A 57671-nucleotide genomic window follows, 5' to 3' on the forward strand; every position below is an offset into this window, starting at 1 on the left:
TCAACGACATAGGTCGCCTCTTGGTTAATTGAGAACTATACTTTTAAACCAGTTTTTCACTCTTTCTTAAACTCTTTATTCTTAGAAAAAGCTTTTATTAAGCATTACCCCCACCCTGAATGGGTGGGGTGTTTTCTAATTAAGGCAATATTTTCTTATTAAAAAAATAGGGAAATATTGTTTATTGCCTAATATCAAAACTCAAAAGAAACTGTTCCCAATATAGTCAACGGCGCACCAGGCACTACATAAAAGCGCTGAGATTCGTAATACTCTGTATCAAACAGATTCTTGATATTAATAGCTGCTCGCCAATTATCCCGGCGATAAAAGATACTAGCATCAGTTCTTACATAAGAGGGGATTTTGATAGTGTTTGGGAGAGTAGCTTCCCGTTCGTCCACATAAACAAGCCCCAAACCAAATCCTAAACCTTGCAAGCTACCTTGTTGAAATTCATAAGTTGTCCATAGACTGGCGCTATTATATGGCACAGCTTGTAATCTATTGTTCACCAGTTCTGGATCGTTATCTCCGCTGACAAAAGCATCTGTATAGGCATAGGTAGCAATGATTTGCCATCCCGGTAGAATTTCGCCTCTGATATCTAATTCCACACCACGGCTTTTCTGCTCACCAGTTTGAACACTGAAGTTAAAATCTTCAGGATCAGTAGTTAGTACATTGTTTTTAGTGATGTCAAAATATGCCAAAGTGGCGGAGAGGCGCTTGTCAAAAAATTCTTGTTTAACGCCAACCTCAAATAGTTCAGAAGTTTCTGGCTGAAACTGCTCATTGGTACGGCTGCGTCCAGAAATTTGCGGATTAAATGAGTTTGACCACCTCGCATAAACGGAAGTAGAGTCAGTAGGTTGATAGGTAAGACCGACACTTGGCGAAAATTCAGAATCAGATGTTTTGTAATCATAAGCATTAGCTGCTAAGTCTGTGTAGAAAGAATCTACCCAATCAAAGCGACCACCAGCTAACAATTTTAGATTAGGCGTTAATTCAATTAAATTCTGGAAATAAACTGCTACATTATTACCGCCATACTCATCAGCGAAAGAACGTTCAAAGGTTCCTGGTTGAGCGCCATACACCGGATTAAAAATATCTATTCCAGCAATTTCAGCGCTGAAAAAATCGTAAGAATATCTGTAGTTTGCTAGTTCTACTCCAAACAACACATTATGACGGATAGAACCTGTATTAAACTTACCGCTAACTTCGGTTTGTAGAGAAATGTTTTCTTGCTCTTCATCTGTTGTCTCAGCTACTCGTGGAAGCGTCCGACCGTCTTCTGACAAAAAAGGTTCAGAAAAAGTAGAGTTACGCGCTATTCGAGTATTCCCATTGACACTAGCGACGTTAAAGCCTTGGCGGAATTTCCAATCATCGCTGAATTGGTGTTCTAAGTTATAGGTAAAAACGTTGGATGTAAACTCAGCATTATTGAAGCCAGGCTCTCCTAAAAATCTGCTAATAGGAACTTGGAAAAACACATTTCCAGGCGGAAACCCCCTATCAAAGGTATAATCATATTTTTGATATTCGTACTCAAACGTCATACTGGTTCTTGGGCCAATATTCACGGTGACTACGGGAGATATAAAGAAGCTTTCGTTTTCAATAAAATCTCGGAAGCTACCAGAGTTTTCGTAGGCAACATTCAGACGATACAGTACTGATTTATCGTCTGTTAAAGGCCCAGTCAAATCAATTGTTGGGCGGTAAAAGTCATAACTTCCAATAGTCATACCTACCCTATAAAAAGGGTCTGGTAAAGGCCTCTTAGTTATTGTATTGACAACACCACCAGGATTATTGGCGCTTCCATACAGTACTGATGCAGGGCCTTTGAGAAACTCGACTCGCTCAATATTAGCGACATCACGAGGACTAGTAAAACCAAAATTTTTAAATCCGTTACGCAGCGATTCAAAACCCGATTCAAAACCGCGAATAAAGTAACCTGAAGAAGATAGTCCACCATAGCCTGATTGCTGTTGTACACCACTGACGTTATTGGCTAACTCACTCAGGCGCACTACTTGACGGTCTTCTATAACTTCTCTTGGTATCACTTGAACAGATGCGGGAATATCACGTAGCGGTGCATCTATTTTTGTAGCAGTGGATGACTCTTGTACGCGATACCCGTCTCGCTCACCTGTGACTGTTAACTCAATAGGTTCGTCAGAGGAGGATGCCTGTTCTGGCTGGGTTGATTCTGTTGGTGTTTGAGGTTGCGCGTCTGCTTGGGTAGAGGATGCAGCTGAAGCTATGCCAAAAATCAAACCTTGGTCACTATCAAATAACTCTACTTTAGGAATACTATCTACACCAGTCACAGCGACTCTGATAGTGTTGGCATCAGAGTTAGTAACGGTTACTTCACTAACTCCAGCAATGGGTTTTTCTTGGCGGAATGTGTTGCCACTGGATAGCCGCAGTTGAGCCGAGGTAATATCGACAATATATGTGTTGCCTTCACTCTTAGGCAACACTTGTAATTTTTCGCCATCTGGAGTTGCCAATATGATCTCTAAACCGTTACTGGTGGAATTAAGTTGGACTCCTGTGACTTCTGCGACGCTTTGAGATGCTGGAGATGTTGATTCGGTTTGCGTTGGCTGCTGTGGTTGAGTTGCAGAGATAACTGGCGTAACGGCAAAAATCAAACCTTCATCACCATCAAATAACTCGGTGTTGGGTAAACCTCCCTCACCTATTACTGTTACTCTGAGAGTATTGGTGTTAGCTTGAGTGACGCTGACAGATACAATGCCTGGTGCAGGATTATTTTGGGTAAAGTTGCCACCGTTGGGCAGTGCTAACACTGCATTGGGTATATCCGCTATAAAACTGTTGCCTTGATTATTATTGACTGGTTTGAGTGCTTCTGCGTTGGCACTTTCTAAAATAACTTCTATGCCTTTGTCTGTAGAATTTATTTTAACGCCTGTAACTTTAGTAACTGAACTATCGCTGCGTTGTACAAGCAATTGTGCCGCACTAGTAGAGTAAGATTTCTGGCTATCAATAGTAGATAGTTCTGCTGTCTGCGTTCCTGCATGGGCTGGTTGTGCCAAGCTGCTAATTACCGCTAATGCCAATCCTACTGAACGTATCTCACTCATTAACCCAGACTTCATTCTTGTTGCTCCTTGAACTGAACCTGTAATTAACAGGCTTTTAACCAACGCCTCTAGTTGCATTTTGCTCCTCATCCTCAGACCCAATTTAAAACGTCACGTCTGATATTAAGAACGCGATATTTTATCAATAATGTTTGACATTCTCTCCAAAAATTCTCAAAAACTATCTGCTAATAATTTGCATCTATCCCTAGGGCTATTAGGAGAGATTATCATAAAGCCTCTATGTGGGCAAGCATTTGTCAAAACTTCAGATACCATAAATATTACTAAAGTTTACGATAAATCCTTACTATTAAGCCTTTTAAAGGCATTTTCATAGTAATACGCAAGTCATTTTTATGTAAACTAGGCTTTGTCATCTATCTTAAGATACTTTTTTTAATAATTTATTTTTTGCCTAAATGGTGAGAAGAGTTATTGATTAATATTTGCTTGCTATCTTGGCTAAGTTGTTTTAGTCTATTACAAGTAATTGCAAATAAATAGCAATAACCATGAGATTATAAAAATAAACTGTATGTAGATGGAACGCCGTTAACCTCTGTCATGCTTTTGAAAAAGGTTGCTACGGCTTGAGAACCCAGAATTATTTGTGCATCAGGATTTTGAAAGTGCAATGACTCAATGTGTCAATGATTTAGAAGAAATTGTGTGTAAGTGTTCGACAGTGGTGGAACTGCTGCGTTACAGGTCGGTAGAACAAGCAAACGCTGAGGCTTTTACTTTTCTGCACGATGGCGAAACGCAAGCAGCAACTTTAACTTATCAAGAGTTAGATCGGTATAGTCGAGCGATCGCATCTCAACTGCAAACATTAGGTTTAAGCGGTGAGCGTGCCTTATTGCTTTATCCACCGGGGAGTGATTACTTACCAGCCTTCTTTGGGTGTCTGTATGCCGGGCTGGTAGCAGTGCCAGCATATCCGCCACGCAATGCACGCAACACCCCCAGAATCTTGGCAATTTTACAAGATGCACAAACAGCAGTAATCCTGACAACAACGGCAATTCTGGCTCAGTTAAAGTCCTTGCTTGCCGATAAATTTGATATAGATAATATCCTCTGGCTAACTACTGATAACCTCGCACCAGGTATAGAAGAAGCTTGGCAAGAGCCTTTTATCAATATAGATACTCTGGCATTTTTGCAATACACTTCTGGTTCTACTGGCACACCCAAAGGTGTCATGCTCACTCATGGCAACTTGCTACACAATGCTGAGGTGACGCGCCAGTATATGGAACATTCCTCTATTAGTAAGTTTGTCACTTGGCTGCCTGTCTATCATGATATGGGACTGATTGGCGGCGTACTGCAACCTTTGTATGGCGGTTTTCCTTGTATTATGATGCCGCCAGCTGCTTTTCTCCAACGTCCTTACCGTTGGTTACAGGCGATTTCTCGTTATAGAGGAACTACAAGTGGCGCTCCCAACTTTGCCTACGAACTTTGTATTGAAAAAATTACCCCCGAACAACGTGCCACTCTAGATTTAAGCAGTTGGAGTGTAGCTTTTAACGGTGCGGAACCAATTCGTCATGAAACTCTAGAGAAGTTTGCCGCCACCTTCGCTGAATGCGGTTTTCGTCCAGAAGCTTTTTATCCTTGTTATGGCATGGCAGAAGCCACTTTGATGGTATCTGGTAGCGTCAAGTCTACGTTAGTAAAAAGCAAGCGTATAGATAAAAGCGCTTTAGAACGCAACCATATAATTGAGGCTGTTAGTAACAATGATAATTCAATAGCATTAGTCGGCTGTGGTCACAGTGTGCCACAACAGCAGGTTGTGATTGTTAACCCAGAAACTTTAACTCGCTGTCAGGATAGAGAAGTAGGGGAAATTTGGGTATCTGGCCCCAGCGTTGGCAAAGGCTATTGGAATCGCCAAGCAGAAACAGAACAGACTTTCCATGCCTTTTTGCAAGATATAAAAGAAGGGCCTTTTTTACGCACGGGTGACTTAGGCTTTTTGGATAATGGGGAAGTCTTTATTACTGGTAGAGCCAAAGATTTAATTATTATTCGTGGCCGCAACCTGTACCCTCAAGATATTGAACTCACCGCAGAACGCTCTCATCCATCATTGCGTGCTGGTGGTAATGCAGCCTTCTGTATAGAAGTTGATCATCAAGAACAATTGGTAGTGGTGCAAGAATTAGAATTTCGCGCCAAACCGGATTTAGAGGAAGTTACAGCTGCAATTCGTCAAGCAGTAGCAGAAGAACATGAGGTACAAGTTTATGGGGTGGTTCTGATTAAACCAGGTACTATTCCCAAGACTTCTAGTGGTAAGATTCAACGTCGTGCTACGAAAGCAGAGTTTCTGGCTGGTGAATTACAGATAATAAATAGCAGTATTACTGAAAGTATTAATTTTGTAGAAACCGAGAATAATCTTAAGCTGAATCGTGTAACTATCTTGTCCCTTACCCCGGACGAGTCTCAACTATTATTGGAAGCATATTTACTTGAGCAAGTAGCGCAAGTATTTAAAATAACACCCTTGCAGATTGATATCAAGCAACCTTTAAGTAGCTTAGGACTCGATTCTTTAAGAGTTTTTGAGTTAAAAAACCGAATTGAAAATTATTTAGAAGTCGCTGTATCGATAGCAGACTTTTTTGAAGGTTTGAGTATTCAAGCATTGGCAACAAAAATACTGTCCGAAATTATAACAGCAGGTGATGTGCCATTAGTAGCTTTAGCTAAAGTTGAAAAAAGCACTGACTATCATCCTTTATCTTTTTCTCAGCAAGGACTGTGGTTTATTCATCAGTTAGCACCAGACACTCCTGCTTATAACATCCCGATTGTAATTAATTTAACGGGACAGATAAACATAGCTGCACTGACACAAAGCCTCAACGAAATTATCCAACGTCATGAGGTCTTGCGAACTAAGTTTGTATTAGTGGATGAACAACCTGCTCAGGTGATTAATCCGACTGTTACCTTCAACTTACCGATAGAAGATTTGCAGGAGTTGTCAGAGGATAATGCGGCAGTTGCAGTAGAACGTCTAACGAAGGAGTTAGCTCAACATCGGTTTGACTTGTCTTGCCAATCGCTATTGCATAGCTTACTGCTGCGCTTGACAAATAATGAATATAAGTTACTTGTAACCTTCCACCATATAGTTTCAGATGGTTGGTCTATTGGCGTATTCATCAGAGAATTGGCAGCATTATATGAAGCATTCTCCAACGGGAAGCCCTCTACACTTCCTGAACTGCCTGTTCAATATGTAGATTTCGCCTATTGGCAACGAAAGAATTTACATCCAGAGCGTATTCAAAGCTTACTTGCTTACTGGAAACAGAAATTGAGTGGTAAGCTGCCTATATTGGATTTACCATCTGATCGCCCAAGGTCGCCTGTACAAACCTTCAACGGTGCGAAAGTCCAACTATCCTTACCCAAAAATCTTACAGACTCTTTAAAGCAGTTGAGCCATCAGGAAGGCGCAACTCTATTTATGACTTTGTTGGCAGCCTTCAAAACTCTACTGTACCGCTACACAGGACAAACCGATATTTTGGTGGGTTCGCCAGTTGCTAGTCGTAATGCAGTAGAAATCGAAACATTGATAGGATTGTTTGTCAATGTTTTAGTCTTACGTACAGATTTATCTGAGCAACCTAGTTTTAGAGAGTTACTTGCGCGAGTCAAATCAACAGCTTTAGAAGCATATATTCATCAAGACTTACCTTTCGATAAATTAGTCGAGGAATTACAGCCTGAACGTGATCTCAGCCACAACCCGCTATTTCAGGTGATGTTTGTTCTCCAGAATGTGCCAATCCCAAATCCACAACTATCAGATATTTCTCTAACTTTCCACGAAGGTGATAGCGGCTCGGCTAAGTTCGATTTAACTCTGTTTATGGAAGACAGAGAACAGGGATTAGTTGCAACTTTAGAGTACAACACGGATCTATTTAAGACCGATACTATCCATCGGATGCTGGGACATTTCCAGACACTACTACAAGGTATAGTTAACAAGCCTGATACTAGTATTGCAGAATTGCCGTTGTTAACAGAAGTTGAAAGGCATCAGCTACTAGTTGAATGGAATAATACTCAGAGAGACTATCCCCAAAATCAGTGCATCCACCAACTATTTGAGCAGCAAGTAGAACACACACCAGATGCTATTGCCCTCATCTTTGGAAATCAAAAACTTACCTACAAAGAGTTAAACCAACGCGCCAACAAAGTGGCTCACTATCTCAAAACTCTGGGTGTAAAACCAGACGTATTGGTTGGTATCTGCATGGAACGCTCTTTAGAGATGGTAATTGGGATATTGGCGATTATCAAAGCAGGTGGTGCTTATGTACCTTTAGATCCTACTTATCCCAAAGAGCGTTTAGCATTCATGTTGGCTGATGCTCAAGTGTCGGTGTTGTTAGTGCAACCACATCTAGCCCAAGAACTACCAACCCATCAAGCGCAAGTTGTATGTCTAGACAGAGACTTTCAAGAATTTGCGGCTTACAGTCCTGAAAACCCAACTAGTGAAGTTACAGCAGAAAACTTAGCTTATGTAATTTACACCTCCGGTTCCACAGGAAAGCCCAAAGGTGCAATGAACACTCACAAAGGCTTGGGTAACCGTCTATTGTGGATGCAAGATACATATCAGCTAACAGCAAGCGATCGTGTTTTACAGAAAACACCATTCAGCTTTGATGTTTCGGTTTGGGAATTTTTCTGGCCTTTGTTAACAGGCGCGAGTTTAGTTATAGCTAAACCAGGTGGACATCAAGATAGCAGGTATCTAGTTCAACTAATTGCTCAAGAAAAAATTACCACAATTCACTTTGTTCCCTCAATGTTGCAAGTGTTTCTAGAAGAAACAGAACTAGAGCAATGTGGTAGTCTCAAACGGGTAATTTGTAGTGGTGAGGCTCTATCTTTTGACCTACAACAACGCTTCTTTGAACGATTCAACGCCGAGTTACACAACCTTTATGGCCCAACAGAAGCGGCAATAGACGTAACTTATTGGGCTTGTCAACCTAATAGTAATGAGAAGACAGTTCCTATTGGTCGTCCAATTGCCAATACACAGATATATATCTTAGATAAACATTTACAACCTGTGCCAATTGGTGTCAGTGGTGAGTTACATATTGGTGGCGTGGGATTAGCGCGTGGTTATTGGAATAAACCTGAACTAACTCAAGAAAAGTTTATTTCAAGTCCATTTGAATCAGGACATTTTTTATACAAAACAGGTGATTTAGCACGCTATCGTGCTGATGGAAATATTGAATATTTAGGCAGGATTGACCACCAAGTTAAGCTGCGAGGTTTTCGCATTGAATTAGGAGAAATTGAAGCAGTATTAGGACAACACCCAAAAGTTAAAGAAACGGTAGTAGTAGCCAGAGAAGATATCCCAAACAATCAGCGATTGGTAGCCTATGTAGTTCCTCATTCAGAAACAAAATTTTCTGCACAGGAATTACGCGATTCTCTCAAAGAGAAACTACCAGATTATATGGTGCCTTCTGCCGTTGTAGAATTACAGAAATTACCACTTTCACCTAATGGTAAAATAGACCGTCGTGCCTTACCTGTACCAGAGATTCAACGCCTTGATTTAAAACAGACGTATGAAGCACCAAACTCGGAAATAGAAAGAGCGATCGCTAAAGTTTGGCAAGAGATTTTACATCTAGAAAAAGTAGGCATCAATGATAATTTCTTTGACTTGGGCGGTAATTCATTATTAATGGTTCAGGTGAATCATAAATTCCGAGAAAACCTGCACTGTGACATTTCAGTTGTAGAAATGTTCCAAAACCCAACTATTAAATCTTTGGCTAAGTATATAAATATCAATTCAAAAGAAACATCGGTTTTTGAATCATTAAATAACCGCATTCAAAAGCAAATAGAGGCTGCTAATAGACAGAGAAACTTGATGAAGCGCGGTAGAAATTTTAAGAAATAACCAAATATTCTTTCTACTTAACCAGAAAATACTAAACAGTTAAATAAGGAAATTCAGAATATAATGCTTGAAACTAATACATTATTAACTAACAGTGCAAAACTAATTCAAAACAAAACTGCTCAATCAATTTTGCAACTGCCTGTTGAAGAAACTTTAGGCGATTTTAAATCGTTTGGTATTTTACTATTTCGAGGTTTTGGTGTTGACTATGAACAGATGAAGGTATTTGCTGAAAAATTCAGTTCAAAATTTGTCTTGGATAAAGACAGACCAATAGTTGATCCACGTAATAAATATGTCACTTTAGTAGATCCAGGGATGCACTATGTTAGCCCTCATTGCGAAAACGCTAATTCTCCCTTTCGTCCCGATGTCATTTGGTTTTGCTGTGGTGTACCAGCTTCTCAAGGTGGTGAAACTTTATATTGGGATGGTGTAAGAGTATGGCAAGCATTAAGTGAAGAATTACGACAATTATTTATTGCTAAAAAAATCAAATTTTTCCAAAAATTTCCGGCTGCTGACTGGAAGCGTTTTCTAGGAGTAGGTGCTACTTTAGCTGATGTTAAACGTACTCTGAATGGCATTCCTGGTTTAAGTTACAAAATTAATGAAGACCAATCTATTTCTATAGAATATATTTGTTCGGCTGTAGTTAAGACTAAATATGGTCATCAAGACGCATTTGCTAATAGTCTAATTACTGAGTACAAAAATCCTAGAGGAGTCGTCACTTTTGCAGATGATTCACCTATACCATCAACAGTTATTAACCAAATTCAGCAAGTGATGAATAACTTAACTGAGGTGATACCCTGGCAATCGGGCGATTTAGTTATGATTGACAATTCTAGATTTTTGCATGGTCGTCGGTCATTTACTGATACAAAACGCAGAATTTACTCGCTCCTCAGCTACATGAGATAATTGATAAAAACATCAATTTATTTTCTGCAACTCTGCATGAGGAAATAAATTTTTGACAACAAAAACCATTATTTTAAATTCAACCCAAGAAAAAGAACATGGGTAGTACAATATCTGACGCATCAATGGAAGGCATAGCAATTATTGGTATATCAGGACGTTTCCCTGGAGCTAATAATGTTGCAGAATTTTGGCACAATTTACAAGCGGGAATCGAATCAATTTCTCAGCTTACAGATGAAGATTTATTAGCAGCAGGTATTGCTCCTAATTGCTTAGATGATAGTAACTATGTCAAAGCAGGCGGCGTTTTAGAAGATATTGATTTATTTGATGCTGCATTTTTTGACGTTAATCCTAAAGAAGCGGAAATTACCGATCCACAACACCGTCTATTTTTAGAATATGCTTGGGAAGCTTTAGAAAGTGCTGGTTATGACTCCAATAGATGTGAGAGTCGGATAGGAGTTTATGCTGGTGCTAGTTTAAATAATTATTTATCTTTTGACTTAAATAGCGACCAAGTTGGTTCGGCACAGTCTTATCAAAAATTAATTGGTAATGATAAAGATTTTCTCTCTACTCGTGTATCGTACAAATTAAATTTAACTGGGCCAAGTCTGACAGTTCAAACAGCTTGTTCTACTTCATTAGTAGCAATTACTCTGGCTTGTCAAAGTTTAATTAATTATCAATGTGATATGGCTTTGGCAGGGGGAGTTTCAATTCGAGTTCCGCATAAAACAGGTTATTTGTATCAACCAGGCGGAACTTTATCTCCTGATGGCCATTGTCGTGCTTTTGATGCTCAAGCACAAGGAACAACTGTTGGTAATGGTGTCGGAGTTGTTCTGCTGAAGCGGCTGGAGGATGCGATCGCAGATGGCGATCACATCTATGCAGTAATTAAAGGTTGGGCTATCAACAACGATGGTTCACAGAAAGTTGGTTATACAGCGCCTAGCGTCGATGGACAAGCAGAAGCGATCGCAGAAGCCATCATGTTAGCCGGGGTTGAACCAGAAACCATCAGCTATGTTGAAGCGCATGGTACAGGCACAACTTTAGGCGATCCAATTGAAATTGCTGCTTTAACTAAAGTTTTTCGCGCCAGTACAGACAAAAAAGGTTTTTGTGCGATTGGTTCTGTCAAAACAAACATCGGTCATCTCGATGCAGCCGCAGGAGTCACCGGATTAATCAAGACGGCTTTAGCTCTCAAACATCAACAAATACCACCCAGCTTAAATTTTGAGCAGCCCAACCCCCAGATAGATTTTGACAATAGTCCTTTTTACGTCAACACAAAACTGACTCAATGGAAACCAGAACTATCTCCGCGTCGTGCGGGTGTTAGTTCCTTGGGGATGGGAGGAACCAATGCTCATGTTGTTTTAGAAGAAGCACCAGTTGTAGAAAAGCAGGGGAGCAGAGGAGCAGGGGAGCAGGGGAGAAAGTATCATCTGTTAGTCATCTCCGCCAAGACTGAATCTGCATTAGAAACTGCTACTGATAATCTGACTCAACATCTGGTGCAGCATCCTGACCTAAATCTGGCGGATGTTGCTTATACCCTGCAACTAGGGCGTAAAGAGTTTAATTATCGTCGCATCTTGGTGTGTGAAGATATTCAAGATGCGGTCAATGCTTTGCAAAATAGAGCTTATCAACAAATTTTCACTCACTACCAAGAACCTTGCGATCGCCCGATTACCTTCATGTTTCCTGGGCAAGGTAGTCAGTATGTCAACATGGGCAAAGAACTTTATCAAACAGAGTCAGCCTTTCGTGAATCTGTAGACCGTTGCTGTTCGATACTTCAACCATTATTGAGCCTAGATTTACGTGCAGTCATCTATCCCCAAGAGTCTGACACCAAAACTGCCCAAGAAAAACTCACGCAAACATCCGTAACCCAGCCAGCATTATTTGTCATCGAGTATGCCTTAGCTCAGTTGTGGATGTCCTGGGGTATTTCTGCGGGTGCAATGATTGGCCATAGCATCGGGGAATATGTAGCGGCTTGTCTTGCTGGTGTTATGTCCTTAAAAGACGCATTAACTCTTGTTGCTATGCGTGGGCGACTAATGCAGCAATTGCCAAGCGGCAGTATGCTATCGATTCCCTTCTCAGAAGCAGAAGTTAAACCTTTACTCAATGAAAACTTATCTTTAGCTGCGAGTAATGCACCGTCTTCTTGTGTAGTGTCAGGAACTCATGGCGCGATAGATGCACTGTCTGAGCAACTATTAGCGCAAGGGATAGAATGTCGTCGCCTGTATACTTCCCATGCTTTCCATTCTCAGATGATGGAACCGATTTTGCAGGCGTTTATTGCGGAAGCTAAGAAAGTTACATTGAATCCTCCGCAAATTCCCTTTATCTCGAATCTCACCGGAACTTGGATAACTGCCCAAGAAGCTACAGATCCTAATTACTGGGCGAGTCATTTACGACAAACAGTGAAGTTTGCAGATGGCATATCTGTGTTACTGCAAGAGCCAAACCGAATTCTTCTGGAAGTAGGGGCGGGGCGGACTTTGTGTACCTTTGTTAAACAGCAAGCAGGTGTAAGCCAACAGCCGATACTGTCTTCTTTACGGCATCCCAAAGAAGAACAAGCAGATGTTGTGTTCTTGCTAAATACACTTGGTCGCCTCTGGTTTTTTGGAGTTGCAATAGATTGGTCTAGCTTTTACGGTTCTGAACGTCGTTATCGCATCCCACTACCGACATATCCTTTTGAACGTCAACGTTATTGGATAGAACCTCAGAAAAAGTTTAGTGAGTCTTTTGCTGTCAATCAGAAAAAGCCTGACATAGCAGACTGGTTTTATTTACCAGTTTGGAAACAAACAATTGCACCCCAAACTGTAAAATCTGAAAAACAAGTGTTGGTATTTGCTGATACTTGTCAAGTAGGTTTACAAATAGCCAAACGCCTAGAAGGTGAGGGTAACAATGTTATTACAGTCTGGCAGGGAGAGCAGTTTAGCAAATTGAGTGAAAGGGAATATAGCATCAATCCTAGCCAGCCTAATGATTATGATGATCTAATCGAAGAGTTGCAATTTTTCGGGCAAATTCCAGATGCAATTTTACACCTCTGGAGTATCGCACCTACTGAACAAACAACATCAGGAATCGAGTATTTTGACAATTGCCAAAATGTAGGTTTTTATAGCTTGTTATTTCTGGCACAGTCTCTTAGTAAACAAAATATTACTCAACCTGTAGATATTTTGGTCGTAACTAATGATATCTACGACGTAACAGGTTTAGAAAAATTAAGTCCAGAGAAAGCAACTGTCTTGGGAATGTGTAAAACCATTCCGCAAGAGTATGCAAATATTTCCTGTCGCAGTATTGATATTGTGCTTCCTGCGGCTGGAACTGTTGCAGAAAGCCAACTGTTAGAACAACTTTTAGCAGAGTTAAATACTAAAGAATTTGAGAGTGCGATCGCTTATCGTGGTCATCATCGTTGGCTACAATCTTATGAACCACTACGGCTAGATAACAACCAACCACCCAAGCTGCGGCAAGAAGGAGTATATCTAATTACTGGTGGTTTAGGTGGTATCGGTTTAGAAATTGCCGAGTATTTAGCACAAACAGTCAAAGCAAAATTAATACTAATTAGTTCTTCAGCTTTCCCTAACAAAGATGAATGGGAAGAATGGCTAACAACTCACGACGCAGAAGATAAATTCAGCAGTAAAATTCGCAAATTACAGGAACTAGAACAACTAGGTGCAGAAATTCTGGCTCTGAGTGCTGATGTAGCCAATGCAGACCAAATGCAAGCAGCTATTACTCAGACTATAGACCGTTTTGGTCAGATAAATGGCGTTATTCATGCTGCTGGAATTAAACTGTTTAGAACAGTTCAAGAAATTACTAGAAGCGAATGCGAACAACAACTAAAAGCTAATGGTCATGGACTGTATATTTTAGAAACAGCATTACAAGAAATAGAGCTTGATTTCTGTGTTTTAATATCTTCCTTATCATCTGTTATAGGTGCATTAGGAATGGCGGCTTATCCAGCAGCCCATCACTTCACTGATGCCTTTGTTTATAAACATAATCAAACAAGTTATACACCTTGGATTAGTGTAAATTGGGATAACTGGTTAACGAGTCAATTAGTTAGAGAATTGGCAGCAAAGCCAGAAAATTCTACTCAATTTTTCATGAATAATCATGAAGGTGTCGAAGTATTCCAACGCGTATTAACTTTAAATAAAGTCAATCAAATAGTTGTTTCAACAACTGATTTACAAGCCAGAGTTGAACAGTGGATTAAGCCTTCAGAAGTTGTTGATCGCACCGATTCACCAGCACTACACTCTAGACCATACTTACAGAATAGTTATGTTGCTCCGCGAAACGAAACAGAGCAAACCATTGCTAACATCTGGCAAGAAATTCTAGGAATTGAACAAATAGGTATTGAAGATAACTTCTTAGAGTTAGGCGGCGATTCTCTATTAAGTATTCAGATTACTGCCAGAGCCAACAAAGCAGGACTACGCTTTACTAATCAGCATTTGTTTGAATACCCAACTATTGCCCAATTAGCAGAAATAGCAGGCAGAACGCAAACAGTTTTAAGTGAACAGGGATTAGTGACAGGAGAACTGCCCCTAACACCGATTCAGCACTGGTTTTTTGAGCAGAAATTAGTTGATGCACACCACTGGAACCAAACAGTTGTGTTAGAAGTGCAACAATCTCTTATCCCTGTGTTCTTAAAACAAGCAGTTCAGCATTTACTAATACATCATGATGCTTTGCGCCTACGTTTTGCAGAAGAAGCATCAAGTTGGCAACAAATAAATGCTAGTCCTGATGAAGTTGTACCGTTTGAAGAGATAGATTTATCAGAACTGTTACCACAGCAACAAGAACAGGCATTTGAAGCATCTATTCAAGAGATCCAAGCGAGTCTCAATCTTACTTCTGGCCCAATTGTGCGGGTTGCATTCTTTGACTTTGGAACTCATCAACCAAGCCGCATCCTGTTGGCAATCCACCATTTAGCAATTGATGTTGGTTCTTGGCGAATTTTGCTAGAAGATTTGGAGACTGCATACCAACAACTCAGCCAAGGAAAAGCAATTAAACTACCGCCGAAGACAACTTCATTCAAACAGTGGGCTTTGCGGCTAACTCAGTATGCCCAGTCAATAGAATTACAAAGAGAACAGGTTTATTGGTTAACAGCTGAGCGTGACTGGGTATCACCATTGCCAGTAGATTATCCAGATGGTGCTAACACTGTAGCATCGGCTGAGACTATATCTGTAACCTTGAGTGTAGAAGAAACACAGGCATTACAAGAAGAAATTGCTACAACTTATCGAGTCCAAACAGATGATCTACTACTTGCTGCTTTAACACAAGCATTTAGTAAATGGACTGGTAAGCAATCATTGCTGGTTGACTTAGAGGGAAATGGCCGAGATGTAATTTTCGATGATATCGATTTATCCCGTACAGTAGGCTGGTTTACCAATATTGCCCCCATGCTATTGCAAATTGGCGATACAGAACAAATAGGGGAAATCTTAAAGCAGGTGAAAGAGCAAATCCGTAGTTTCCCGAATCAAGGTTTGGGCTATGGTGTGTTGCGCTACTTGAGTGGTGATGAGATTATTACGGAAAAATTGCGATCGCTACAACAAGCAGAGGTACTTTTCCTTTACCTTGGCAACTACGAGCAAACTATACCTGAGTCTTCTTTATTAAAGTTATCCCCAAAATCCGGCGGTTTATCCCGTAGTTCACACGCACAACGCAGCCATCTAATAGAAATTAATGCCTTGATAGTCCAAAACCAACTTAAAATCGATTGGATTTATAGCCAAAATGTTTATCGTCAAGCAACAGTTGAAAGGTTAGCTCAAGATTTTCAAACAGCTTTACTTTCTATACTCAGTGCTAGCCAGTCTTCTACAGCACCTAGTTATACACCTTCAGACTTTGCTGAATTTGAATCTAGCCAATGGAGTCAAGACGATATCGATAATATTTTGGCAGCCATTAATCAAGTTACAAGTTAAATAAAATTGAACGAACGTATACAGGAACAATCACGATGTTAGTAGCCAAAAAAATCAACTCCTTTATTGATGATCCAACCAAGCTAGAAAAAATAAATTAAACAACTCTCTGGCAAGCATCAACAAAACATAAAAAATTGGAAAAAAATGAAGAATATTGAGGAATTCTATCCACTATCACCGATGCAGCAGGGCATACTCTTTCACACTCTTTATGCCCCAAACTCAGGAGTGTATGTTGAACAGCTAAGTTGTGACATTCAGGGAAATTTAAATATTGATATATTTCAACAAGCATGGCAGCAGTTAGTTGAAAGATATCCAATTTTGCGAGCTTCTTTTATTTGGGAAAGAATTAAAGAACCTGTACAGGTAGTGCATAAACAAGTGCAACTACCTTGGCAACAACAAGATTTATCTACAATAGGATTTATTGAGCAGCAAGAGCAGATTGAAAGTTGTTTAGTAGCAGAAAGAGAAAAAGATTTTGAAATTTCTCAAGCACCACTGATGCGCTTAATGCTGGTTCAGTTAGCTGAGAAACACTATAAATTTATTTGGACTCATCATCACTTACTATTAGATGGATGGTCTTCTTCCTTACTCCTTCAAGAATTATTTAATTGCTATCATGCATTAAGCCAAGGTAAAGATTTAAAGTTACAAAAACCTCGTCCTTATCGAGACTATATAGCTTGGTTACAGAAGCAAGATTTATCAAAAGCAGAGAATTTTTGGAAACAATATCTCAAAGGTTTTACCACGGTCACTTCTTTGGGAATAGATGATTTTAGTAAAAGCAAAAATTTTGCTACACAGATACTAAAGTTATCAAAGACAGAAACAGCCGCGTTGCAGTCTTTAGCTCGACAACAACAACTAACACTAAATACTATAGTGCAGGGAGCCTGGGCGATTCTCCTGAGCCGTTATAGTGGTGAGAACGACATTGTTTTTGGAGGAGTTGTTTCTGGCCGCCCCACCACATTAGCAGGTGTAGAATCAATGGTGGGAGTGTTTATCAACACTTTGCCAGTCAGAATAAGCTTAAATCCTCAAGAATTTTTTATACCTTGGCTCAAGCAATTACAAATACAACAAAATGAGGTGCGGCAATATGAATATACTCCATTAATAGAGATTCAAAAATGGAGTGATGTTCCATCTGGGCAGCCATTATTTGAAGCTATATTTAATTTTCAAAATTACCCAATAAATTCTTCTTTACAACAACCGATAGATAATCTCAAAATATTTAATATTAATAGTTTTATTCATCCTCACTATCCACTGAATATTTCAGTACAAGTAAATTCAGAATTAACACTAGAAATTTTTTGCGATCGCCTCCGTTTTGATGATGCTAAAATCACTCGCATATTGGGGCATTTACAAACTTTACTATTAGGTATGGTGGCAAATCCTCAACAGCGTATTTGTGAATTGCCATTACTGACAGCTACCGAGCGTTATCAGTTATTAGAAGAGTGGAATAATACACAAGTTGATTATCCCCAAGACCAATGTATTCATCAACTATTTGAGGCACAAGTTGAGAAAACACCTGATGCTGTTGCTGTAGTATTTGAGAACCAGCAATTGACCTATCGGGAACTGAACGCCAAAGCAAATCAGCTTGCTCAATACCTGCAAAAATTGGGAGTAAAAAAAGAGGTATTAGTGGGGATATGTGTAGAGCGAAGCTTAGAAATGATTATCGCTCTTTTAGCAATTCTCAAAACAGGAGGAGCATACATACCACTAGATCCTACATATCCTCAAGAACGTTTAGCGTTCATGCTGGAAGACTCACAAATTTCAGTCTTATTAACCCAGCAACATTTATTAAAAACTCTTCCACCTAACTACGCCCAAGTTATCTGTTTAGATAGCGACTGGGAAAGCATCGCCGCACATCAACAAAACCCACTTGACAGCAACATTGATGCAAGTAATCTAAGTTACACAATTTATACTTCCGGTTCAACAGGTAAACCTAAAGGTGTACAAATTCGCCATCGCAGTGTAGTAAATTTCCTCACCGCAATGCAGCAGAAGTTGCAGTTAACCAACACAGACAACCTGCTGTCAGTCACTACCTTATCTTTTGATATTGCGGTTTTAGAAATCTTCCTTCCTTTAACAACAGGAGCTAAATTAATTTTAGTCAGTCGGGAAGTTGCAACAGACGGCACACAGTTATTAAAACAACTGAATAATTCTGCTGTAACTATCATGCAAGCCACCCCTGCAACTTGGCGAATGTTATTAGATGCAGGCTGGGAAGGAAATTCCCAACTCAAAATTCTCTGTGGTGGCGAAGCCTTACCCTACAACTTAGCCTTACAGTTACGTCAAAGGGCTGCTAGTGTCTGGAATTTATATGGCCCTACAGAAACGACTATTTGGTCTACCATTCATAGAGTAGATGAGCGTGAAGCTATAGTTCCTATTGGTCGTCCTATAGCTAATACTCAAATTTATATCCTGGACAAGCATTTACAACCAGTACCCGTAGGCGTTCCTGGAGAACTGTATATTGGCGGCGCGGGTTTAGCACGGGGTTACTTTAATCAACCGGAATTAACTAAAGAAAAATTCATTCCTAACCCATTCATTCCAAAAACATTACTCTACAAAACAGGTGATTTAGCCCGTTATCTTTCTAATGGAGAAATTGAATATTTAGGACGCATTGACTATCAAGTTAAACTACGAGGTTTCCGCATTGAATTAGGCGAAATTGAAGCGGTGTTAGAACAACATCCCGCAGTGCGTCAATGTGTAGTGATGGTGCGGGAAGATGTACCAGGAAATCAGCGTTTAGTTGCTTATTTAGTTGCTGAAAACGACGCTACTGATGAACTGCGCCAGTATTTACGGCAAAAGCTACCTGAGTACATGATACCCAGTGCTTTTGTCATCTTAGATTCTCTACCTTTAACTCCTAACGGTAAAGTGAACCGCCGCGCCTTACCTGCACCGGAAAATACTAATGCGGAATTAGTCAGTGGTTTTGTTGCGCCTCGTCATCCAGTAGAAGAAGTCTTAGCCGGAATTTGGACTCAAGTTCTGGGTATTTCCCAAGTTAGTATTTACGACAATTTCTTTGAACTAGGCGGACATTCTTTACTAGCAACTCAAGTTATTTCTCGTATCCGCAAAACCTTTGGGGTGGATATACCGCTTCAGCGTTTATTTGAATTCCCAACCATTGCAAAACTAGCTAAAAATATTCAACAAACCAGTCATCAGGGTATTTCTGCAATTACACCTGTTTCTCGTGATGGAAATTTACCTTTATCCTTTGCCCAAGCAAGATTATGGTTATTAGAACAGCTAAACCCAGGTAGCGGTATTTACAATATGCCCGCAAAAGTTCGTCTTGTGGGTGAGTTGAATATAGAGGCGTTAGAGGAAACCATTAACGAAATTATTCGCCGTCATGAAGTATTACGTACTAGCTTCACTTCCGTGGATGGACAACCTTTGCAAGTCATTACTCCTGATGTGCAGATAAAAATACCTGTGGTGGACTTACAGGAATTGCCGAAAGCTGAACAAGAAGCAGAAATACGGCATTTTAGTATTAAAGAATTCCAACTTCCCTTTGATTTTAGCCAAGCACCTTTGCTGAGATGCACACTTTTACAGCTAGGGGAACAAGAACACATCTTACTATTCACTATCCACCACATCGTTTTTGATGGTTGGTCAAAGGGTATATTAATTAGGGAGATAGCAGCACTTTACTCCGCTTTTGCGGCTGGTGAATCTTCTCCTTTACCAGCATTACCCATCCAGTATGCAGACTTTGCAGTTTGGCAACATCAACACTTGCAAGGTGGAAGACGAGAGGCTTTACTCACTTACTGGAAGCAGCAATTAGCAAACTTACCTGTACTGCAACTACCCACAACCCATCCCCGTGCTGAGGTGAAAACAAACCGGGGTGCTAGTCATAGTTTTGTGATACCTGCATCAGTGGTGCAAGAAGTGCGATCGCTTTCTCAGCAAGCAGGTGTAACCTTATTTATGACACTGCTGGCAAGTTTTAAAATCTTACTACAACGCTACAGCAATGAAGATAATATTGTTGTTGGTACAGATGTTGCCAACCGCAATCAAGCAGAAATTGAACAATTAATAGGATTTTTCGTTAACTTATTAGTCTTACGCACAGATTTAAGCGGAAATCCCACCTTCCTAGAATTATTACAACGTATTCGCACCCAAACATTGGCAGCTTACGCTCATCAAGATTTACCCTTTGATGAGTTAGTTAGAGAATTACAACCTGAGCGCCATTTAAGCAACACAGTTCCACTATTCCAGGTTTTATTTGTCCTGCAAAATACACCTACTTCAGCCTTGGAATTACCAGGACTTACCTTAAATTTACTGGAACTAGAAGGCAGAAATGCCAGATTTGATTTAGCCTTGTTTCTCACAGAAACCGAGCAAGGTATAGAAGGTAAATGGCAATATAACGCTGATTTATTTGCCCCAGATACCATCACTCAATTTACAAATCACTGGCAAACATTAATCAACAGCATTGTGACTAAACCTCAAAGTCGCATCAATACATTAGAAATGCTCACAGAAGCAGAGAAGGTACAACAAACTATGCAACAACAGGAGCGTAAAGCAGCTAAAAAACAAAAATTCATGAGCATTGCTCCTAAAGCAGTGAGTCTGTCAGTAGAGCAATTAATTAAAACAGATTATCTGCAAGAGGGGCAAAAATTTCCTCTGGTGATTCAGCCTAATAATGCAGAAGTTGATTTAATATCTTGGGTTGAGAATAATCGAGATTATCTTGAAACAGAATTATTCAAACATGGAGCGATTTTATTTAGAGGTTTTAATGTAAAATCAGTTTCAGAGTTTGAAAATTTCGCTCAAACAATTAGTCCTAATTTATTTGCTGAATATGGCGACTTACCCCGCATAGGTGAAGGTGGTAAAGTTTATGGTTCCACTCCTTACCCAGCAGATAAAGCTATACTTTTCCATAATGAAAGTTCCCATTTACATTGCTTTCCCTTAAAAATTTGGTTTTACTGTGTCCAACCTGCGGCTGAAGGTGGAGAAACTCCAATAGTTGACTGTCGCAAAGCTTATCAATTGCTTGGTCATCAATTGCGAGAAAAATTAGCCACTAAACAGTTAATGTATGTGAGAAATTTCGCTGAAGGTTTAGATGTTAGTTGGCGTAAATTTTTCCAAACTACAGATAAAAAAGAGGTAGAAAATTACTGCCGTCAAGCTGGAATTGAGTTTGAATGGTATGATAATAATGGATTAGTGACTCGACAAATTCGCCCAGCTTTAGCAGTACATCCCAAAACTTGCGAACCTGTATTTTTCAACCAAATTCAATTACACCATATCTCCTATTTAGATACAGACGTTCGAGAATCACTGCGATCAATATTTGGTGAGTCAAAGTTACCTCGTAATGTTTACTATGGTGACGGTACACCAATTACAGAAAACGAAATTGCTGAAATTAATGCAGTATATCAGCGATCGCAAACTAGCTTCCCCTGGCAAAAAGGCGACATCATCATGCTAGATAATATGCTGGCTGCTCACGGCAGAAACCCATACATTGGACAGCGTAAAATCGTTGTCGCAATGGCAGAAATGATTAATGGTAAAGATATCAATACCCCCTAAAAATTAATACTCTGCGGTTACTTTGCGCTGACTCCGCGCTCCTCTGCGTTAAAAAAATCCTCACTCAATATGCAAACAGAAACTACTAGCGGTTTTAGACTCGCACCTCAACAAAAACGACTGTGGAATTTACAACAAAATAGTTCTGCTTTCTGCTCCCAAGCTAGTATTTTGATTGAAGGTAATCTCCAAAAAGAGATTCTTCAAAAAGCCATTGCTCAAATAGTCAATGCTCATGACATCCTAAGAACAAGTTTTTATCGCCCACCTGGAGTAAAAACTCCAGTCATGGTAGTTGCAGATAAGAGTTCATTTAATTGGCAATATCTAGATTTCAGTCATTCCGTCCAGGAAGATATTTCTCTGAAAATTCAAGAATTATTTTGGGAAGCAAGACAGGAACATCAAAATCTATCTCAAGCTTATCCACTGCGTTTATATTTAATCAAGCTGTTAGATGCTCAGCATATTTTAATTATTTCTCTGCCTGCATTATGTGCTGATACTAGAACAATCAAAAATTTAGTTAATCAAATTAGTCAAGCTTACGATCAATGCTGCCAAGGCAATGAATTTAGCACAGAGTATGTACAGTACGTACAATTTTCTGAATGGCAGAATCAATTACTTGAAGATGAAGATGCAGAGGAAGCTCAAGAATATTGGCAACAACAAAAAATTAGCTCTTTATCAGCGTTAAAATTACCTAATGAACGGCAAGGAAAGAGTGAGCAATTTCTAACTGATACTTATCAGTTAGTTTTTAGCCAAGAATTATCTGATAAGATTTATTACTTTGCCCAAAAGTATGATAAAACGCCTGATCTCATCTTACTAGCCTGTTGGCAAATACTAATTTGGCGGCTCACAGGAGAGTCAGAAATAGTCATTGGTACAGCAAGCGATCGCCGTAACTATGAAGAGCTTCATAACGTACTTGGCTTATTAGCAACTTGGCTACCAATTAAAACTAAATTTACATCTAACTTAAATTTTACAGAATTATTAGCAGCAGTAGCGCAAACATTAGAAAATGCTGCGGAATGGCAAGATTATTTTGTGCCTGAAGCTGTAGAACAGGATTGTTTTATAGCTTTACCTATTGGTTTTGAATTTGAAAATATTACTAAAACTAACTCTGATAATACAAAAGTAACTTTCGCTGTACAGGAAATTTCCAGCTTTATTGAACCTTTTAAAGTAAAACTCATCTGTTTACAACGGAACAATGGTTTGGTTGCAGATTTTTACTACGATATCAATTACTTCTCTCAAGAAATAATTCAACGTCTAGCCAAAAATTTTCAAACTTTATTAATAAATATTCTCGATAATTCAAATACACCTATCAGTCAATTAGGAATACTTAGCGCCAGTGAACGTCAACAATTGTTAGTTGAGTTTAACCAAACAAAGGCTGATTACCGACAAGAGCAATGTATTCATCAGTTATTTGAAGAACAGGTAGAAAAAACACCTGATCAAATTGCTGTAGTGTTTGAAGATGAAAAATTAACATATCAAGAATTAAACTTTAAAGCTAATCAATTAGCTCACTACTTACAAAAGTTGGGGGTAAGACCAGAAGTAGTAGTGGGAATTTGTGTAGAGCGATCGCTTAAATTTATCATATCGTTATTAGCTGTTCTCAAAGCTGGCGGTGCTTACCTTCCACTCGATCCCACCCTTCCCCAAGAGGCGTTACAGTTCCGCTTACAAGATGCTGAAGTATCGGTGTTAATTAGGGACTGGGGATTGGGGACTGGGGATTGGGAAAATGACGTAAATTTAGAGGATGATTGGGAAAAAATCTCTCAGGAGAGTACAGAAAACCTAATTAACAACACCAAGCCGGAAAATCTAGTTTATATAATCTATACTTCCGGTTCTACTGGTAAACCTAAAGGTGTTGCGGTTGAGCATCAACAGCTGCTTAACTACCTATATGGAATTTTGCCAAAACTGCAACTTCCAGCTAATGCAAGTTACGCAAGCGTTTCCACCTTCGCCGCAGATTTAGGTAATACTGTCATTTTCCCTTGTTTGTGTAGTGGTGGATGTCTGCATATCGTATCTTGGGAACGTGCATCAGATCCGTCTGCATTAGCTGGTTATTTCCGCGATCATCCTATCGACTGCTTAAAAATAGTTCCTTCTCATTTAGCAGCTTTGTTAAGTTCCGAGTGTTGGGAAATTTTACCCCGTCAGTCACTAATTCTCGGTGGTGAAGCAGCTGATTGGGATTTGATTGAGAAAATAGAAAAGAATGCGTCCCATTGTCTAATTCTCAATCACTACGGGCCCACAGAAACAACCGTTGGTGTACTGACTTACTCAGTAGGAGAGAAAATTCAGGAAACTGCAACAGTTCCCATCGGTAAACCCATTGCTAACACCCAGATTTATGTATTAGATGCAAATCTGCAACCAGTTCCTTTAGGGGTAGCAGGAGAACTGTATATTGGCGGTGAATCCTTAGCACGGGAATATTTAAACCAACCTGATTTAACGGCCCAAAGGTTTATTACTAATCCTTTCAGTGATGGGGTTCAGCGATTGTACAAAACAGGCGATCGCGTCCGCTATCTGTGTGATGGTAACTTAGAATTTCTCGGTCGTCTTGACGATCAGGTGAAAATTAGAGGCTATCGCATTGAACTAGGCGAAATCTCCACAGCCTTGAGTCAACACCCAGCAGTACGGGAAAGTGTAGTTATTGCTAGGGAAGAGACATCAAAAGAAAAGCGTCTTGTCGCCTACATAGTCCCTACATCTGTTTCAGTATCGGATAATGACTTCCGCAACTTTTTAAAAGCAAAGTTGCCGGAGTACATGATACCCACATCCTTTGTCATCCTCAAAGCTTTACCTCTAACCACTAACGGTAAATTAGATCGTAACGCTTTACCTGCACCAGAAGATGTAGTCAGCAGAGAAACAACCTTTATTCCTCCCCGTACTCCTGTAGAAGAAGTATTAGCGGGTATTTGGGCGCAATTGTTGGGTGTACCACAGATAAGTATTGAAGATAACTTCTTTGACTTGGGCGGACACTCCCTACTAGCTACTCAGGTAATTTCTCGCATCCGCACCACCTTTGGCGTAGAAATGCCCTTACCGCAACTGTTTGAATCTGCAAATTTAGCAGCACTAGCGGCGCAGATTGAAATAGCAATGCGGGGTGAACAACTGGCGATCGCAACCATTACCCCCGTTCCTAGAGATAAAAATCTCCCCCTATCTTTTGCCCAGCAGCGATTGTGGTTTTTTGACCAATTTGAACCAGGTAGCCCATCATATAATCTGCCTAGAACCGTTCGTTTACAGGGGAAACTGAACATAGATGCACTTTCAGCCAGCCTCAACGAAATTATCAAACGACATGAAATTTTGCGGACAAGTTTTGCAATATCTGATGGGCAACCAATCCAGGTAATTTCTCCTTCGGTAAACTTGCAATTACCAGTTGTAGATTTACAAAATATTCCACAAGAACAGCGAGAATTAGAACTATACCGCCTAGCTAAAGAAGAAGCACAAACGGGATTTGACCTTACACAAGCGCCACTATTACGGGCGAAATTGCTGCAATTAGATGCGGAAGATTATGTAATTTTACTGACGCTGCATCATATTGTTTCTGATGGTTGGTCAACAGATATATTGATTCGGGAAGTAGCCGCACTGTATACAGCTTTCAGTGCTGGTAAACCTTCTTTTTTGCCACAATTACCTATACAATATGCAGACTTTGCAGTTTGGCAAAGACAATGGTTAGAGGGAGAAGCATTAAAAAATCAACTTGCTTATTGGCAGAAGCAACTATCTGGTGAACTCCCTATATTACAATTACCTACTGACCGTCCTCGTCCCACAGTTCAGACTTATGCAGGGAAAACTCTATCATTTGTCCTGCCAAAAAGCTTAAGTGAGAAATTAAAAACTCTGTCAAAACAAGAAGGTGTCACTTTATTTATGACACTGTTGGCAGCGTTTAAAATTTTACTATATCGCTACACAAATCAGACTGATATTTTAGTTGGTTCACCTATTGCTAACAGGAACAGAGCAGAAATTGAAAATTTAATTGGCTTTTTTGTTAATACTTTAGTATTGCGAAGTAACCTATCTGGTAATCCTACTTTTCGTGATTTGCTCAAACAAATTCGGGAAGTAGCACTAGGGGCGTATGCTCATCAAGATTTGCCCTTTGAAAAGCTGGTAGAAGAAATACAACCGGAACGTAATTTGAGCCATAATCCTCTGTTCCAGGTAATGTTTGTGTTCCAAAATGCTCCTAGAACTACCTTAGAACTACCAGATTTAAATTTGGAAGTTTTGGATGTAAATAGCGAAACCGCAACTTTTGATTTGTGCCTAACAATGGAGGAATCAGAGCAAGGTTTAAGAGGAAATTTGGAGTACAACACCGACCTATTCGATGCAGAAAGAATAAATCGGGTAGTTGGACATTTCCAAACCTTGCTAGAAGGTATTATTACGAATACTGAACAATGTTTAAGCAATTTACCCTTAGTAACATCTAATGAGCAACGCCAATTACTAGAGTGGGGTCAAAATCAGACATTAGGGGAACATCTACAACAGGGTTTGTGTATTCACCAGTTGTTTGAGGCGCAGGCGGAGAAAACACCTAATGCTGTAGCAGTAGTATGGGAAAATGAACAATTAACTTATCGAGAATTAAACCAGAGAGCTAACCAACTAGCACACTATTTACAAAAGCTGGGAGTTAAACCAGAGGTATTAGTAGGGCTGTATGTAGAGCGATCGCTCTACATGGTAGTTGGGCTATTGGCTGTTCTCAAAGCTGGTGGTGCGTATGTACCCCTTGATCCAGCTTATCCCCAAGAGCGTATCGCCTTCATGTTAGCTGATGCTCAAGTTCCTGTAGTATTGACACAACAAAGACTTGTTGCAGGTTTACCAGCAAATTTAGCCCAAATTATCTGTTTAGATAATCTCATCACTCAAGAATCGACAGAAAATCTTTCTACCGAAGTCAGTTCAGAAAATCTTGCTTATGTAATCTATACATCTGGCTCTACAGGACAATCTAAAGGCGTGATGATTCAACATCGCAGCCTCACAAATGCCTATCTAGCCTGGGAAGAGGCCTATCAACTGCGAACTGCGGCTAGTTCCCATTTACAAATGGCTAGTTTTTCATTTGATGTGTTTACTGGCGACTTAGTTCGCGCCCTTTGTTCTGGTGGCAAACTCGTACTTTGTCCTCGTGACCTATTGCTAGAACCAGCAAAACTTTATGAGTTAATGCTGCGAGAAAAGATTGATTGTGCAGAATTTGTACCAGCAGTATTAAGAAGTTTAATTCTGTATTTAGAACAGAACCATAAATGCCTAGATTTCATGCGAATCATAATTTGTGGTTCTGACAGTTGGTATGGGCAGGAATATAAAAAATTTCGTCAATTTTGTGGAAGCTCAACCCGATTAATTAATTCCTTTGGCTTAACAGAAGCAACTATTGACAGTACCTATTTTGAAACACAAACAATAAATTTATCTTTTGAGCAACTAGTCCCCATTGGTTCTCCCTTCGCTAACACACAAATTTACATCCTCGATAGCTATTTTCAGCCTGTACCTGTGGGAATCATCGGCGAAATTTATATTGGTGGTGCTGGTGTAGCTAGGGGTTATTTACAACGACCGGATTTAACTGCTGAAAAATTTATTCCTAACTTGTTTAGTCAAAAACCAGGAGATATCCTTTACAAAACAGGAGATTTAGGACGTTATCTTGCTGATGGGCAGATTGAATTAGTGGGACGGCTTGACAATCAAGTAAAAATTCGTGGTTTTCGCATTGAACTAGGCGAGATTGAATCAGTATTAAATCAATATCCCGACGTACAAGCAAATGTAGTTATAGTGCGAGAACATAAACCAGGCAATCAACGCTTGGTAAGTTATATAGTTAGTTCACAGCAAAATATTAATACTCCTGAACTTCGCAGATTTTTACAAGATAAACTACCTAGTTATATGCTACCAACGGCGTTTGTCATATTGGATAAACTGCCTTTGTCTCCCAATGGGAAAGTAGACCGTAAAGCTTTACCTGCACCAGATACAGCCACTGCATTGGAAGCAAGCTTTGTCGCACCCCGTACACCAACCGAACAGATAATAGCTGATATTTGGGCTGATGTATTAGGGCGAGAACAAGTGGGAATTTATGACAATTTCTTTGAGTTGGGAGGACATTCGCTCTTAGCCACCCAAGTTATTTCTCGATTGCGTGAAGCCTTTAAAATTGATTTACCTCTGCGTAGCTTATTTGAAAATCCGACAGTTAAAACTTTAGTTGAGTGCATAGAGGGAATTCTGACAGTGCAAAAGTTGCAGGCTGTGCCTGTGCAAATGGTAGAAGACAGAGAGGAAATAGAACTATGAAAACGATCACAGAATTTTTGTCTTACCTTTGCAGCTTGGATATAAAATTATGGGTAGAGAATGAGCGCCTGCGTTGTAATGCGCCTAAAGAAGCCCTCACACCAGATATTAAAGCGGAATTAGCAGCACGCAAATCAGAAATTATAGCTTTTATCAGCCAAGCGAATCAGGCTTTTAAAGCCTCTTCAGAATCTATTCAATCTGTTTCACGTCAGGGAAATATACCTCTGTCTTTTGCCCAGCAGCGACTTTGGTTTTTAAGCCAACTAGAACCAAATAGCAGTGCTTACAATATACCTACAGCAGTCAGACTCACAGGTAAATTAAACATAGCTGCACTGTCTAAAAGCCTCAATGAAATTATCAGAAGGCACGAAATATTAAGAACTACATTTACTGTTGTTGATGGCGAAGCAATACAAGTAATTGGTAAAGGTGAAAACTTTACTTTTTCAGTTATAGATTTGCAGGCACTTTCCGAAGAAAAAAAACAGCAAGAAGTTTTAAACCTAGCTGCTTTAGAAGCACAAAAACCTTTTGATTTTTTACAAGGTCAACTACTACGAGCTAGTTTACTCCAACTAGCAGAAACAGACTATGTTGTATTGTTGACCATGCACCATATAGTTTCTGATGGTTGGTCTACGGGAATATTTATTAAGGAACTCACTGCACTTTATACAGCTTTTTCTCAAGGTCAAGCTTCCCCACTTCCCGAATTGCCAATTCAGTATGCAGACTTTGCTACTTGGCAAAGAAGATGGTTGCAAGGTGAGGTGCTGCAAACCCAACTGGATTACTGGAAACAGCAGTTAGGTGGTAATTTACCCATTTTAGAATTACCGAGCGATCGCCCTCGACCCCCAATTCCATCTAAAAACGGAGCAACACAGCCTTTTCATTTATCTCAATCTTTAACCGAGAAACTTAAAGACCTGTCAAAGCAAGAAGGTGTTACCTTGTTTATGACTCTGCTAGCAGCATTTAAAGTGTTGCTGTATCGCTACACTCAGCAGGAAGATATTATAGTAGGTACTCCCATTGCTAACCGTAATCGAGCAGAAATAGAAGGGCTTATTGGCTTTTTTGTCAATACTTTAGTACTGCGTACAAATCTTGGTAATAATCCCTCTTTTAGAGAACTGTTGCAGCAGGTACGTGAAGTAACTTTAGGAGCTTATGCTCACCAGGACTTGCCTTTTGAAAGGTTGGTAGAAGAACTACAGCCAGGGCGAGATTTGAGCCATAGCCCCTTATTTCAGGTAATGTTCGTGCTGCAAAATGCTACAACAGAACCTATCAAGTTACCAGAATTAACCTTACAAGAATTAAGATTAGAAAAAAATACTGCAAAATTTGATTTAACTCTCTCGCTATCAGAAACAGAGACAGGATTACAGGGAGATTTAGAATACAACACAGATATATTTAATGCTGACAAAATCACCCGAATGTGGAGTCATTTTCAAGTATTGTTAGAGGGAATTGTTTCTAATCCTCAGCAGTGCCTGTCAGAATTGCCATTATTAACAGCAAATGAACAACATCAACTATTAGTAGAGTGGAATAACACTGAAATTGATTATCCTCAAGACCAGTGCATTCATCAATTATTTGAGGCACAGGTAGAAAAAACACCTGATGCTGTTGCTGTGGTCTTTGAGAATCAGCAATTGACCTATCGGGAACTGAACACCAGAGCAAATCAACTCGCTCACTACTTGCAAAAACTGGGAGTAAGACCAGAGGTATTAGTAGGGATTTGTGTAGAGCGATCGCTCGAAATGGTAGCCGGACTCTTAGGTATCCTCAAAGCGGGCGGTGCTTACGTCCCCCTAGATCCAGCCTATCCCAAAGAACGGTTAGGTTATATGTTAGCAGATACCCAAGTTTCGGTGCTGTTAACCCAAAAACATCTATTAGATACATTACCCGCACACAGCGCCCAGACTGTATATCTAGACCAAGACGAAAATTTATTCGTCACACAAAGCACAGCTAACCCAATTAGTCAAGCCACATCTGAAAACTTAGCTTATGTAATTTACACCTCCGGTTCCACAGGAAAGCCCAAAGGTGCAATGAACACTCACAAAGGCTTGGGTAACCGTCTATTGTGGATGCAAGATACATATCAGCTAACAGCAAGCGATCGTGTTTTACAGAAAACACCATTCAGCTTTGATGTTTCGGTTTGGGAATTTTTCTGGCCTTTGTTAACAGGCGCGAGTTTAGTTATAGCTAAACCAGGTGGACATCAAGATAGCAGGTATCTAGTTCAACTAATTGCTCAAGAAAAAATTACCACAATTCACTTTGTTCCCTCAATGTTGCAAGTGTTTCTAGAAGAAACAGAACTAGAGCAATGTGGTAGTCTCAAACGGGTAATTTGTAGTGGTGAGGCTCTATCTTTTGACCTACAACAACGCTTCTTTGAACGATTCAACGCCGAGTTACACAACCTTTATGGCCCAACAGAAGCGGCAATAGACGTAACTTATTGGGCTTGTCAACCTAATAGTAATGAGAAGACAGTTCCTATTGGTCGTCCAATTGCCAATACACAGATATATATCTTAGATAAACATTTACAACCTGTGCCAATTGGTGTCAGTGGTGAGTTACATATTGGTGGCGTGGGATTAGCGCGTGGTTATTGGAATAAACCTGAACTAACTCAAGAAAAGTTTATTTCAAGTCCATTTGAATCAGGACATTTTTTATACAAAACAGGTGATTTAGCACGTTATTTACCTAAGGGCGATATTGAATACCTGGGACGCATTGACCATCAGGTTAAATTGCGGGGATTCCGCATTGAAATTGGGGAAATTGAGGCAGCAATTCATCAACATCCAGAAATCAGAGAAGTTGTAGTTATAGTCACAGAAGACAGACAGGATGCCAAACGTCTTGTGGCTTATGTCGTTCCCCAGTCAACAGATATTTCTGTATTGGAACTACGTAACTTCTTAAAAGCTAAATTGCCAGATTATATGATACCAAGTGCCTTTGTAGTGTTAGAGGAATTTCCTCTCACATCCAATGGCAAAATCGACCGTCGCGCCTTACCTGTACCTGACACAATACAGCAGTCAGAAGAAAATACTTCCCTAATATTGACCCCAGTTCAAGAAATACTTGCTGGTATTTGGGCTGACATTTTAGCTATCAAACAAGTGAGGATTCATGAAAACTTCTTTGAATTAGGCGGTCACTCTCTGTTGGCAACTCGTGTTATTTCTCAAATTCGCAAAGTCTTCAAGGTAGAATTGCCCTTGCGCTGTTTATTTGAATCACCAACAGTAGCAGAATTAGCCGAAGAAATTGAGAACGCTACAAAAGCAGATTTAAAAGTCAAAGTTACCAATATAGGGCATATTTCCAGATCAGGCAATATTCCCCTTTCATACGCTCAACAAAGGTTATGGTATCTCGACCAAATGCAACCAAATAACACTGCATATAACATATGTAACGGTGTTCGTGTTATCGGTTCATTGAATATTCCAGCCTTAGAACAAAGCCTTGATGAAATTATTCGCCGTCACGAAATTCTACGAACAAATTTCATTTCAGAACGTGGGCAGCCAATTCAAGTTATTGCCCCATCTCTCAATTTAAAATTGTCTATTATAGACCTGAGCAAACTATTAGATGCTGAAAGAGAACAAACAGCCCATAACCTAGCTATCCAAGAAGCAGAAAAGCCATTTAATTTAGATACTGAGCCGCTATTAAGAATTACACTTTTACGCCTATCTGAAACAGAATATGTGCTGTTTTTTACGATGCACCACATTATTTCAGATGGTTGGTCTATGGGAGTATTAATTAAAGAATTAGTAGCCCTGTATGAAGCATTTTCTCTTGGTCAGCCATCTCCACTGCCAGAAATACTGATTCAATATGCCGATTTTGCTATTTGGCAACATCAATGGTTACAGGGAGAAGTTTTAGAACAACTACTTAGTTACTGGCAACAACAACTTCAAAACTTACCAACCCTTAAATTAGCCACTGACTATCCTCGGCCTATAACACCAACATATCAAGGTTCAGCACAACTTTTCACATTCTCTCCCACATTATCTCAACAAATCAAAATCCTAAGTAATCAACAGGGTGTAACGCTTTTCATGACCTTGCAAGCGGCTTTTGCAACCTTAATGCATTACTACAGTGAGCAAGATGACATTGTGATTGGTACAGATGTTGCTAACCGTAACCAAGGAGAAACCGAGGGCTTAATTGGATTTTTTGTTAATCAATTAGTATTACGCACCAAGTTTGATGGTAATCCTAGTTTTCAAGAAATACTAGAAAGAGTTCGGGAAGTCACTTTAGATGCTTATGCACATCAAGATTTACCATTTGACAAACTTGTAGAGGCTATCAATCCAGAGCGTAATTTACACAGTACACCATTATTTCAAGTAAAATTAATTCTTCAAAATACTCCCACAAATGCTTTGAATATCTCAGGTTTAACTTTTCAGACCTTGGAAACTGAAACCAAAACCGCCACCTTTGATTTACTCTTTGATATCAGAGTTACAGAGCACGGTCTGACGGGATTATTGAAATATAGTACAGACTTGTTTGCAGCTAAAACTATCGCCCGGATGCTCAAACACTTTGAAACGATTTTGAGCCAAATTGTGGATAAGCCAAATGTAAAAATCAATGAAATCAAAGAAATCTTAGCGCAAGCAGACAAACAAGAAAAACTTACTCAAGAGATAAATTATCAAAATTCTTTACAACAAAAATTGGGCAATATTAGACGTAGATCTGTTAAGTAAGCTATTTTGGTTAATTTGCAACATCTGACTGAACGAATATAGGATACAAGCAATGCTGACAAACCAAAATCAACAAAGTGGTTCCTTAAAATTAGGTAATATAAGACGTAAAGCCGTTAATGTTGGTGAGAATGAATTAATTAAAACAGAGTATCTTCACCACAGCCCTAACTTTCCTTTAGTTATCAAACCAGCAGTTAAAGGTGTAGATTTACTAACTTGGGCTAAAAGTAATCGAGACTTTTTACAAGCAGAGTTATTAAAATATGCAGCAATTCTGTTTCGTGGTTTTAATGTCACATCAATAGAAGAATTTGAGCAAATAATAGCTGCTATTTGTGGAGAAGCATTAGAATATCGCTATCGAGCCTCACCGCGTACTCAAGTAGCTGGCAGAATTTACACTTCCACTGACTATCCGGCTGATCAAAGTATATTCCCACACAACGAACACGCTTATTCGCCTACCTTTCCTTTAAAAATATTCTTCTTTTGCCTAACTCCACCAGCACAAGGGGGAGAAACACCAATTGGTAATAGTCGTCAAGTTTTCGCCAATATTGACCCCAAAATAAGAGAACGATTCATTGAAAAAAAAGTTATGTATATGCGTAACTTTGGTGATGGATTTGGCTTACCTTGGCAAACAGTTTTTCAAAGCACAGAAAAAGCTAAGGTAGAAGAATATTGTCATAAAAACGGTATTGATTTTGAATGGAAAGAAGGCGATAAATTAAGAACCCGTCAAGTTGGCCCAGCTATTATCAAACATCCCATAACTGGAGAAATCGTTTGGTTTAACCATGCAACTTTTTTCCATGTCTCCACACTAGAACCAAATATCCGTAATACTTTATTATCTTCTTTTAAAGAGGAAGATTTACCAACAAATACATATTACGGTGATGGTTCTGTAATTGAGCCTGAAGTTTTAGAGCATCTTCGCCAAGCTTATCAACAGCAAATGGTTACTTTTACTTGGGAAAAAGGAGACGTATTGATGCTCGATAATATGTTAGCCATACACGCTCGTAATCCCTTTGTTCCACCCAGAAAAATTTTAGTAGGAATGGCTGAACCCTATACTCCTTCAGTTGCAGTATAAAGGCTCGAAACAAAAAGAATTTAATACCACTAATAGACGCTAGTACATATAAGTAAACAGGTATAAATATGCAAACAGCAATTATGGAAGGCTTTCGACTTTCTCCACAACAGGAGCATTTATGGTCGCTACAACAACTTGATAATAAATCGGTATATCGCAGTGATTGTATAATTTCAATTACAGGCAATATTGATGTAAAAGGTTTGGAATTAGCTTTACAAAATATTGTTAATCGTCATGAGATACTCCGCACCTGTTTTCGTTCTCTTCCAGGGATGACTATCCCAGTTCAGGTGATTACAACTAATAAAGTAACTTTCAGTCAAACATATAATCTGAGCGATGTCACTGCTGAGGAACAAGAGGCTAAAATTAAGGCAATTGTTCAAGATTTGAAATGTTTACCTTTTGATTTAGAAAAGGGTTTAAATTTACAGGCTGCTTTGATTACTCTCTCCTCAGAGAAGCATCTTTTATATCTGGGTTTACCTGCTATTTGTGGTGATACTGTCACTCTCCATAATTTAATGCGAGAAATCGCTAGTGCTTACTCAGATAAGCTGGACAGTGAATTATCTGAAGAACCGCTACAATATGCAGATTTCTCTGAATGGCAGAACCAAATATTAGAAGCAGAAGAAACGGAGATTGGCAGAAAATATTGGTTACAGCAAAACTTATCTATTATTGATAATTTAAAACTGCCTTACGAAGTTGATAATTCAAACAAGCATCAGTTTGAACCAAAAGCTATCAATTCACTAATTGATGCTGATTTATTGCAAAAAATAGAAATAATAGCTAAAAAATATAATACTCATAATTTTATATTTCTTCTTACCTGCTGGCAAGTCTTACTGTGGCGGCTGCTTGAGAATTCAGAAATTGTTATTGGTGTAGGCGTAGATGGTAGAAAATATGATGAATTAAAAAATGCATTAGGTTTGTTTGCTAAATATCTACCGCTACATTCTCATTTAGAAGGAAATTTAAGTTTTAGCCAAGTTTTACAACAAGTAAATGAATCTACAGAAGAAATCAATAAATGGCAAGAATGCTTTAGTTGGGAGCAAATTAATTCTTCTGCTACAAAATTAACTAATTTGCCTTTTGGGTTTGATTTTCAACAAGAATCTGTTATTTGTTATGCGGGGGATGTAAAGTTTTCAATTGAACAGCAGTACACTTGCATCGAAAGATTTAAAATAAAGCTTTCTTGTCAACAGCAAGCTGAGGCTTTAAATCTAGAATTTTATTATGACTCTAATTTATTCAATGCCGAAAATATTGAACTTATAGCAGAGAATTTGAATCAGTTAGTAGCCAGCGTTATTAATAATCCAAAAGAGGTAATTAGTAAGCTCAATATTTTAAGCGATCGCACCCTGCACCAACTTCTATTCCAGTTTAATCAAACTGAGGCTAATTACCCACAAAATAAGTGCATTCACCAGATATTTGCAGAGCAAGTAAAACGCACACCAAATAATGTCGCTGTTGCATTTAACAATCAGCAACTTACCTATGCTGAACTGAATGCGCGCGCAAATCAACTAGCTCATTACTTGCAACGTTTGGGAATAGGTGCAGAACTATTAGTAGGAATTTGTGTTGAACGTTCCCTAGAAATGCTCATCGGTATTTTGGGTATTCTCAAAGCTGGTGGTGCTTATGTTCCCCTCGATCCTCACTATCCCCAAGAGCGTTTAGCTTTCATGCTAGAGGATACTCAAGTATCCATATTATTGACTCAGCAGCATTTACTGGAAATATCCCCCCTCGCCCCCCTTATCAAGGAGGGTTGGAGGGATCATCCCCACGATGCACAAACCATTTGCTTAGATAAAGATTGGGAAACGATAGCACAAGAAAGTCAGGAAAACCCCCTTCTCACAGTATCTCCTGAGAACTTAGCTTATGTAATCTACACTTCTGGTTCTACAGGTAAACCCAAAGGAGTTGCGATCGCACATCGTAACCTAGTTCACTCCACAACTGCACGTATCTCCTACTATAAAGAACCTGTCACTAGCTTTTTATTACTGTCATCCTTTGCATTTGATAGTTCGGTTGCAGGTATTTTCTGGACACTTTGTTGTGGCGGAACTCTACATTTACCAGAAGAAGGCGTACAACGAGAAGTACCTAAACTCGTAGAGTTAATTTCCCAAAATCGTATTTCCCATTTATTAAGCCTTCCTTCTCTATATGCTCTAATTTTGCAACAAGCAAAACCAGAACAGTTAAATTCCCTGTGTGCTGTTATAGTTGCAGGCGAAGCTTGTCCATCAGAATTGATAGAAAATCACTCTCAATTACAGCCAGAAACATCTCTATTTAACGAGTACGGGCCGACAGAAGCAACCGTTTGGAGTAGTGTATACCATTGCCATTCTTTAGAAACTGGAACGCAAATATCCATTGGTCGTCCCATAGCCAATACACAAATATATATATTAGACTCTTACTTACATCCAGTTCCTGTTGGTGTTCCTGGCGAAATTTATATAAGCGGTGAAGGGGTAGCCAGAGGTTATTTAAATCAGCCAGGAATTACATCTGAGAAATTCATTCCCCATCCCTTTAGCCACAAACCAGGAATGCGTTTGTATAAAACTGGTGATTTAGCGCGATATCTCAGTGATGGTAATATTGAGTTTTTAGGACGCATTGACAACCAAGTAAAAATTCGCGGCTTCCGCATTGAATTAGGAGAGATTGAAGCATTATTAAATCAACATTCTGGAGTGCAAGATACAGTAGTTATTGCGCGTGAAGATGTACCAGGAAACAAACGCTTAGTTGCTTATGTAGTTCCCCAGCTAAAATCAGCCACTACAGTTAATGAACTACGCAACTTTGCAAAAGATAAACTACCAGAATTTATGCTTCCATCAGCTGTAGTATTGCTAAAAGAATTACCTCTAAGTCCCAATGGTAAAGTTGATAGAAAGGCGCTACCTGCACCAGAGCAAGTCAGGTCAGATTTAATAGGAGAATTTGTTCCTCCTCGCACCCCTGTAGAAGAAAAGCTGACGCAAATTTGGGCTGAAGTTTTAAAAGTTGAGAAAGTTGGCATTTACGACAACTTCTTTGAATTGGGTGGACATTCTTTATTAACAACTCAGCTACTTGCCAAAGTTAAAGAAGCTTTTAACTTGGATATATCTTTACGTAGTTTGTTAGAAAAACCTACTGTAGCAGGTTTAGCAGAAAATATTGATCGAGTTTGTCAAACAGAAGTTGAGCATCCCACGTTGGATCTCAAAGCTGAAACCGTTTTAGACCAAACAATTTATCCTCAAACTGTTGGTAAGTTTATCCCTGAACCTAAGGCTATTTTATTGACTGGAGCCACAGGCTTTTTAGGAGCATTTTTACTAGCTGAACTTCTGCAACAAACCACAGCAGATATTTATTGCTTAGTTCGTTCTGACAAAATTGAGGATGACCATACAAAGCTACAAACTATCCTCGAATCTTATGGACTTTGGAACGAAATTTGGAGTTCTCGAATTATTCCCATTGTCGGTGATTTGGCAAAACCACTTTTGGGTTTAGAAACTGAAAAATTTCAACAATTAGCATCTACCATCGATATTATCTACCATAATGGTGCTTGGGTGCATCATATTTATCCCTACTCTATCCTAAAACCTGCAAACATACTGGGTACACAAGAGATTCTAAGATTAGCTAGTCAAGTTAAAACTAAACCAGTACATTTTATTTCTAGCTCTGGTGTTGTCGCTGCAAAAGTTGAATCTGGAGTTAAATTAGTTCGAGAACAAGATAGTCTGAATGAAAACGAATTTCCTAGTAACGGATATTGTCAAACTAAATGGGTAGCTGAAAAATTAGTACAAACAGCGGCTAAAAGAGGAATCCCGATCTCTATTTACAGACCATCACGCATATCTGGACATAGCCAAACTGGTGTTTTTAATAGCAATGACTTTCTGTACAAATTGATCATAGGTTGTATGCAATTAGGAAGTGCGCCAGATATAGACATTAGAGAAAACATAGTTCCTGTAGATTATGTCAGCAAAGCAATAGTTCATTTATCCAAGCAGGAAGAATCTCTCGGTAAAACCTTCCACTTAGTACATCCCCAAACTCTGCACACAAATACACTGATTGACCATATTCGCTCGTTGGGTTATGCAATTGAGCAAATTTCTTATGACCAATGGCGAGAGAAATTACTCAATATTACACAAGGTTCACTAGAGCATCCTTTATATTCATTAATTCCATTCTTCCCAGCAAGACAAGCTCAAGAAGACAATTCAACTTCAGGATTTTTACAGCTTGATAACCAAAACGTTATCAATGGCTTAGTTGGTACTTCAATTACTTGTCCTCCAGTAGACAATCGGTTACTCAGTGTTTATTTTTCTCATCTGATGAATCTGGGCCTTTTGGCTAAATAATTTAAATTTCGATAATCTTTCAGGAGTAATATTTTATGACTACTACAACTCGTTATGATGATTATGATGTTCTGGCTCGTATATATAACGAAGATTGGATATCAGGACTTTTCCAAGAAACAATACCAGTTTTAGAGGAATTGTTGTTAAGTCATTTAACTAAAGGATCTCATATTCTTGACCTTTGTTGTGGAACTGGACATTTAGCACAACAATTAATAAAAAAAGGTTATAAAATTACAGGAATTGATGGCTCTGAGCAAATGTTGGGTTATGCTCGTGAGAATGCACCAGAAGCAAAACTTATCCTTGATGATGCTAGATTTTTTAATTTACCAGCAACCTTTGATGCAGTAGTTTCAACCACTGGTTCTCTAAACTATGTAATGAAACTTGAAGAACTAGAATGCGTATTGAAAAATGTTTATAATGTGCTGGTTGATAATGGGATCTTCTTATGTCACTTCTTTACAAAAGAAGAATTTCAATCAAATTGGAACGGTAAAATCTCTGGTAATGTAAAAGATGATTACGCCTGGGCTACAAAAAATATCTATAATCCAGAAAATCAAATAGGACAGATTTATCTTACTGTATTTTCATTAGTAGATAAAACTTGGCAGCGTTTAGATAAAGTTATTTCAGAAAAATGTTATGCCAAAGAAGAGGTTATTTCTGCTCTAGAAACTGCTGGATTTAGCGAAATTAGTAGTTATGATGCACATTATGACTTAGGAATATCACAAATGCCTGGCAGTACATATTTTATTTGCTACAAGCGTTAATTATTTAATGAACATAAACAATTAAATAATATAGAAGATTATCAAATTTTAAACCAAAAGTTCATGAATGCACAACAAGTTACATTACCTCAAAATTTAGATAACTTAACTAAGCTATTAGCCACAACAGGGCTTACTAACCAGCAACAGAAGTATTTGCGAGATTTTATCAATCGCTACAGCGATCGCACAAAAACATCAAAGCAAATTTCCCAAAGTTCTCGGCCATTTTTAGCTGATGATAAGAACTTAGGAGAGTTCAATTTACTCTTCAAAGAAATGTATTATCCCATAGTTGCTAATCGTTCTTGCGGTTCTAAAATCTGGGATGTAGATGGTAATGAATATGTAGATGTAATGATGGGGCTGGGTATCAATCTTTTTGGTCATAACCCATCTTTTATTAAAGATGCTTTAATTACTCAACTGGATAAAGGAATTCAAATTGGGCCTCAATCAGAACTTGTTGGTGAGGTAGCTGAGTTAGTTTCTCAACTTACTGGGATGGAGCGGGTTTGTTTTAGCAATACAGGTACAGAAGCTGTAATGAGCGCTATCCGCATTGCAAGAGCAGTTACAGGACGTAACAAAATCGTTATCTTTTCAGGTTCTTATCATGGTCATTTTGATGGCACTTTAATTAAAGCAAATAAGGCAGAAAATAATTACTCTGCTCTACCATTAGCACCTGGAGTAATACCAAACTTTGTTAATGATGTTTTGGTGTTAGATTATGGCAATCCTGAATCATTAGAAATCATCAAAACTCATCAGCAAGAATTAGCAGCAGTTTTGGTAGTTCCTGTACAAACTAGTAGACCTGCTTTACAGCCAAAGGAATTTCTGCACCAGCTACGGGAATTAACACAAGCGTTTAATATTGCCTTAATATTTGATGAAATGGTTACAGGCTTTCGCATTCTTCCTGGCGGCGCACAAGCCTATTTTGGTGTAAAAGCTGATATTGCTACTTATGGAAAAATTGTTGGCGGTGGAATCCCTATTGGGGTGATTGCTGGTAAAAGTAAATATATGGATGCAATTGATGGGGGTATGTGGAATTATGGCGATGATTCCTACCCCCAAACACAAAAAACATTTTTTGCAGGTACTTTTTGTAAGCATCCCTTAGCAATGACTGCTGCAAAAGCCGTTCTGAAATATCTGCAAAGTGAAGGCCCATCACTGCATCAAAAGTTGAATGAACGTACAACACAATTTGTTATTGCTTTGAATAATTATTTTGCCGCAGAAGGGCTACCCCTACAAATGGCAAACTTTGGCTCACTCTTTGGTTCTGCATCCTTAGAACTTTCTGAAGGAAATTCTGCTGCTTCAGTAGCCATGGGTTTATTAAAATATCATCTGCTTGATAAGGGAGTTCACCTTTTAGGTGTTAGCGGTTATTTATCTACAGCCCATACAGATGAAGATATCAACTACATTCTTCAAGCTGTAAAGGATAGTGTAGAACAACTAAGGTCTGGAGGTTTTTTACCTCCCCGTGCTTCTGTTTGAAATTTTAGTTCACTAATAGGAAATAAAAATGAACCAAACAACTTCAGAAGATACAACAATTTATAAAGTTGTAGTCAATGATGAGGAACAATATTCTATTTGGCCTGTTGAGCGAGAAAATGCTCTAGGCTGGAAAGATGCAGGTAAAACTGGACTCAAATCAGAATGCCTGGAATACATTAAGGAAGTTTGGACTGATATGAGACCCCTAAGCTTGCGAAAGAAAATGGAAGAATTATCTAGTAAAAATTAATACTTAAATTACTCTGAGATTGCTATTTGTAGAGAGGTTGAACTTCTCTACAATAATTTTATTTGTGAAAAATAAAGAACAAGGCAAAATGTAGTTTAAGAGCCAATTTAACTTGTGATGACGACAAACATATCAAATCTTAACTCTTGGATAATTTGCCACAAGCCTAACCCTCAAGCACATCTGCGTTTATTTTGTTTTCCTTATGCAGGCGGTAGTTCTTTAATTTTTCGCACTTGGTCAAACTATCTACCACCATCTGTAGAAGTTTGTGCAATCGAAATCCCCGGTCGAGGAAGACAAATAAAGTTACCACCATATAATAAAATAGATTCGCTTGTAGATGCGATCGCCTCCAATATCCACCCATATTTAGATAAACCATTCGCCTTCTTTGGTCACAGCATGGGTGGCTTGGTCAGCTTTGAGTTAGCGCGTCTACTCCGCAAAAATTATGGTATTCTCCCAGTTCACCTGTTTGTATCTGGTCGTCGCGCCCCACAAATTCCCGATGCAGATCCACCCATTCACAATCTCCCCGAATCTGCTTTCATAAAAGAACTACGCCATCTCAACGGTACACCAAAAGCAGTATTAGAAAATGTTGAATTGATGCAGCTATTTGTGCCGATACTAAGGGCAGATTTTGCAGTTTTGGAAACTTATGTTTATACTCCTGAACCGCCTTTAAATTGTCCTATCACTGTTTTTGGCGGATTACAAGATTCAGAAGTTGGTTGTGACGAATTGCAAGCATGGCAAGAGCAAACAAAGGCTGCTTTTTCTTTAAATATGTTTCCAGGCGATCACTTTTTTCTACATTCTGCCCAGTCTCTTTTATTAGAAAAATTGGCTAAATATTTACCGTATCAGTTGCCAGCATAACTTTTGGATTTAAAATCAAATACTATAAATAAGGTGAATGGCTAACCGACTAAGCAAAACTTTTATTACTAACTCAGAATCGTTTACTCCTGACCCAATTTTATCAATACAAGGCTTAGGTAGAAAAATCCAAAATCAATGGTTGTGGCGAAATCTAAACTTTGAATTGCTATCGGGAGAACGCGTTGCTGTAGTTGGCGCTTCCGGTTCTGGTAAAAGTCAGCTACTAAGAGCGATCGCCAATCTTGATCCAATACAAGAAGGTTACATCTTTTTTCAAGGAAAATCTATTGATTCTTCTTACACACCACAATATCGTTCTCAAGTTGTCTATCTCCATCAGCGCCCTGCACTTTGGGAAGGAACTGTAGAAGATAACCTCAAGCAAGTTTATCGTTTAGCAGCCCATCGTCAACAAGTTTATAATCGCCAACTAATTCTTAATTATTTACAACTTTTACATAAACCTGCTGATTTTTTACAACGTCCTGTAAGCGCAATTTCTGGTGGTGAGGCTCAAATTGTGGCTTTTCTGCGCGCTTTGCAACTTTCTCCTTTAGTATTATTACTTGATGAACCTACCGCTTCCTTAGATGTCGCAACAGCTAATAGTTTAGAAGCTTTGGTTGCAGTTTGGCAAAAAGAAGACCCCCAACGAGCATATCTCTGGACAAGTCACGATTCAGCACAATTGCAGCGCATTACCCATCGTCAAATTAATTTAAAAATACAAGAATAATGGCAGCTAGTTATATTTCTATTAGTTACGCTCAACTCGCGTTAGCAGCTTTATTTATTCTCATTAATATAGGTCTTTCATTAGCTTTAAATTTAGGGCTAGGAAAAAGCCTTTTAATTGCTTCACTACGCATGGTAGTGCAATTATTGTTGGTAGGATACTTATTACAATGGGTATTTACTCTTCGCGATCCAATATTAATTATAGTTTTAGCTTTAGCGATGACGATTATGGCGGGTATATCAAGTGTTAACCGGACTCGCCGACGGTTTGCTAGTATTTATTGGAATAATTTTATTTCGCTTTTTTGTGGTTCATTTTTAGTTACAGGCTTTACTGTTAGCGGGATTATTCAAGTACATCCTTGGTATGATCCTCAGTATCTCATTCCTCTATTAGGTATGATTTTGGGTAATGCCCTGACTGGTACTTCTCTAACATTAGAACGTTTTATGGAAGACTTGACTAATCGTCGAGAACAAGTAGAAGCACTATTAACTTTAGGTGCAACTCGTTGGGAAGCTGCACATCAACCAATTAGAGAAGCATTAAGAATCGGGATGATTCCCACAATTAACTCAATGATGGTGATGGGGTTAGTTAGTCTACCAGGAATGATGACTGGTCAGATTTTGGCTGGTGCTAGTCCTGTGGATGCTATCCGCTATCAAATTGTGATTATTTTTGCACAAGCATCGGGAACTGCGATCGCCACAATAGGAGTTGTATTACTGGCATTTTTAACATTATTTAATCAAAATCATCAGCTGACAGATGCTTTATCTAAGTCCCGCTAGATACAATTTTGATGGCAATCTGCATATATGCTGAAAGGTCTAAAACTATTAAACGCTAAACACTATTGTTTTTTTAGGCGCTATTTTCTATGTCTGCTAACCGTTTTCATTGTTGATTATTCTTTGCCTACTATGGCATCAGAAGAAAATTCCAATATAAATCATGAATTAGAACTATTACAAACCAATATTACACAAAATGATATCAAAATTATTGAACAATTAGTTATTATTGCCGAGCGTAACTCTTCTCAAGTGCTGGAAGCAAAATCTGCAATGGGCTGGCGTGCGTTTCAGGATGTTTTATCTATAGAATTATCGCCCTCTATAACTACGACAGATTACAACTCACCTGATGAATCTGAAGAAAAAGAAAGTAGTTTTTACTTGAGCGTTTCTCTTGATCCGATTAAGTTAATTAGTGCTTTTCAACAACAACCAATAATGCGATCGCGCTGGCAAGAAGCCAAGCAGCAAAAGCGATTAGCCGTAATTCGGCACTACCTAGCTTACATTCAAGCTCGCCAAGCCACAAAAATCGCAGCTTATCGAATGCAAAATCTTACAGCCAGCGATTGCGCGTTCGCGGAAGCGTGTCCCGCAGGGACTTAGCGCAGCGCCAAGGGCGATCGCGTTGCTAGTGCTAATTCCCCAGAAATCTCTCGTGTAAGAGTCAACAACTTGAGCAATTCTGAATATGTCGCCGCCGCAACAGAAATGCTCAACACAAACGCACAACAACAAATAACCTTGGAAGAACTAGCAGCTTGTGTTGGTTTATCTGCATCAGCAATAATTCCTATCTTGAATGGGAATTAAAAATTCTCACCCACAAGGAGACTCTTAATTTTGTCAGTGGCAAAGAAATCTATTTAGGATAATATACTTTTGCAATCTCTATCTCAACAAAAGGTGTGTTGTGTCACAGAGAACAGTAACGCCCCAACTACGAAGAGAACTAGGGGTTGTGGGTGCAACCATGATGGGGCTAGGGTCAATTATTGGCACTGGTGTATTTGTAAGTATAGGTATTGCTGCTGGGATTGCTGGATCTGCTGTCATTATTGCACTGGTGCTGGCCGCTTTTGTTGCAACCAGCAACGGTCTTAACAGCGCTCAGTTAGCTGCTAATCATGCTGTCAGTGGTGGAACCTACGAATATGGCTACAAATACCTTAATCCTTGGTTTGGCTTCATAGCGGGCTGGATGTTTCTCTTAGCCAAAACCGCTTCAGCAGCCACCGCCGCCTTGGGCTTTGCTAGCTACTTACTGACCATTACCAATCTTATCGGAAGTGGCTTTTTTGTTCCCACAGCTTTAATAGCTGTAGCGATTCTCACGGGAATTGTTTTGAGTGGAATTCGCCGCTCTAACCTTGTCAATATCGTCATTGTATCGGTGACACTGCTATCTTTATGTTTTTTTGTGGTTGTCTGTTTCCCAAATGCTATCAGCAATGGTGCGGAAAATCTCACACCTCTGTTTACAGGAAATACCGCATCAGTACTCCACGCTACGGCTCTCATGTTTGTGGCTTATACCGGTTATGGTCGTATTGCCACAATGGGCGAAGAAGCAAAAGAACCGCAAAAAACTATTCCCAGAGCGATGGTAGTTACATTATTGCTGACGATGCTGCTTTATATAACAGTGGCAGTGGTTGGTATTGGAGCAGTGGGGGCAGATGTTTTAGGCAATGTAACTCAACAAGCACAAGCTGCACCGCTTGAAGTTGTAGTTAGCAACGTTGTAGGTTCGAGAGCTGGTGTAGTCTTGGCTATTGGTGCTATGACTGCAATGTTAGGTGTGCTACTAAATTTAATTCTGGGATTGTCTCGCGTGGTACTAGCAATGGCAAGACGCCGAGATTTGCCTGGGATTTTGGCAAGATTGAATCAGTCAGAGACGACACCAGTTTTGGCTGTGTTAGTTGTTGGCATTGCGATCGCGCTTTTGGTTATGGTTGGGGATGTAAAAACTACTTGGTCGTTCAGCGCCTTCAACGTTTTAATTTACTACGCAATCACAAATTTTGCGGCACTGCAACTACCTACCCACGAACGACTTTATCCCAAATGGTTGGCTTGGGCGGGTTTAGCTTCTTGTGCTTTCCTAGCTTTTTGGGTAGAACGACAGATTTGGCTAGTAGGTTTAGCACTCATCGTTGCTGGGTTAATCTGGCGTACCATAGTACGATTACTGAGTGCAGACTAGAGGGTAAAAGGGGCTGGGGATTAGGGATTGGGGGTTGGGTAAGAGTATCTTCCTAGCCCCCTTGTCACCTTGTCCCCTTGTCCTCTTCCCTGAACTGGGAATGATATTACGCCGCAATCTGCTTTTCGATATTTACAGTCACTGCTTGTAACTCCTTCGCCTTCTCTTCTGGCAAGGCATCATTGGCAAACATCCCTGCTGCTAGTTCGGTTCCCGCCAAATACTTCAGCCTTTCGCTTGTCCGATATGGCGGATAAAACTGCGCGTGTAAATGTGCTTCGGGATGATCTACACCATCAGTCGGCCCACCAAACCAAGCCATCAAGTAGGGAAATGGGCGATTCCATAAGCCGTCATACTTGAGTGTGACAGTTTTTAAGGCTCTGGCCAGACCCCAACGTTGTTGTGGGGTGAGATCCATAAAATTTGCCACTGGCTGTTTTGGTGCAATCCACACTTCGTATGGGTAACGAGCGCACACAGGCACAAAGGCGATCGCATGATCATCTTGATAGATAATCCGCTGGTTGTCGGCAATCTCTTTTTGAATTAAATCTTCCAACAAACCGCGCCGATGTTCTTGATAATACGCCTGCTGCATTGCCAGCATCTTAGCAGGAACTGGCGGTATAAATGGATAAGCGTAAATTTGCCCATGGGGATGGTGCAGAGTTACACCCACTTCTACGCCCTTATTTTCAAACGGCAGCACGTACTGAATTTGGGGATTATCTCCCAATACACGGGTGCGATCGCCCCATACTTGCAACAGCAAATCTAGGTGTTCTAGTTCTAAAGAACTGAGGGAAGCACTAGCATCTTGCGTAAAAACCACTACTTCACACGCACCTTGAGCAGGTAAGGTTTCCACAATGGATTCAGGCGGATTATGTGCCGCCAGTGCCATTGAAGGAAAGCGGTTATCGAACACCGCCACATCATACTTACCTTGAGGCAATTCCGTAGGAAACGTTGGGTTGCTGGTAGGTGCGAGGGGGTTATACTCTGGCGGTGGCATAAAAGTCCGCCCTTGACGGTGACTCGCATAAGCAACCCATTCGCCGCGCAAAGGATGCCAGCGCAGGTGGGGATTAGCCCGCACTGGCTCATTACTGGGGCTAGGGGCCGTAATATCTTCAGCAATTGGCTGCCTACTGTATAAAGTCAGTTGGCGTCCATCCGGCTTTAACAACTTGTGGGAGTACATAATCCTGCTCCTGAGAGGGTTGCAGCACGGATCGCCTCAATGGGAAATTTAGGAGTGCGATCGCTGTACAACAAACCGTTTGCTTCTTGGAAGGTGTCGGTCAATTGGGTGTAACAGAATCCGCTAAATAACTCGATATCATTAACAGTTTCGAGTAAAGCGGCATATTTCATTTCTAACTCGGAGATATTCCAACAACGCTCATATCCCCAAACTTTATCGGCATCAGGCTCTTCTTCAGGGGCATAAGCAATACCGCCAAATTCGGTCAGCATGATTGGCTGTCCCTGATGTGGATAGTTATCCAATGTTAAGATACGTCCTCCGGGACGCTTACGATCAAATAAATCAGATAGCTTCATTTCTGGCCCATAACGATGAGCTAGGTGCAGCGGCTTGGTATCGTAGTCATGAATAGCGAGAATGTCGGTATCTGTACTTTCCCAACCATCATTACCAATCACTGGGCGAGTTGGATCGAGAGTCTTGGTCAAATGATACATCGCCAAGACATAGTTACGGTGAGCCGCCGTCTCAACCAGATTTGGCACTCCCCAAGATTCATTGAAAGGAACCCAAGCTACGATACAGGGATGACTAACATCTCGTTTGATGATCTCAGTCCATTCTCTGGTTGTGCGTTCCACTGCTTTGGGTGAGAAGCGATATGCACTGGGCATTTCCTCCCATACTAACAACCCCAGCATGTCAGCCCAATATAAAAAGCGGGGGTCTTCAATTTTCTGGTGCTTACGGACTCCGTTGAAACCCATTGCTTTGGCGAGTTCTACATCGCGCCGCAATGCTTCATCATCGGGTGCAGTCATCAGTGAATCAGACCAATAGCCTTGATCGAGAACTAGCCGTAAATAATAGGGACGTCCATTGAGCATAAAGCGATCGCGCTGGATGCTGACTGTCCGCAAAGCAGTATAGGATTTTACCTCATCCAGCAATTGACCTTTGTACCACAACTGAATTTCGGCATCAATTAGAGTCGGCTTTTCTGGACTCCACAGTAATTCATTACGGTAATCATCAATACCTGGATCGGAAAGGGCGATGCGACGGCTAACTTCCCCATTGAAAACTTCATAGGTATCATTTGCTAACACCCGCTCGCCAACGCTCAGTTTCATCTTGACTTGTACGCCCGAAACAGGTGCATTACCTGCGATCACCGCATAACAACCAATTTCCCAACGCTCGAAGTCTGGTGTCCAGCGGATGTGATCTATATAAGTTGTACCCACCCGCTCAATCCAGACTGTCTGCCAAATCCCGGTCGTGCGAGGATACCAAATACTATGTGGGTGTAACTGCCAATCTTGCTTACCACGAGGTTTAGCAAGGTCGTGTGGATCATCCTGCGCCCACACTGTCACCTTGGTGATGCCACTGTCATTCAATACAGGGGTAATATCGATGCTGAAACCGATATGTCCGCCTTCATGTTCAGTCATGTATTGACCATTAACCCAGACACGAGCGCGATAGTCTACAGCACCAAAGTGCAATAGCAATCTACCTTCACCAGCCGGGGTTTCAAATTCTCGCTCATACCAGCAATTGGGATGAAATCCTGTATCACCAATACCACTTTTGGTAGATTCCGGAGCGAACGGAACTTGTATATAATGGCTCCAGTCGGTAATTTCCGTGGGATGGGAGCATTCGCCTTTGTCATCAAATGCGAACTTCCACGGGCCGTTTAAACTTTGCCAGTGCGATCGCTGCAATTGCGGACGGGGATAGTTCATCTCTCTAAAGGTAGAGATTTGATAATTCTCAGTACTAGAGGATAATTCAGTCTCGCAATTATGAATATCTAACAATTTCATTAAGACCTCTGACATATTTCTAAATTGAACAAATTATTTTTCTAATTTCGGTTTAAGAACCTTGACAACCAAACTAGAGTATTTCAAAACCTTTCAGGAGCATTTCCCATAACATTCACAGAGCTAAGAAAGTGTTGTAGCCATGGTTAGCTCACATCACTTCTCCCTAAATGCAAACACAAATAGACTTAATCCGCCCCTCCCAGATGAGGGGGCGAAGAATTATATATATACTCCCGACTTCGAGTCATTATTACACACATAACGGAAATGTTAACTAGGGTAGATGAAAAACTCCTATTAAATTTTTGTGGGTCAATTCTATAAATCCATACATAAACAAATCATTAGTCAGGAAAAATTGCTTTAAGTAATTGAATCAGGCGATGAATTTTCTTATAAATTCATCTGACAGGTATTCCTAAGCTGTAAATGGCTGCAAAACCCCCATAATGAGTTTTTATGGCAGAATCAAGCAAAAATCGATAAGTTTTGCCCAGTAGAATATTGGCGGCGCTGACCTAAAATTTTCAAGCGATGCCAAATTTTCTACTGAACCTAATCAATACTGATAGCTACGTAATCAGGCATATATTGCTTGCTGTGATTACCCTAATTACTACAGATAATTGATCCCGGTTTCCGCATGAAAATTTCTGATAATATCCTGTAATTTAAGATATATACTGACCTTGTGTAGATACACTCAGTTGGAATAGTTACAGGATTTTTAATTGTCAAGTATTTTTTAGCGACAGCCTGCGAGATTCTCCCTTCTTTAATATTAGCAAAGCAAAGCTGGTTAGTGTCTCAAAACTTTATTCTCCAACCAGAACCAAAATCATCTCTGGAGTTGGACAGCGTATCGTAGGTACTGGAGTTTAGGCTAAAGGCGAGGGATAAAAAAATAACATCCTAAAATTTAGGGTAGAAAACTTGACAGTCACGGGATTTAAAACCTTCCAAAAAAGAAAAAGCGGTCAGCCATGTTAAACTGACCGCAAAATGGTCAATAGTGAATTCAGAGAAAATGCAGCTTGACCATGCTTGAGCATGACAACTGTGGATCACTCAAAGTTCTGTGTTCCAAGCTTGACTAGGACTTACGCAAAAAACCTCTCAAAGCCTCATTCCTCTGTGTATTCTGTGTCCTCTGGGATTTGTTTTTCCGTGACTTGTGCGTAAGTCCTGTTGACATTCCGAGTTCAGAACTCAAAGTTTCGTGTTCTAAGGTTGAATGATGGTATTGTAAAAGCGATATCTGAATTCTCACTTAGGATGCTATCTGTCAAAATTAATCTGGTGGACTATTACCTTGCAATGCTAGCTCCTATCCTCTTGTGGTTATAGTTTTCGCCGTTGCACAGGAATAGTAATAGTAAACTCTGCCCCTTGTCCAGGTGCGGAAATACATTGCATATTACCGCCATGTTTAGCAACAATTTGATAGCTAATACTCAGTCCTAAACCCGTCCCTTTACCCACAGGCTTTGTCGTAAAAAATGGGTCAAAAAGATGTTGCAACACATCTTCAGTCATTCCTGGCCCGTTATCTGCAATTTGAATAGCAACATATTCATTGTTAATGGCTGTAGTCCGAATCCAAATTTGGCTTTGACAAGATTGAGAATTTTGCAGATGCTGTTGTTGTTCATACTCTTCTATTGCATCAATTGCATTAACAATTAGATTCATAAATACTTGATTGAGTTGCCCAGCATAACACTCCACTACGGGCAAATTTCCATATTCTTTGATGACTTGAATGCTTGGATAATTTGAATTAGCTTTAAGCCGATTTTGCAAAATCAAAAGTGTACTATCTAAGCCCTGGTGAATATCAACTGGCTTCATTTCTGCTTCGTCAAGCCGCGAAAAATTCCGTAATGATAGAATAATTTCGCGGATGCGTTCTGCGCCAATTTTCATAGAAGATAGCAGATTTGGCAAGTCTGTAGCAATAAAATCTAAATCAATTACTTCTGCCATAACCTCAATTTCTGGAGATGGAACAGGAGTATTTTTCTTATACAAATGTAAGAGATAGAGCAAATCTTGAAGATATTGGCTTGCATGAGTTAAGTTGCCATAAATGAAATTCACGGGGTTATTAATTTCGTGGGCTACTCCTGCTACGAGTTGTCCTAGACTAGACATTTTTTCACTTTGGACTAACTGACTTTGAGTTTCTTTCAGTTGACGAAAAGCAAGCTCTAGCCGATTGGCTTGTTCTTGATAATGTATATTCTTTTCTTGTAATTCCTGAGTTCGCTCTTTAACTTTTGCTTCTAAGGTGGTGTTAGCTGTTGCTAAATCACAATAAAGACGAGCATTTTCAATAGAAATTGCAGCTTGCGAAGATAAAAGTTTTAAGATTTCTAATCTATCTGGGGTAAAAGCTTCAGTTGTGAGATTGTTTTCTAAGTAGAGAATGCCAGCTAGTTTTCCTTGATGAAGCAGCGGTGTGCATAACAATGATTTGGGTTTGTGGGTAACAATATAAGGATCTGTTGCAAAAATGCCTGTACAAATTGTATTGTTACATAGAAAGTTTTCTTGCATTCTGGCTACATAATTAATCACAGAAATAGGTAACTCTTGGCTAGTGGCTACTGGCTGTGATTGCATAACAATCACTTCTTTTTGTTCTACGGCTGCTTTTGATTCTATTAGTAGATTGCCGTCTATTTCTAAAATTAAATATCCAGTTTGAGCGCCAGCATTCTCTAGTACGATTTGCATTAACTTAGCCAGCAACTTACTCAAAACAATTTCGCCAGAAAGAGTTTGAGAAGCTTTCATGATCGTCATGAAGTCAAGATTGTCAGTGCCTGCGATGATTGTAGAACTTGTCTGAGTAAGTTCTTTGGTATTTGTATCTGACTTTTGGATGTTTTGCCATGTCTCACGAAAAGCCGCTTCTCTACGAGACGCTCCGTGAACGCGTCTATGCGTAATCAGTTGGGGATAGCGTGCTTCTAAATCTTTGACTTTAGCAACAGCTCCCCAATGCTGATAGGCATAATAGGCATTAGTCATGTAGGTTTGGGCAATAGTTTCTTTACCCCATGACAAATAAAACTTAGCAGCTAATTCATGGGCGAGGGATTCTTCGTTGATGTACTCGTTTTCTTTGGCAAGTGCAATTGCTTTGTCGTACATCTCAATTGCTTCTATTTTTTCACCCCTTACTCGATGCCGTTCTGCTTCTACTAAATAGAATTTGTGTAAATGATTCATTGGGGCATGATGTGCCCATTTTTGCATTTTTTCTTGATTAGCTTGGACGCGCTCAAGAATGCTTTGCTGCTCAGACTCTAAATTATCGCCATACATCGCCAGCCGAATTAAAGAATCGTAGAAATGGAAAATAGGAACAAGGGGTAATCCTACTAGTGCGTCCAAATACTTTTCTGCTATGGCAATATTTTCAATTGCTTGTGAGTAGTTTTCAAACCAGTAATTAAGTAAAAATTTGTTCCAATATATGTAGGCAATTCCCAGTCTGTCGTTCGCTTGCTCATGCAATGGTAATCTTACCTGCTCATCGCAAACTTCGCCCTTCAGACAGCAAGTATTTTCACTTTTTCCGAGCAGATTTAAGATAGCTTGCCAATAGGTTTCTATATAATGAAGTGCTGTTTCTTGCTTGATTTTATGAATAGCATTTCTGTTGACTCCCATCTCTGTTTCAAGAACAGTCAGTTCTTTGCCGCTAAAGTAAGCTAAATAGGAGTACATCAATAGACCAAAGGCAGCGTATTGTAAATCTCCCGTCTCCAGTCCGCTAGAGTAGACTGCCATTAAAGGTTTTAAGGTTTCTCTTAGATGCTCTTTCCAAGGTCGGATAAATATATTTACTATCATGAGTGTCTTGGCTTTAATTTCTTGAGCATTCAACTTTGACACCAGAGTTAAAGCCAATTGACCAAACTGATAACCTAAATCGATATCTCCCACAACTCCGCAAAGAAGAAGACCATAATTGGCATAAGCAAACCCAGATACGAAAGCATTCCCATATTGGACGGATAAATTTACTTGTTTGCACACCGTCAAAGGCACTAGTTCTGGTGAAGCAATATATGCAGCAGCAAAGATACTTGACAAAAGTTTCATGGCTGCTAATTTGTAGGGATCGGACATTTGAGGTAGATCAACTAAATCCTCAATTCGCCTTTCACTCAACATTGCCGCAGTTTCAAAGAGTGCTTGTCCAATGTCTGACGCGTTCGGCTCTTGGGGAAACTCCACCCCTAACAACTTTAAAACTTGGAGGCCTATATTAACTGCTTCTAGCAGCCTGTTCTGCCCCATATAAGCTTGTATCTGGACTTCATACACTTTAATTTTGTCCAGCAGCGTTTTAGCATGGTTTTTTACTATCTCAACAAACCTGTGCATTCCTGCAAAATCACCGCTTAAAAAAGCTGCTTCTGCTGCTTCTGAGTGCAGTGCTAATGTCAGTTCATATTCACACTTCCAGCTTTCTTCTGCCAACAGTCCCAAACCAACTTGCAAATATTTGACGGCAGAATCATGTGCTGTTGCGGCTTTCGCTTTTTGGCCTGCGATGAGATTGAGTTGAGCTAGTTCATATTTTTCTGACTGTGATGTGAGTAGTTCAGTACCGTAATTAAGTTGGTTAACTAGTGCAAATATGTTTTCTTTACGTTCTTCTGGCGTTGCATTTTGCACCAGTAATTGACCTATTCTCAGGTGTGTTGCTTTCTTTTGCTCATCGGGAATCAGAGAATAAGCCGCTTGCTGCACGCGATCGTGCAAGAATTTATACGTAATAATTTCTGCTTGGTCATTCTCTTCATTTATTTCTTGTTTGTCAAATACTAGGGGTAGTTTATAAGCATTGCTTAAGGGTAAAACTAAACCTGCTTGCAAAGCAGACCATAAATCTGTAGCAGTTTTTGACTCAGTTGTTTCATTAACAGTTGCCAATACATCTAAGGTAAATTTATCTCCGATACAAGCAGCTATTTTTAAAACATTAATGGTCTCTTGTGACAGCTTTTGAATCTGGCTGACCATCAATTCGACAACATTATCTGTATTGTCAATCTCCTGTAGCTGCTGAATATCCCATTGCCAAACACCTCGCTCAAAATTAAAAATTAAGAATTTCTCATCATATATATATTTCAATAATTGAGTTAAGAAAAAGGGATTGCCTTGAGTTTTATTAAAAACTAATTCAGCCAGTGGTTTAACTGTTAATATACTGCTACGTAGACTATCAGCAATTAACTGATTGACGCAGGCAATATCCAAAGCTCTCAGAACAATATTATTGATATTGCTTTTAATCTTTTGAATTTGCTCTAAAGTCTGAGCTAAGGGATGAGTCGCACTGACTTCGTTATCACGATAAGCTCCAATTAATAATAAATATTCGCTCTCCTGCTCGGTAACAATTAGCTCGATTAACTTTAAAGAGGCTGAATCTGCCCACTGTAAATCATCTAAAAATAAAACTAAAGGATGTTCCCGTTTAGTAAAGACATGAATAAACTGTTGAAATACCCGGTTGAAACGATTTTGTGATTCGGCTGCACCTAATTCCAGTACCGCAGGCTGGGAACCAATAATGCGTTCTACTTCTGGGATCACATCTATAACGATCTGCCCATTTTGGTCAAGTGCTGCTAATAGTTTAGACTTCCAATTTTTTAATGATTCAGCACTTTCTGTTAACAGTTGCCGCATTAATTCTTGAAAAGCTTGAATTAATGAAGCATACGGGATATTACGTTTAAATTGGTCAAATTTGCCAGAAATAAAGTATCCTCTTTGACGAACAATGGGCTTATGAATTTCATTTACCAAAGAAGATTTACCAATTCCAGAGTATCCTGATACCAATATTAACTCTGTTTGACCTTTGCTGATGCGTTCAAAGGCATTTAATAGTTTATTTACTTCTCTTCCCCGTCCATACAGCTTTTGCGGAATAATAAAATGGCTGAATAAATCTAGCTGACCAATCGTAAATTCATCAATTTGATTGTTATTTTCTAACTGCTGGAGACATAATTCTAAATCTGCTTTTAACCCCAAGGCGCTTTGATATCTATCTTCAGCCATTTTAGCCAAGAGTTTCATCACAATATGAGAAACTGCTGGCGGAATTTCTGAATTTATTTCGTGAGGTGAAGCTGGAATTTTAGCAATGTGAGAGTGAATGATTTCTAGCGGGTCATTGCTGTCAAAAGGTAACAAACCAGTGAGCATTTGATAAAAAGTTGCTCCTAAAGAATAAAAATCGGTACGATAATCAAGTGACCGATTCATTCTGCCAGTTTGCTCAGGAGACATATAGGCAAGAGTGCCTTCGATTAAGTTAGGGTTGCTGACAGTTGGGTTTTCTCTAGATAAGTGTGATGCAATACTAAAGTCGATGAGTTTAATAGTTAGCTCTTTCGGATTAATAATAATATTTTGAGGTTTTATATCTTTATGAATAACCTGTTTGTTATGGATATTTGCTAAAGCTGATACCAATTGCGTAGCAATAAGCAGGAAATCTTTAAGTGATAATTTATAGGTATTGTTAAAATTGTTGAGCGATATGGCACTAAAATCTTCTATAACTAGAGCTAGCCTGTTTTGATATTTTTTTAAACCTAAAGGATTAATAACTTCTTTCACATCTATTAAGCTATTCAGGATTTTATATTCATGTTTTATTCTACTTAACTCTTTTAAGCTGGGATATTCTGCCTTAAGTGCTTTAATGATTACTGAAGTTTTATCTACCTGTTTGATGGCGCGATAAACAAAGCTATCAAGCCCTTCGTTCAAGGTTTCTACAAAAGTATAGCCAGGAAGATTGAACATAATTTGTGCTGTGTTGAAAAATCAGGAAGGGAAACTGGTATGTAATTTAAGTGTTGGTAAGGAAAACTCTTAAATTCACAAAATATTTGATTGGTATATTAATAGTGCCCAATTAAATTAATATTATTATTCAAGTTTAATAAACTACATATTTAGCGATTAACTATATCGCCATGAAGCGTTATCTATATTTTGCTTAGTTCTAGGACGTTCATCAATTAAGCCAGATAACAGTAGCAGCAAGATAAATTGCGCCGAGAAAGTTTTTAGCTCGCTTATCATAGCGTGTGGCGATCGCTCGATACCGTTTGAGTTGAGCAAAGAAATTCTCACTTTCGTTGTCTTAGTTTGTACAATTTTGCGTCATATTCACGCGATCGTCTACGGTTGCGTTTGGGGGTAATCACAGACGTTTTGCCCTGTTGTTCAAGTCGTTCAATCACCCGTTCTCTTGCATCGTATCCCTTGCCTGCAATCAATGTATCGGCTGCAAGGTCTTCGAGCAGAACATCGACTCCATCAAGGTCAAATGCTTGTCCAGGAGTCAAATGAAAGCCAGTAGGATTACTCAAAGCATCTACCACAGCATAAATCTTTATACTTAGTCCACCTTTGCTGCAACCGATGGCTTCGCCAAACCCATCCGGCTAGTGCCTCAAATACTTTTTGCCATACGCCACACCTTGCCCATCGACTAAAGCGGGTATGAACGACTCGAAAATCACCAAATCTTTCGTGTAACGGTATACAGCTTCCACGAACAGTCTATTATCTTTTGCCGTCACTCCCACCGTCTGTTTTCGCCCTGGTAATCTAATAAAATTTTGCAATTTTAGATAATCTGTAACATAACTCAAATATGATTTTATGTATTTCATTTATTTAATAAATAACAAACAATATTGACTAACTAAAGTATTGGAAAATACAATTAATATTAAAGCTTAACTTATAATCGAGTTGCATAAAAATCCTTCGTTTGCCAAATAACAGCAAGCAATACTATAGACGAGTTAGGATAAAACAAATGAACACTAAAATTGTTGCTTTATTCGCAATTACGGCAGCTTTTATAAGCTTAGAAAGCCCGGCTCAAGCACAGTCATCAGAAGCATCAAGCGCAAATACAGAAAATATTTCAATAACTGGGGATTCTTTAACAGGAATTAATAATAGAAATGCCCAGCAGGACTTTGCCAGCTTTTTTGAACAAAAAGATCCGATAAGCGTCCCTAGTAGTAATCAACAAATCAATAGGACTTCTCAACAGTTACAGTTGCAACAATCAATATCAGCGCCCGACAGCAATGTTTTCTTTGTTCCTTCTCAGTCTTTTAACGGGAACGACGGAGCGCAAGTACAGTTGGATCTAGGACAAGAGTAAACAGGCATCAATTAGCGCCTTTACTTTAAATATGCTTTTCGATAACCAAAGGCAGGTAGATTGTTGACTATTATCCCTAATCTATCTATATAAGTAATTCTGCAAACACTTTGCAGTAAAATTAGTCCTTTAGATAGAGGAGGGCAAGTCGGATGACTCGTGTCATCATAGTACGCCACGGTCAAAGCAGCTATAACACCGAGCGACGTATTCAAGGGCGCACTGATGCGTCGAAATTAACGGAAAAAGGTCGTAACGATGCCAGTAAACTAGGCAAAGCCCTCGGCAATATTTTATTTCAAGCAATTTATACCAGTCCCTTACAGCGAGCAAAACATACAGCAGAAATTATCCACAGCGAGTTGATGATTAATGCTGTACAGTCTGCCGTTCCCCAAGTTTCCAACAAGCTGATGGAAATTCACCTACCTTTGTGGGCAGAAATGCTGTCGGCTGATGTGCAACAAAAGTTTGCTGAAGACTACCGCATCTGGAAAGAAACCCCCGACAAACTGCGGATGCTGCTTGAAGACGCACAGGGAACCAAAGAACACTTTCCTGTTCTGGCTTTATACGAACAGGCGCGGCAGTTT

At 39.5% G+C, this 57671-nt stretch carries 23 protein-coding genes and 1 pseudogene (1 of these 24 only partly in view); 19 read left to right on the forward strand and 5 right to left on the reverse strand.

Annotated features, from left to right (window positions below; translation table 11 throughout):
- Nucleotides 1–194: 194 nt before the first annotated feature.
- On the reverse strand, nt 195–3221 hold the full coding sequence (locus tag AC5JL8_RS14830; protein ID WP_495880550.1) for a TonB-dependent siderophore receptor: 3027 nt from the start codon (nt 3219–3221) through the stop codon (nt 195–197).
- A 559-nt stretch (nt 3222–3780) separates the two neighbouring features.
- On the opposite strand from AC5JL8_RS14830, the gene AC5JL8_RS14835 reads away from it, so the two are divergent.
- The 17 genes from AC5JL8_RS14835 (at nt 3781) to AC5JL8_RS14915 (ending at nt 45794) form a co-directional block, all read left to right on the forward strand.
- Nucleotides 3781–9129 (forward strand): amino acid adenylation domain-containing protein, encoded by a 5349-nt coding sequence (locus AC5JL8_RS14835; RefSeq protein ID WP_495880551.1) that lies wholly within the window; start codon nt 3781–3783, stop codon nt 9127–9129.
- Between the two features lie 63 nt (nt 9130–9192).
- Nucleotides 9193–10059, forward strand: a complete 867-nt coding sequence (locus AC5JL8_RS14840; protein WP_495880552.1) for a TauD/TfdA family dioxygenase — start codon at nt 9193–9195, stop codon at nt 10057–10059.
- A gap of 98 nt (nt 10060–10157) precedes the next feature.
- Nucleotides 10158–16127 carry an SDR family NAD(P)-dependent oxidoreductase gene (locus AC5JL8_RS14845; protein WP_495880553.1) on the forward strand — a complete coding sequence of 1990 codons (5970 nt, stop codon included), beginning with the start codon at nt 10158–10160 and terminating at the stop codon, nt 16125–16127.
- Nucleotides 16128–16274: 147 nt separating this feature from the next.
- Nucleotides 16275–21812 (forward strand): amino acid adenylation domain-containing protein, encoded by a 5538-nt coding sequence (locus AC5JL8_RS14850; protein ID WP_495880554.1) that lies wholly within the window; start codon nt 16275–16277, stop codon nt 21810–21812.
- 69 nt (nt 21813–21881) lie between these two features.
- Nucleotides 21882–28253 (forward strand): amino acid adenylation domain-containing protein, encoded by a 6372-nt coding sequence (locus AC5JL8_RS14855; protein WP_495880555.1) that lies wholly within the window; start codon nt 21882–21884, stop codon nt 28251–28253.
- The gene (locus AC5JL8_RS14860) at nt 28250–33058 is read left to right on the forward strand and encodes an amino acid adenylation domain-containing protein (RefSeq protein WP_495880556.1); all 4809 of its coding nucleotides are present in this window, start codon (nt 28250–28252) and stop codon (nt 33056–33058) included. The genes AC5JL8_RS14855 and AC5JL8_RS14860 overlap by 4 nt, the downstream gene beginning before the upstream one ends.
- Before the next feature lie 52 nt (nt 33059–33110).
- Nucleotides 33111–34163, forward strand: coding sequence for a TauD/TfdA family dioxygenase (locus AC5JL8_RS14865; RefSeq protein WP_495880557.1), 1053 nt, complete (start codon nt 33111–33113; stop codon nt 34161–34163).
- A 68-nt stretch (nt 34164–34231) separates the two neighbouring features.
- The gene (locus AC5JL8_RS14870) at nt 34232–38602 is read left to right on the forward strand and encodes a non-ribosomal peptide synthetase family protein (RefSeq protein WP_495880558.1); all 4371 of its coding nucleotides are present in this window, start codon (nt 34232–34234) and stop codon (nt 38600–38602) included.
- 35 nt (nt 38603–38637) lie between these two features.
- Complete coding sequence (locus AC5JL8_RS14875) at nt 38638–39387, forward strand: class I SAM-dependent DNA methyltransferase (RefSeq protein WP_495880559.1); 750 nt, start codon at nt 38638–38640, stop codon at nt 39385–39387.
- A gap of 63 nt (nt 39388–39450) precedes the next feature.
- A complete protein-coding gene (locus AC5JL8_RS14880; RefSeq protein WP_495880560.1) occupies nt 39451–40905 on the forward strand; it encodes an aspartate aminotransferase family protein in 1455 nt (484 codons plus the stop codon).
- 28 nt (nt 40906–40933) lie between these two features.
- Entirely contained in the window at nt 40934–41158 is a 225-nt protein-coding gene (locus AC5JL8_RS14885) for an MbtH family protein (RefSeq protein ID WP_495880561.1), read from the forward strand.
- A 117-nt stretch (nt 41159–41275) separates the two neighbouring features.
- Nucleotides 41276–42043: a thioesterase II family protein gene (locus AC5JL8_RS14890; protein ID WP_495880562.1), complete on the forward strand. Its 768-nt coding sequence runs from the start codon at nt 41276–41278 to the stop codon at nt 42041–42043.
- A gap of 37 nt (nt 42044–42080) precedes the next feature.
- Nucleotides 42081–42782 carry an ABC transporter ATP-binding protein gene (locus AC5JL8_RS14895; RefSeq protein ID WP_495880563.1) on the forward strand — a complete coding sequence of 234 codons (702 nt, stop codon included), beginning with the start codon at nt 42081–42083 and terminating at the stop codon, nt 42780–42782.
- Nucleotides 42782–43579, forward strand: coding sequence for an ABC transporter permease (locus tag AC5JL8_RS14900; RefSeq protein WP_495880564.1), 798 nt, complete (start codon nt 42782–42784; stop codon nt 43577–43579). Before AC5JL8_RS14895 ends, AC5JL8_RS14900 begins: the two co-directional genes overlap by 1 nt.
- Before the next feature lie 132 nt (nt 43580–43711).
- Nucleotides 43712–44191: a hypothetical protein gene (locus tag AC5JL8_RS14905; protein WP_495880565.1), complete on the forward strand. Its 480-nt coding sequence runs from the start codon at nt 43712–43714 to the stop codon at nt 44189–44191.
- A gap of 69 nt (nt 44192–44260) precedes the next feature.
- Entirely contained in the window at nt 44261–44398 is a 138-nt protein-coding gene (locus AC5JL8_RS14910; protein WP_495880566.1) for a hypothetical protein, read from the forward strand.
- Between the two features lie 100 nt (nt 44399–44498).
- The gene (locus AC5JL8_RS14915; protein ID WP_495880567.1) at nt 44499–45794 is read left to right on the forward strand and encodes an APC family permease; all 1296 of its coding nucleotides are present in this window, start codon (nt 44499–44501) and stop codon (nt 45792–45794) included.
- 106 nt (nt 45795–45900) lie between these two features.
- On the opposite strand, the gene galT is transcribed toward AC5JL8_RS14915, so the two are convergent.
- From galT to AC5JL8_RS14935, 4 genes and pseudogenes are all read right to left on the reverse strand, one after another.
- Nucleotides 45901–47001, reverse strand: a complete 1101-nt coding sequence (gene galT, locus AC5JL8_RS14920) for a galactose-1-phosphate uridylyltransferase (protein ID WP_495880568.1) — start codon at nt 46999–47001, stop codon at nt 45901–45903.
- Nucleotides 46980–48842, reverse strand: coding sequence for a glycoside hydrolase family 2 protein (locus tag AC5JL8_RS14925; protein ID WP_495880580.1), 1863 nt, complete (start codon nt 48840–48842; stop codon nt 46980–46982). The genes galT and AC5JL8_RS14925 overlap by 22 nt, the downstream gene beginning before the upstream one ends.
- Before the next feature lie 1344 nt (nt 48843–50186).
- On the reverse strand, nt 50187–55694 hold the full coding sequence (locus tag AC5JL8_RS14930) for an ATP-binding sensor histidine kinase (protein ID WP_495880569.1): 5508 nt from the start codon (nt 55692–55694) through the stop codon (nt 50187–50189).
- A 214-nt stretch (nt 55695–55908) separates the two neighbouring features.
- Nucleotides 55909–56572: pseudogene (locus tag AC5JL8_RS14935) on the reverse strand (IS5 family transposase).
- Nucleotides 56573–56721: 149 nt separating this feature from the next.
- Between AC5JL8_RS14935 and AC5JL8_RS14940 the strand changes: the two are divergent.
- Nucleotides 56722–57078, forward strand: a complete 357-nt coding sequence (locus AC5JL8_RS14940) for a hypothetical protein (protein WP_495880570.1) — start codon at nt 56722–56724, stop codon at nt 57076–57078.
- 152 nt (nt 57079–57230) lie between these two features.
- Nucleotides 57231–57671, forward strand: partial view of a histidine phosphatase family protein gene (locus AC5JL8_RS14945; protein WP_495880571.1) — the beginning only. 912 nt of this gene lie beyond the right edge of the window; only the first 441 of its 1353 coding nucleotides appear in the window; its start codon is at nt 57231–57233; its stop codon lies beyond the right edge, outside the window.

Source organism: Mojavia sp. (genome assembly GCF_059505145.1).

Excerpts from the sequence above, each read along its gene's own strand:
- AC5JL8_RS14835 (WP_495880551.1), top strand. The coding sequence starts at position 3,781 with ATGACTCAATGTGTCAATGATTTAGAAGAAATTGTGTGTAAGTGTTCG.
- AC5JL8_RS14930 (WP_495880569.1), bottom strand. The coding sequence starts at position 55,694 with ATGTTCAATCTTCCTGGCTATACTTTTGTAGAAACCTTGAACGAAGGG.
- AC5JL8_RS14940 (WP_495880570.1), top strand. The coding sequence starts at position 56,722 with ATGAACACTAAAATTGTTGCTTTATTCGCAATTACGGCAGCTTTTATA.
- AC5JL8_RS14855 (WP_495880555.1), top strand. The coding sequence starts at position 21,882 with ATGCAAACAGAAACTACTAGCGGTTTTAGACTCGCACCTCAACAAAAA.
- AC5JL8_RS14890 (WP_495880562.1), top strand. The coding sequence starts at position 41,276 with ATGACGACAAACATATCAAATCTTAACTCTTGGATAATTTGCCACAAG.
- AC5JL8_RS14895 (WP_495880563.1), top strand. The coding sequence starts at position 42,081 with ATGGCTAACCGACTAAGCAAAACTTTTATTACTAACTCAGAATCGTTT.
- AC5JL8_RS14925 (WP_495880580.1), bottom strand. The coding sequence starts at position 48,842 with ATGAAATTGTTAGATATTCATAATTGCGAGACTGAATTATCCTCTAGT.
- AC5JL8_RS14880 (WP_495880560.1), top strand. The coding sequence starts at position 39,451 with ATGAATGCACAACAAGTTACATTACCTCAAAATTTAGATAACTTAACT.
- AC5JL8_RS14870 (WP_495880558.1), top strand. The coding sequence starts at position 34,232 with ATGCAAACAGCAATTATGGAAGGCTTTCGACTTTCTCCACAACAGGAG.
- AC5JL8_RS14900 (WP_495880564.1), top strand. The coding sequence starts at position 42,782 with ATGGCAGCTAGTTATATTTCTATTAGTTACGCTCAACTCGCGTTAGCA.
- AC5JL8_RS14860 (WP_495880556.1), top strand. The coding sequence starts at position 28,250 with ATGAAAACGATCACAGAATTTTTGTCTTACCTTTGCAGCTTGGATATA.
- AC5JL8_RS14840 (WP_495880552.1), top strand. The coding sequence starts at position 9,193 with ATGCTTGAAACTAATACATTATTAACTAACAGTGCAAAACTAATTCAA.
- AC5JL8_RS14850 (WP_495880554.1), top strand. The coding sequence starts at position 16,275 with ATGAAGAATATTGAGGAATTCTATCCACTATCACCGATGCAGCAGGGC.
- AC5JL8_RS14845 (WP_495880553.1), top strand. The coding sequence starts at position 10,158 with ATGGGTAGTACAATATCTGACGCATCAATGGAAGGCATAGCAATTATT.
- AC5JL8_RS14905 (WP_495880565.1), top strand. The coding sequence starts at position 43,712 with ATGGCATCAGAAGAAAATTCCAATATAAATCATGAATTAGAACTATTA.
- AC5JL8_RS14885 (WP_495880561.1), top strand. The coding sequence starts at position 40,934 with ATGAACCAAACAACTTCAGAAGATACAACAATTTATAAAGTTGTAGTC.
- AC5JL8_RS14830 (WP_495880550.1), bottom strand. The coding sequence starts at position 3,221 with ATGCAACTAGAGGCGTTGGTTAAAAGCCTGTTAATTACAGGTTCAGTT.
- galT (WP_495880568.1), bottom strand. The coding sequence starts at position 47,001 with ATGTACTCCCACAAGTTGTTAAAGCCGGATGGACGCCAACTGACTTTA.
- AC5JL8_RS14865 (WP_495880557.1), top strand. The coding sequence starts at position 33,111 with ATGCTGACAAACCAAAATCAACAAAGTGGTTCCTTAAAATTAGGTAAT.
- AC5JL8_RS14875 (WP_495880559.1), top strand. The coding sequence starts at position 38,638 with ATGACTACTACAACTCGTTATGATGATTATGATGTTCTGGCTCGTATA.